This is a genomic window from Streptomyces sp. NPDC058646, from assembly GCF_042716875.1.
Lineage (GTDB): Bacteria > Actinomycetota > Actinomycetes > Streptomycetales > Streptomycetaceae > Streptomyces.
On sequence record NZ_JBHXRK010000016.1, the window covers coordinates 1 to 54,640 of the forward strand.

Consider the following 54,640-nt stretch of genomic DNA (forward strand, 5'->3'; position numbering starts at 1 on the left):
GTGGGAGAGTAGGACGCCGCCGAACAATCATTGCGGAAGCCCCGCACCAGCCCTTTTCAGGGTTCGGTGCGGGGCTTTTCTGCGTTCCGGGACGGAAGTGAAATGCGTGGCCGCCTGGTGGAGGGGCTGTGCACGTCGGGGGATGCGTGTGAAATGCCCCAGCGTGGACCAGTGGGCGTCGCTAGTATCTCGAGCCATGAACCAGCACGTGATACGCCCTGTACGAGCCGACGAGTGGGAGAAGGTCAAGGAGCTTCGCCTTGCCGCGCTGCGGGATCCGGCGGCGCCGGTCGCCTTCCTGGAGACGCAGGAGGCTGCCGAGGGCCGGCCCGACGCCTTCTGGCAGGAAAGGACCCAGGGGGCGGCGCAGGGGCGGTCGGTTCGGCAGTTCATCGCCGAAGCGCCCGACGGCACCTGGAACGGGAACATCGTGGTGCTGGTCGAGGAGGCCGGGGACACCGGGATCTTCGACGAGGCCATCGAGGTGCACCAAGGGCACCTGGTGGGGGTGTTCGTCCGGGCGGAGCAGCGGGGTACCGGGCTGACGGAGGCGCTGTTCGAGGCTGCGCTGGAGTGGGCCTGGTCGCTGGAAGGACCGGCGCTGGACCGCGTACGGCTCTTCGTGCACGAGCAGAACGCGCGGGCCGGGGCCTTCTACCGGCGGTTCGGGTTCACGGCGACGGGGCTGGTCGTGCCCGTGCCGACGGATCCCTCGGCCAAGGAACTCGAGTACGTGCTTCCCCGGCCGGCCGCGGTCTAGGTACTGGGACCACAGGGCCTAGGGGAGCTCTGCCCCCGGCCAGCGGGTGCGGGCCTGTTCGCGGCTGCGGCACAGGGCCAGCAGGGGAAGCGTGTCGTCGGTCAGCAGCTCCGGGAGCTGGGGGATCGGGGCGACGGCTGCGACGTCGTCCAGGACGAGCGAGAGTGGTGGGTCGAGCCAGCCGTGGGATGACCGTGCGGCCATGCGGCGGCCGTGCTCGACCACGTGCGAGGCGAGTGCGGTCAGCAGGGGCATCGCACCCGGGTGGGTACGGGGATCTTCCAGCGGTTCGCCCACCACGTAAAGGCTGCCCCCTTCACCCAGGAACGAAGCCAGGGTGAGCGAATCCGTCCGGTTCGGATTGCAGGCCTCACGGATGTGGATGGACGTGAGGCAGGAGAGGGCCCGGGTCGTCAGGTTCTGGGCCAGCTCCCGGCGTTCGGGGTGGGCGGTGAGGGCGCTCTCCAGCTCTCCGGCGGCGCCCGGGGCGGCCTGGGGGTGGGTGCGCAGGACGCGGACCGGGTCCTGGGCGCTGTTGCCCTGGGTCCAGCGGTGGAGCTGCTTGAAGGGGCGGTCCTCCAGGGCTGCGGCCTGGAGCCAGCTCCGAAGGAGCGTTTCCGCGGTGTCGGCGACGGCCGCGTCCATCCGTGCCTGGGGCCGTACGGGGGCCAGCAGGGCGATCGCGCGGGCGGCGGCGGTGTCCCGGTCGGCGCAGCCCTCGGCGGGGTTCCAATGCATCCGGGCCGGGGTGTCGCACAGGTGGGAGGGGTCGTAGAGGAGGACAGGGCCGAGCTTGGCCCGGGCGTCCTTGGTCTCGGCCCAGAGGGTGGGCGACGAGGTGATGATCAGGGTGGCCCCTTCGGCCTCGCGGATGCGCTGTGCTGCCGCGCGGAACCGGTCGTCCGGGCCGCCGTACGCGATGCGGGGCTGCGGGGCCGTGAGGGGGCCGGGGGTGGCGGTCGCGGTGCGGGGGGCGTAGCCGAATCCGTAGCGGTAGGCGTCGTCCACCGGGGCCGGTGCCGGGGGGTGGACCGCAGCCGCAGCCGGGGCCGGGGCGTGGTCGCGGGGCTGTGCCGGTGCCTGGGCCGGTGCGTGGGCCGGCTGGTGGGCTGCGGCGGCTGCGGGTTCCGGTTCCCGCGCGGGGGCCGGGACGGGCGCCGGGTGCGGGGGGTCCTGGTCGGCGGGGGCTCCCGCGGCCTGTCTGGCGCGGGCGCGGCGGGACTTGGTGCGGGCGATGATGCCGATGGCGAAGACCGCCAGGACGAACATCGCCAGCAGCTGTCCGATGAACAGGCCCCAGAACAGGCCCCATCCCGAGAGGGCTGCGGGGTCGGTGTCGGGCCAGGCTCCCGCGAGGTCGTGGGGTTGCGCTATCAGGGCGCGGACCGCCTCCGGGGTGCGGGTGAAGGTGACGGTGTCGGGCCAGGCGCCCTGGACGAACCAGGCGGCGAGGCCCGTGGCCGACCAGACCAGGAGGGCGAGGCCCAGCAGGAAGGCCAGGAGGCCGACCAGCAGGCCGTCCGGGATCCCGCCGCGCGCGGGGGTCTCCGTACGTCGTGCCTCGTGCATGGTCAGGCCACCGTGGTGGCGGAACCGGGGCCGTTGCCGGCGCGGCGGCGTTCGATGGACAAGGCGCGCTCCTCCGCTTCGAGTTCGGCGGCCAGCAGGTCGTCGGGGAGGCGGTCAGGGGTGGAGGACTCGGTCATGGCGCGGTCGGTGAAGACCAGGGGGCGTTCGGCTTCGGTGATCAGGTGTTTGACCACCTGGACGTTGCCGTTGACGTCCCAGACGGCGATGCCGGGGGTGAGGGTCGGGATGATCTCGACGGCCCAGCGCGGGAGGCCGAGTACGCGTCCGGTGGCGCGTGCCTCGTCGGCCTTCTGGGCGTAGATGGTGCGGGTGGAGGCCATCTTGAGGATGGCCGCGGCTTCCCGTGCGGCGGCGCCGTCGACGACGTCGGAGAGGTGGTGCACGACGGCGACGAAGGACAGGCCGAGGCGTCGGCCGAACTTCAGGAGGCGCTGGAACAGCTGGGCCACGAAGGGGCTGTTGATGATGTGCCAGGCCTCTTCCACGAGGAAGATGCGCTTCTTGCGGTCGGGGCGGATCCAGGTGTGCTCCAGCCAGACGCCGACGATCGCCATGAGGATCGGCATCGCGATGGAGTTGCGGTCGATGTGGGAGAGGTCGAAGACGATCAGGGGGGCGTCGAGGTCGATGCCGACGGTGGTCGGGCCGTCGAACATCCCGCGGAGGTCGCCGTCGACGAGGCGGTCGAGGACCAGGGCTACGTCGAGGCCCCAGGCCCGGACATCGTCTATGTCGACGTTCATGGCGAGCGCCGATTCGGCTTCGGGGTGGCGCAGCTGTTCCACGATGTCGGTGAGGACGGGCTGGCGGTCCTGGATGGCGTCGACGACGTAGGCGTGGGCGACCTTCAGGGCGAAGCCGGCGCGCTCGTCGAGGCCGTGGCCCATGGCGACTTCGATGATGGTGCGGAGCAGCGCGAGCTGCCCGGTCGTGGTGATCGACGGGTCGAGGGGGTTGAGGCGGATCCCGTCGTTGTTGGCGGCGATGGGGTCCAGGCGGATGGGGGTTATCCCCAGCTCCTGGGCGATCAGGTTCCACTCGCCGACGCCGTCCTCGCCCTGGGCGTCGAGGACGACGACCTGGCGGTCCTTGAAGCGGAGCTGGCGCAGGACGTACGTCTTCTCCAGGGCGGACTTGCCGTTGCCGGATTCGCCGAGGACCAGCCAGTGGGGGGCCGGGAGCTGCTGTCCGTACAGCTGGAAGGGGTCGTAGATGTAGCCCTTGCCGCTGTAGACCTCGCGGCCGATGATGACGCCGGAGTCGCCGAGTCCGGGGGCGGCGGTGGGCAGGTAGACGGCTTGCGCCTGCCCGGTGGAGGTGCGGACGGGCAGGCGCGTGGTTTCGACTTTGCCGAAGAGGAAGCTGGTGAAGGCGTCCGTCAGGGCGGACATGGGATCTCGCATGGGCGGCACTTCCCTCCAGCTAGCGTCGGATGCCGGTGGCGAACGGCAAGGTGTTGACGAAGGCGCGGTGGTGCTCGCGGTCGCACCATTCCAGCTTCAGGTAGGACTTGCCGGCGGAGGCGCGGATCGTCCGCTTGTCGCGGGCGAGGGCCTCCGGCGAACGCGAGGACACCGTGATGTACCCGACCAGGTTGACTCCCGCAGCGCCGCTGGCGAGATCTTCACCCCTCTGGTCGAGTCTGCCGTGTGCGGCGATGTCGCGGGGGTCGACGGTGCGGTTCATCTTGGCGGCGCGGCTGGCGTCGGCCTCGTCGTTGGTCTTCTCGGTGAGCATGCGCTCGATGGCCACCTCGGTGGGCTCCAGGTCCATGGTGACGGCGACGGTGCGGATCACGTCGGGGGTGTGGACGAGGAGCGGGGCGAGGAAGTTGACGCCGACCGGGGTCATCGGCCACTCCTTCACCCAGGCCGTGGCGTGGCACCAGGGGGCGCGGGTGGAGGATTCGCGGGTCTTGGCCTGGAGGTAGGTGGGTTCCACCGCGTCGAGTTCGGCGGGCCAGGCGTTGCGCTTGGTCATGGCCTGGATGTGGTCGATGGGGTGGTCCGGGTCGTACATGGAGTGCACGAGCGAGGAGAGGCGGCCCTGGCCCAGCGGCTGGCGGACGCGGATGTCGGCTTCGGCGAGGCGGGCGCAGATGTCGGTGAGCTCGCGGGCCATGACGATGGCGAGGCCCGCGTCGCGGTCGAGCTTGCGGCCCTTGTGGGGGGTGGAGGCGCGGGCGATGGTGACGGCCTCGGCGGCCAGGTCGCGGGTGTAGTGCATGCAGGCGACGAGGTAGGCGCGGTGCTGCTCGGAGGAGGTGGACACCATCGACTGGAGCTGGTCGTAGGAGTCGCGCAGCCAGCCGGGGGCCTGGGTGTCGCCGCGCTGGGCGACGTCCTTGGCGTGTGCGTCCGGGTCGGCGGGCAGGGTGCGGGCGAGCATCTGGAGGCGGGTGACGAAGCCGTCGCCGTTGGCCACGTGCTTGAGGAGGGTGCCGAAGCGGTCGACGAGGGCTTCCTGGTCCTCGCTGTCGCGCAGGCCGACGCCGGGGCCCTCGATCTCGATGGCCGCGGTGACGGTGCGGCGGTCGGCGTGCAGGAGCACGGCGATCTCGTCCGGGCCGAAGGGGGCGGCGAGCCAGTTGATGCGGCCGATGCCGGGGGGCGGGCCGACTTCGACCTCGCGGCCGTCGGCGCCGCGGACGCCTGCTTCCATGGCGCCCGAGCGGTACGTCGTACCGCGCCGCAGGGTGCGCTTGTAGCTGCGGTTGATCTCGAACCAGCGGTAGAAGGTGCGGCCCTTGTAGGGGACGTACACGGCGGCGAGCGCGAGCATGGGGAGGCCGGCGAGGCTGACGATGCGCAGGGTGAGGTCGGGGACGAGCAGTCCGCTCATCATGCCGAGGAACGCTCCCGCGATGATCAGGGCGATCTCGCCGGTCTCGCGGTTCTTGCCGACGATCGCGTTCGGCCGGGCGCGGCCGATGAGATACGTGCGGCGGGGCGCGACCGGGTGCAGCTGGTGGGACTGGGTCGTCAACGCCCGTCACCTCCTGTGTTCCTCGTGCTCGAACTCGTGCGGGGCGGGGGTGCGGCGGAGGGGACGGATCCGCCGCCGGACCCGCCGCCGGAGGCCGGGCGGCTGCTGTGGGCGGCCACGCCTCCGGAGATCGGATTGGCGGGGCGGGGCGTGTTGCCGCCGCCGTCGCCGCCGCCGCGGTGGGCGCCGCGGCTGCTGTGCGTCTTGATGCCCTGCGAGACGAGGGAGGCCGGGGAGCTGATGACGGCTGCTGCCTGGGCGCCGTCGGTGGCCTTGCTGCGGTGGGAGCGGGCGGAGGCGATCTCGTCGCCGAAGCCGGGGACGAAGCGGTAGATCATCGCGGAGGCGAAGATCGCCAGGAGGATGATGGCGAGGCCGGTGACGACGGCGGAGAAGGCGTTGGGGCCTTCTTCGCCCGCGAGGGCGCCGGCGAGGCCGAGGACGATGACGATGACCGGCTTGACGAGGATGACGGCGATCATGATGCCGGCCCAGCGGCGGACGTGGCCCCAGAGGTTCCGGTCGACGAGGCCCGCGTAGACGACGACGCCGAGGAGGGCGCCGACGTAGAGGAGGGCGGCCCGGATGAAGAGTTCCAGGTAGAGGATGCCGGCGGCGAGGACGGTGACGAGGGAGACGACGATCAGCATGATCGGGCCGCCGCCGATGTCGTCGCCCTTCTTGAGGGCTTCGGAGAAGGAGCCGAAGAAGACGTCGGTCTGGCCGCCGGTGGCGGCGGCGATGACTTCGGTGACGCCGTCGGTGGCGGAGACGACGGTGTAGAGGATGAGCGGGGTGAAGGCGGAGGCGAGGACCGTGAGCCAGAGGAAGCCGATGGCTTCGGAGAGGGCCGTGGTCAGGGGGACGCCGCGGACGGCTCGCTTGGCGACGGCGAAGAGCCAGATGACGAGCGTGAGGATGGTGGAGGCGGCGAAGACGACGGCGTACTGCTTGAGGAAGGTGGCGTTGGTGAAGTCGACCTCGGCCGTGCTCTTGACCGCTTCGCTGAGTTTGCCGACGATCCAGGATGCGGCGTCGGCGCAGCCTTTGGCCAGGGAGGCCAGGGGGTTGAGGGCGTCGGCGGGGTTGTTGGAGTTGAGCCCGGGACTGGTGGATCCGCCGGTAGCTGCGCCGTCGCCCTTAAGGCAGTAGTCCTTGGCCGAGCCGATCAGGAGGTCGCAGTCCTTGTTGGCGGCCGGTGTCGAGGGGGATGGGGTCGGCGTCGGGCTGGGTGTGGGAGCGGCGTGGGCGGCGGATGCCAGTCCTACGATGGCCACGTGCGCGGAGGCCAGGACGCCCGCCTGGCGGCGGAGGCTAGCGGGCATAGGTGAACCCTCCGAACTCCTTGGTGGCCTTGCTGATGTCGTCCGCGGACGACACGGCGGCGTCGCCGGGTACCGGAGCGGGGCCGTCCTGCTGGGTTTCGGCGCTGATCTTCCAGTCCTCTCCGGACCAGACCAGTTCGAAGATCCAGGTCTTCCAAGTGGTGCGCACCGGGTCGGTGGACTTGTCACCGGACATGCCGATCAGCCCTGTGGACCAGACGGCGACCTTCGCGGTCGCGGGCGTGTAGCTGTCGACCCGGGTACCGACCGGGATGGTGCGGGTGACGAAGGTGCTGCCTTGCGGCGGGTTGCCGTTGGCGTCAAGGCCGAGTTTGGCGAGGAACTCCGTCGAGTATGCGGTGTCCTGAGGTCCCTTCATACGAGAGGCCACCTCCGGTGCGTAGATCCCGTCGACGAGGGTATGGCGGGTGTTCTTTTTGAACATGCCGTCGGAGCCCAGGGCCACCGCGTAGTTGGCGGCTGCCGACTGGGCGCCCTGTTCGTCGTGGGCGAAGCCCTTGGGGATGCCCGCGGCCTTGCCCGTGACCGGGGTGGTGCCCGTGGCTGCGGTGGCGGCGGCTGTCGGGGGTTTGTCCGAGGGAGGGGTTCCGGGGGTGTCCGGGCCCTGGTTCGCGAACGCGATGGCGGCGATCAGGAGGACCACCACGCCGACGACCGTGACGAGGCCGCGGGAGGCGCGGGGGGTGCGGCGCGTGGGGCCGTACGGGTCGGCGGGGGGGTCCGGGAGGCGGGTACGGGTCTGGCCCGTGCCGCCGACCTCGCCGTGGCTGCCGCCGCCGTACTGATCGTCGTTGCTCATTGCGTGTCCGCCCCCTCCGCGTCGTCCGACGGTAGCGCTGGTTCCCGCTCAGGCGCGGTGTGGTGAGTCCTCATCAGGTACCGCCGCGGCGGCCCGGCTAGACGGCCATTCCGTAGACGATCGTGAAGAGGGTTCCGAGGGAGCCGATGATGAAGACGCCGGTCAGCCCGGCCACGATCAGGCCCTTGCCCTGTTCCGCGCTGAAGGTGTCGCGGAGGGCGGTCGCGCCGATGCGCTGCTTGGCCGCGCCCCAGATGGCGATGCCGAGGCAGAGCAGGATCGCCACGGCCATGACCACCTCGATCATGATCTTCGCCTCGTTGCCGAGGCTGCCGAACGGCCCCCAGTTCGGGGCGATTCCGCCGATGATGGTGGTAATGTCGCCCTTTTCGGCTGCCAGGATCATGTAACTCACCGCCCCTGTATGGGTAGTTCCGGTAGCCCGTGCCCGCTGGCAGGGGTCACTCACTATCTTCGCTGATGAAACTGCCGCCGTCGTCGACTTGACGGCTCTCTTTACCCGATCTCCCGGCTCGTATCCCGCCTTCGGGCCCTGACCTGGGCGGGGGCGGTGTGTATGCGGAAGAACGTATGGTCACTCTGTGTATCACGAGGTGTGACGCCGGGCAATGATTGTCGTCTCGGCGTACGGGGGGTGGAGGTGTGGGCCGCCGTTCGGTGCGGGGAGTTCGTGTGATGTTGGACCGACTTGCCGATATATGTCTGATATTCCGTCAGTCGGTTTATTGGCGTGCGGGGTGGGGGCAGGGGGGTCCGGCGTGTGGCTGACGCCCGGGGGCCGGTGCGCGCCCCGATGCGTGTCGGCCGAGGTCGCCGGACGGGGCGTCCGTGCGGCGCCGTTGCCGGGGTTCCGCCCCGGACCCCGCGCCTCAGACGCCGGCGGGGCTGGATTCAGGGGCTCCGCGGGGTGGGTCAGGTCCAGTGGGAGGGGTGGGTGAGGGCGGAGGGGAGCTGGGTGGTGGGGTCGCCTTGGGCGGCGTTGAGTTGGGCCTGGGTGAGGAAGACGGCGTCGCGGAGGTCCGCGCCGCGGAGGTCGGCGTCGCGGAGGTCCGCGCCGATCAGGTCGGCCGTGCGGAGGTCGGCCCGGCTGAGGTCGGCGGCGATGAGGTAGGCGCCGCGGAGATTCGCGCCGCGCAGGTTCGCACCCGTGAGGCGGGCTCCCATCAGGTCCGCGCCGCGGTGGTTCTTCTTGCGGCCCGGCACCTTCGCCCGTACGAGTTCGCTCGTCTTCAGGAGCAGGGTGTTGATCCGCAGGCGGAGCGCGCCGACGTCCAGGTCCGCGAGGGCCTCCGCGTCGGCGCGGGTCCACTCCTCGGTCTCCGCCAGGACGCGGCGCAGCTCCGCGTGGACCGGGGCGGCGTCCCGGAGGGTCAGGGCTTCGGCCGTGTAGAAGAGCAGCTCGTGGAGCTGCCGCATCACCGGGAAGACCTCGAACATCTGCCGGGCCGTGCCGGTGTGGGTGCGCCAGTCGCGGCCGCCGAAGGTGACCTGGGAGACCTGCTGGCCGGCGCCGAAGCAGTCGAAGACCGTGCAGCCCTGGAAGCCCTTGTCGCGCAGCCGGGTGTGGATGCCGCAGCGGAAGTCCTCCCGGAGGTTCGCGCAGGGGGTTCCGGCGGGCTTGTTCACCGCGAAGTCGCTGGACTTGGCGAAGGGCAGGGCGACGCAGCAGAGGGCGAAGCAGTGGGCGCAGTCGGCTTGCAGGACAGGAAGGGACACGTCCCCATTGTCCCCGGTGGGTGGAGTGCGTGCCGCCGGAGGCCCGCGCCTCCTCCCCGGGGTCGCGCCGGATGCCGGTCAGGGGTGCGGACGGGGTGGTTCCGGGCGGATCCCGGTTCGGTCCGTGCTTGATCCGGGCTCGATTCGGGGTTGATCGAGGAGCGGGCGGGCGGTGAGCATCGCTGCATGACAGAAGTGATCGCAGTTGCTGTTATTACGCTCCTCGCCGTGATCAGTCCCGGCGCCGATTTCGCCATGGTGGTCCGCAACAGCTACCTCTACGGGCGGTCCACGGGCCTGTTCGCCGCCGCCGGGGTCGCGGCCGGGGTCCTGGTCCACGTCTCCTACACGATGCTCGGGGTCGGTCTGCTGATCGCGTCGTCCACCACGCTGTTCACGGTGATCAAGCTGGCGGGTGCGGCGTACCTGGTGTGGATCGGGATCCGGACCTTCCGGGCGCGGGCGGAGGTGACCGTGGACCTGGAGTCCGGGAGGCAGCTGACCCGGCTCGGGGCGATGCGGTCGGGGTTCCTGACCAATGTGCTGAACCCGAAGACGACGCTGTTCGTGGTGTCGACCTTCACGCAGGTCGTGAACCCGGGGACCCCGGTGTGGCAGCAGGCCGGGTACGGGCTGTTCATGTCGGCCGCCCACCTGGGCTGGTTCGGGGCGGTGGCCCTGTTCTTCTCCGTGTCCCGGCTGCGGGAGCGGATGCTGAAGGCGCAGAAGACGCTGAACCGGGCCATCGGCTCGGTGCTGGTGGGGCTGGGGGTGGGGCTGGGGTTCGCCCGCTGAGGCCTCCGGCGGGTCTGGTGGAGCTGGTTACCTGTCGGTAGCGTGCGCGGCATGGGTGCTCCCGAGGGGTTCTACGAGCGGATCGACACCGGGCGGTTCCGGGCCACCGCGTACACGCGCGGGCCCTGGGACGAGGGCGCGCAGCACGCGGGTCCGCCCGCCGCGCTGCTGGGCCGGGCCGTGGAGGAGCGGCCCGGTGGGCGCGCTGACATGCGGATCGCGCGGATCACCTACGAGATCCTGCGGCCGGTGCCGATCGGGGCGCTGGAGATCACCACGAGCGTGCTGCGCGCCGGGCGCGGCACCGAGCTGGTCGAGGCCTCGCTCACGCCGGCCGGTGCGGACGCTCCCGTGATGCTGGCGCGGGCCCTGCGGATCCGGGTGGCCGGGGAGGCGGTGCCGGCCGTGGCGCCGGGGCCGCAGCTGCCGCCGCCGGGGGAGGCCGGGGCGACGCCGTTCTTCCCGGTGCCGTGGGAGACCGGCTACCACACGGCCATGGAGGCCCGTTTCACCGAAGGCGCCTTCACGGAGCTGGGCCCGGGCACCTGCTGGATGCGGATGCGGGTGCCGCTCGTGGCCGGGGAGGAGGTCCGCCCGCTGGACCGGGTGCTGACCGCCGCGGACTCCGGCAACGGCATCAGCTCGGTGCTGGACTTCGGCCGGTTCGTCTTCGTCAACGGCGACCTCACCGTCCACCTGCACCGCCATCCGGTCGGTGAGTGGGCCTGCGTGGAGTCCCGTACGAGCGTGGACGCGGCGGGCATCGGGCTGGTCGACGCCCGGCTCCACGACGAGAAGGGCCCCATCGGGCGGAGCGCGCAGAGTCTCTTCGTCGCTCCCAGATAGCGTCAACCCGCCCTCTGGGGAAGGGGAGATGGGTGTGGCAGGCTCGGCGGGGTGGAGCCGCTGACCGGTAGAGATCCCGCGCGCATCGGTGCGCACGTCCTGCTGGCCCGGCTCGGGGCCATGGGCATGGGGCAGGTGTACCTCGGCCGTTCGCCCGGCGGGCGGCTGGTCGCGGTGAAGGTCGTGCGCGAGGAGGTCACCGCGCACCCCGACGCGCCGGCGCGCTTGCGGCGGGAGGTCCGGACGGTGGCGGCCGTGCGCTCCGCCTGGACCGCGAACCTGGTCGACGCCTCGCTGGAGGGTGCGCCGTACTGGCCGGCCACCGAGTACGTTGCGGGCCCCACCCTCGGCCACGCGGTGCGCGGGCACGGGCCGCTGCCGGCGCGGACCTGCCGGCTGCTGGGGACGGCCCTGGCCGGCGTGCACGCGTACGGGGTGACCCACCGGGACCTCAAGCCGCAGAACGTCGTCCTGGGTGCGCAGGGTCCGCAGCTGATCGACTTCGGCATCGCGCGGGGGGTCGGTTCGACCGAGCTCACCCAGGACGGGCAGGTCCCGGGCACGCCCGGCTACACGGCGCCCGAAGTGCTGATGGGCGGTGAGACGGGCGCGGCGGCCGATGTGTTTGCGCTCAGCGCGACCCTACGCGGCCACGGGGCGGCCGCCCTTCGGCGGTGGCGCGGCGGCGACGGTCGGGTACCGGGCGGTCCACGAACCGGTGGACGTGGCCGGGGTGGAGCCGGAGCTCGCGGCGCTGATCGAGGACTGCGCGGCGAGGCAGCGGAGGCGGGGGACACCTTCCTGCGGACGCGGGAGTACGACGCGCGCCGGCCGTCCGCGGGGCGTCGGGGCACGGGGAGCGCAGGGAGCGCAGAGGGCGCGGGGGCCGGGCCGCCGTGGGTACGGCCGTGCTCCTCGGGCTCGCCCTCGCGGCGTGGCAACTGCTGTCGGCGGGCGGCGAGGACGGTGGCGGTGGCGGGGAGGTGGCGAAGCCGCCGGCCGAGTACATCGGGGGCGGCCGTGCCTGCCGCTACCGCTGGACTCCGTCCGCGGACGCCGGGCTCGCCGCGCAGGGCGCCGGGCAGTGCGAACTGCCGCCCGTGGAGCAGGCTCCGGGTGCGGGGGTGCAGACCACCGTGTCGGCGTCCGGCACGAACGGGGTGCAGAGCGGGTCCGTGACCATCCGGATGCGGAGCATGCCCGGCGGGTCCGGCGGCGGGGAGGAGAAGCCCGATCCCTACTACGCCGCCGTGGCCGTGCAGGGGCCCGGCGAGGTTCCGCCCGGGGCCTTCCTCGCCGGAAACAAGGGCGTCGGCTGCACCAGCAAGCCCGCGGACGTCCACGCCCACGCGGGGACGGGGGAGTACGTGACGCTCACCCACCCCGACGGCTTCGCTCCGTGCGGGGGCGGCAGAACCTGGCCCGCCGTGCCCCTCGCCGAGGATCCGGGGGACTGGACGGTGGTCTTCTACCACGTTGAAGATGATCCTACGAAGTACGCGAGCATTGCCTGCGCGGGCTTCCGCATGACCGTAGCAAGTGGGCTAGTAGGACAGGCGACACGGGCGAATCGCGGCGGAAAGCGACGGGGATGGGGGAGGGTTGACGGGTGCGCAGAATCTGGAAGGTCGGCGGGATCGGGTTCGGGGTGTTCCTGAGCTTCCTGCTGCTCCTCGTCGTGGGGACGTACTCGGCCGCGGCGGGACTCGTGGGCGGAGCGGCGGCGGGCGGCCCCGCCGTGGGCCTCGTGAAGGGGGCCGTACCCGCGAAGTACCAGGCTCTGGTGGAGAAGTGGGGCAACCTGTGCCCGGCCATCAACCCGGCGCTGCTCGCGGCGCAGCTGTACTCGGAGAGCGGCTGGAACCCGAGTGCGGTCAGCCCGGCGGACGCGCGCGGCATCGCGCAGTTCATCCCGGGCACGTGGGCGGGCCACGGCATCGACGGGGACGGTGACGGGGACCGGGACATCTGGGACCCCAACGACGCCATCCCGTCGGCGGCCTCGTACGACTGCGAACTGTCCAAGGACGTGGCGAGCGTGCCCGGGGACGCGACGGCGAACATGCTAGCGGCCTACAACGCGGGTGCCTACGCGGTCATCAAGTACGGCGGGGTGCCCCCGTACAAGGAGACCCAGGGCTACGTGAAGACCATCACGACGCTGGCCAAGAGCTTCGCGCGGCCGGCCGGCCGGGTCGCGCCCTCCCAGCAGGCCGCCGGGGCGATCTACTTCGCGCAGAAGCAGCTCGGGACGCCGTACCTGTGGGGCGGCAACGGGACGCCGGAGCAGAACGGGCGGTTCGACTGCTCGGGGCTGACCAAGGCGGCGTACGAGACGGTGGGCATCGAACTGCCGCGGGTGGCCAACGACCAGTACAACGCCGGTCCGCACCCTTCGCGCGACGAACTGCTCCCCGGTGACCTGGTGTTCTTCTCCGACGATCTGACGAATTCACGGGAGATCCGGCACGTCGGCCTGTACGTGGGTGGTGGCTACATGATCAACGCCCCGTTCACCGGCGCCGTGATCCGTTTCGACAAGATCGACACCCCGGACTACTTCGGTGCGACGCGGGTGACGAAGGACGGCGCGGCGGCTCTACCGGAGCGGGCCGCGGCGGGCCCGTCCGCCAGTAACTCTCCGTAAATCAAAGGCCCTGAGCTGCGACGATGAGTCACTCTTCGATAACGTTGAAGTGATCATTCGGTGGAGAGTGGAACGTAGCTGTCAGAACCGGCGTTCCATGGACGCAGGGCTTGATCAAGTGGGGGCGAAGGGGCGCACGCAGTGGTGCGCCCGCAGGGGAACCACGGCAAGAGCAAGGGGCCGCAACCATGGCTGGACTCACGACTGGTGGGCCGAACGTGGATGTCAGCCTGCTGTACGAGATCAACGGGATCGCCCGGCACGCCCCCGACTGGTTCGACCGGGCCGTCACCCTGGCCGGCGCCCACGGGATCCTGCTCACGCTGGTGCTCCTGGTCCTCTGGTGCTGGCGCGGTGCGCGCCGGCAGGACGACGCCACGGCCGTCGAGACCTTCACCGCCCTCGTGTGGGCCCCGCTCGCCGCCGGACTGGCCCTGCTCGTGAACATGCCGCTGCGTGAATTCGTCGCGCGGCCGAGGCCGTTCCGGCAGCACCCCTCCGTCCAGGTCCTCGATCCCTACCTGGAGACCGGGCCGGGCCTGGCGGCGACGGACTTCTCCTTCGTCAGCGGCCACGCCACCCTCGCGATGGCCCTGGGCGTCGGCCTGTTCGTGGCGAACCGCAGGGCCGGGTTCATCGGCATCGGGCTCGCCCTCCTGGAGGGCTTCTGCCGCGTGTACGTGGGCGTGCAGTACCCGACGGACGTGATCGGCGGCTTCGCACTGGGGACCGCCGTCGTCCTGCTGCTCGCCCCGCTCGCGATGGCGCTGCTGACCCCGCCGGTACGGGCGCTGGCCCGCTCCCCGCGCACCGCCCTCCTCGTCCGTACCGGGAAGGGGGGCCTGCCCCGGCCCGTCGACCTGCCGCAGGCCCCGTCCCCGCAGGCCGACCAGCGCACCCACGAGAGCGGCCTGGCGGCCTGAGGTTCAGGCGGTCCCGTACGCGTCCCACACGGCGAGCAGTACGGCGACCAGCAGGCAGAACCCGGCGGCCCCGAAGCACAGCCGCACCGCGGGCGGGCGCGGCCGTGGCGTCACCGGTCGCCGCCCCCGCTGCCCGGGTCGCCGCCGTTCGTGTTCCGGCCGGCCGCCTCCTCGGTGGTCCGGGCGTTCGCGCGGCGGTAGCGGGAGCGCAGCCACAGTCCGGTGGCCAGGGCCGCCGCGGTGGTCAGCCCGATGGCCAGGGCGACGTCGCCGGGACCGTCCGCCGAGCCCGCGGGACGCGCCCAGGCCGGAGCGGCCGGGGTCAGCGCGAGGAGCAGGGCCCAGAGGAGGGCCGCGGAGCGGGCTGCGGGTCCTGGCATGAGTCAAGGGCATCCGCTCGGGTGCAGGTCGGCCAGCCGGGCCGTCCGAACGGGCGACGCGCCGTACGGACCGGGCCGGGGCTACTCCTGCGCGGTGTGCCGGGTGGCGTCCTTGCGGGCCAGGTCGCGGGAGCGGCGGGCCGGCCCGGACCAGCCGCAGGTGCAGACCGCGAGGCAGAAGGCCCCGCGTTCGGCGGTGGAGGTGCTGTGCGGGCCGCCGGACGGCTGCGGCGGTCTCCCGGCCCCGGGCTGGAGCGGCAGGCCCGGGAGCGGCGCGCAGGCAAGCGGAAGGAGCGGGGTCGCTTCGGTGTGCGGTTCCACCCACCCAAGGTACCCGGGGCGTGCGCGGGCCGGGGAGGGCAGTGGCCCGTGACGGGAAACCTCAGGCCTCGTTAAGCGGAGCGGGTGGGGGCCTCGGGCAAGCAGCGGTCATGCGTTGGGGGTTGGCAGGCGATGGTGGTGCACCAGCACAGGCGGCGGCGCGGGCGCGCGGGCGAGGCGGTGCTCGTCCTCGGCGTCGGCCTCGCGGTCGCGGCGACCGGCGGGTGCGGGGGCGACGGCGGCGGCCGCGCCGAGGACCGGCCCCCGGCGGACGCGGCGGCGGTGGTGCGGGGTGCCGCCGACGCGCTGGCGAAGACCGGCAGCGCCCAGGCCCGTACGGCGATGGAGATGGCCACGGGCGGCACCCGGGTCACGATCCACGGCGAGGGCGGCGTCGACTTCACGAAGCGGATGGGGCAGCTCCTGGTGATGCTCCCGGCCGATGTGACGGGCAAGCCGGGGCACCGGCCGATCACCGAGCTGCTCGCACCCGGCGCCCTCTACATGAAGAACCGGGGCGCGGGCGTCCCCGACGACAAGTGGGTGCGGGTCGACACGACGGCCCTCCCCGACGGGAACCTGGTCACGGGCGGGGCCACCGACCCGCTGGCCGCGGCCGAGCTGCTGCGGGGCGCGCAGGAGGTGACGTACGTCGGGGAGACCGAGGTGGCGGGCACCAAGGTGCGGCACTACCGGGGGACCACGGACATCGGGCGGGCCGCTCGCAGCGCCTCGCCGGAGGTGAAGGGGGCGCTGGAGGCGGCGGCGAAAGGGTTCAGCACGGACACCGTGCCCTTCGACGTCTACCTGGACGAGGAGGGACGGATGCGGAAGGTCCGGCACCGCTTCAGCTATGTCAACAAGGGCGTGATCGATGTCTCCTCGACCACGCTGCTGTACGGATTCGGGACGCCGGTGAACGTCGTCCTGCCCGCGAGCGGGGACATCTATGCCGGGAAGATCGCGGAATAGCCGGGCGGGCGGCTTCCGGGCGGCGCGTTCGGGCCATGCCGGGTTTCCGGAAATGGTCCATCCGTGTCATGCGCGCCGCACCGGGTCCTCCCTACGCTGAGAAGCCGAGCGCCTTCGGGCGATGGCGGCAGATTGAGGTGACACGCGTGACTCCCGCAGGCGGCATGACGGTGCAGGACCACGTGGCCCTCGCCGAGATCGAGCTGTGCGGCGAACTGATCATCGCGGCCTCCGCGGCCGACGAGGAGCGGCTCAGCCTGGACCGGATCGACGAGGTCCTGCTGGGCCCGTAGACGGGTCCGCGGGGTGGGAGGCGCGGGGGGTCAGGTGCGCAGGAGGCGGGCGATGGCCTTGGTGGCTTCCTCGACCTTGGCGTCGATCTCGGCGCCGCCCTTGACGGCCGCGTCGGCGACGCAGTGGCGCAGGTGCTCCTCCAGGAGCTGGAGCGCGAAGGACTGCAGCGCCTTCGTGCTGGCCGAGACCTGGGTGAGTATGTCGATGCAGTACACGTCCTCGTCGACGAGCCGCTGGAGGCCGCGGATCTGGCCCTCGATGCGGCGCAGCCGCTTCAGGTGCTCGTCCTTCTGGTGGTGGTACCCGTGTACTGCCGGGGCCGTGCCGGTCTCGGCTCCGGAGCCCTCCGCCTCGATGGCCGTCATGCGTCCTCCCGTGGTCTGGTCCGGAACGAGGGGACTGGATACCCCTCGTGGGTATAGGGTACTGGGCCCTGGTGGCACGGACAGGGGTCCGTCGTCCTCACTCTGCCTGATGGAGGACACTGGGGAACTGCCGGTTAGCCGTGGCAGGGGGATGCGCCTAGCATCAGCCTGACCGAATCCAATGCACCCCGAGGACCTCACGTGCGATTTCGTCTGACCCCCAGGGAGACGAGCTTCTACGACATGTTCGCCGCATCCGCGGACAACATCGTCACGGGCTCCAAGCTCCTCATGGAACTGCTCGGAGCGGAATCCTCCGCCCGGGCCGAGATCGCGGAGCGGATGCGGGCAGCGGAGCACGCGGGGGACGACGCCACCCACGCGATCTTCCACCAGCTGAACTCCTCCTTCATCACGCCGTTCGACCGCGAGGACATCTACAACCTGGCCTCGTCGCTCGACGACATCATGGACTTCATGGAGGAGGCCGTCGACCTGGTCGTCCTCTACAACGTGGAGGAGCTGCCCAAGGGCGTCGAGCAGCAGATCGAGGTGCTGGCGCGCGCCGCCGAGCTGACGGCGGAGGCCATGCCGCACCTGCGGACGATGGACAACCTGACCGAGTACTGGATCGAGGTCAACCGCCTCGAGAACCAGGCGGACCAGATCCACCGCAAGTTGCTCGCCCAGCTCTTCAACGGCAAGTACGACGCCATGGAGGTGCTGAAGCTCAAGCAGATCGTCGACGTGCTCGAAGAGGCGGCCGACGCGTTCGAGCACGTCGCGAACACGGTGGAGACCATCGCGGTCAAGGAGTCCTGAACCTCGTGGACACCTTCGCTCTGATCGTGACCATCGGTGTCGCGCTCGGTTTCACGTACACCAACGGTTTCCACGACTCGGCGAACGCGATCGCGACCTCGGTCTCGACCCGCGCGCTGACCCCGCGCGCCGCGCTCGCCATGGCCGCGGTGATGAACCTCGCCGGTGCCTTCCTGGGCAGCGGGGTCGCCAAGACCGTCAGCAAGGGCCTGATCGAGACGCCCCACGGCAACCGGGGCATGTGGATCCTCTTCTCTGCGCTCGTGGGCGCGATCGTCTGGAACCTGATCACCTGGTACTTCGGTCTGCCCTCGTCCTCCTCGCACGCGCTGTTCGGCGGCATGGTGGGAGCGGCGCTGGCCGGCGGCATCGGCGTCCTGTGGGACGGCGTGCTGGACAAGATCGTCATCCCGATGTTCATCTCGCCCGTGGTCGGCCTGGTGGCCGGTTATCTGGTGATGGTGGTCATCCTGTGGATGTTCCGCCGGGCCAACCCGCACAAGGCCAAGCGCGGTTTCCGTATCGCGCAGACGGTGTCCGCGGCGGGCATGGCCCTCGGCCATGGTCTGCAGGACGCGCAGAAGACGATGGGCATCGTCGTGCTGGCGCTGGTCATCTCCGACGTGCAGACGGCCGACGACGCCATCCCGCTGTGGGTGAAGGTCGCCTGCGCCGTGATGCTGTCGCTGGGTACGTACGCGGGCGGCTGGCGCATCATGCGCACCCTCGGCCGCAAGATCATCGAGCTGGACCCGCCGCAGGGCTTCGCGGCCGAGACCACCGGTGCGTCGATCATGTTCGGCTCGGCGTTCCTCTTCCACGCGCCGATCTCCACCACCCATGTGATCACCTCGGCGATCATGGGCGTGGGGGCGACCAAGCGGGTGAACGCCGTCCGCTGGGGCGTCGCCAAGAACATCATCCTGGGCTGGTTCATCACGATGCCCGCCGCGGCCCTGGTGGCCGCCGTCAGCTTCTGGATCGTGAACCTGGCCTTCGTCTAGGCCAGGAAGGAAAGCGGGCCGGCTCCCCCCACCCAGGGGGAGCCGGCCCTTTTCCTTTCGTCCTGCGGTGGCACCGCCATGCAGCACCGCAGGACGTGCGTCACATCCCGGGCTCAGCCGAAGCGGCCGGAGATGTAGTCCTCGGTCGCCTGCACGGACGGGTTCGAGAAGATCCGGTCCGTGTCGTCGATCTCGATGAGCTTGCCGGGCTGGCCGACCGCCGAGAGGTTGAAGAAGGCGGTGCGGTCGGAGACGCGGGCGGCCTGCTGCATGTTGTGCGTCACGATGACGATCGTGAAGCGCTCCTTCAGCTCGCCGATCAGGTCCTCGATCGCGAGGGTGGAGATCGGGTCGAGGGCCGAGCAGGGCTCGTCCATCAGCAGGACCTGGGGCTCGACCGCGATGGCGCGGGCGATGCACAGACGCTGCTGCTGGCCGCCGGAGAGGCCGGAGCCGGGCTTGTTCAGGCGGTCCTTGACCTCGTTCCAGAGGTTGGCGCCCTGGAGGGACTTCTCGACGACGTCGCTCAGCTCGGACTTCTTGAAGCTGCCGTTCAGCCGCAGGCCCGCCGCCACGTTGTCGAAGATCGACATGGTGGGGAAGGGGTTCGGGCGCTGGAAGACCATGCCGACGGTGCGGCGGACCGCGACCGGGTCCACACCGGGGCCGTACAGGTTCTCGTCGTCCAGGAGCACCTTGCCCTCGACGCGGCCGCCGGGTGTGACCTCGTGCATGCGGTTGAGGGTGCGCAGGAAGGTGGACTTGCCGCAGCCCGAGGGGCCGATGAAGGCGGTCACGGAACGGGGCTCTACGGTCATCGAGATGTCGTCGATGGCCTTGTGGCTGCCGTAGAAGGCGGACAGTCCGCTGACGTCGATTCGCTTCGCCATGGGGGTCACTTCGCTTTCTTCGGTCGCGTCAGCGACCGGTCTTCGGTGCCTTCCAGCGGGCGATGCCGCGGGCCACCAGATTCAGGATCATGACGAAGGCGATCAGGACGAGCGCTGCGGCCCATGCCCGGTCGTAGGAGGCTTCACTGCCGACCTTGTACTGCTCCCAGATGTAGAGGGGGAGCGAGGACTGGGCGCCTTCGAAGGGGTTGTTGTTGATCAGCTGGGCGCCGAAGACCAGCAGCATGATCGGAGCGGTCTCGCCGGCGATGCGTGCCACAGCCAGCATGACACCGGTCGAGATGCCGCCGATGGCGGTGGGGAGCACGACCTTGAGGATCATGCGCCACTTCGGCACGCCGAGGGCCAGGGCGGCCTCGCGCAGCTCGTTCGGGACGAGCTTGAGCATCTCCTCGGTGGAGCGGACCACGACGGGCATCATCAGGATCGACAGGGCCATGGCGCCGGCGAAGCCGGAGGGGCCGAAGCCGAGCATCAGGTTCCACGTCGTCAGGATGAACAGGCCCGCGACGATGGAGGGGATGCCCGTCATGACGTCGACGAAGAAGGTCACGGCCTTGGCGAGCGAGCCCTTGCCGTACTCGACCAGGTAGACGGCGGTCAGCAGACCGATCGGCGCGGCGATCAGGGTGGCGAGGCCCACCTGCTCCAGGGTGCCGATCAGCGCGTGGTAGACGCCGCCGCCCTCCTCGAAGCTGGTCACGCCGTTCATGGAGTGGCTGAGGAAGTTCCCGTCGAGGACCTTGATGCCGCGGCTGATCGTGGTCCACATCAGGGAGAGCAGCGGGACGACCGCGAGGATGAAGCAGACCCATACGACGGAGGTCGCGACGCGGTCCTTGGCCTGGCGGCGGTTCTCGACGAGCGCGCTGGCGGTGTAGGTGACGGCGACGAACAGCAGCGCCGCGAGGAGCCCCCACTGGATCTTGCTGTGGAGGTCGAAGGCGAGGCCGATGCCGCTGCCGAGGCCGGCCGAGAGGACGGCGATGCCGGCCGGGGCCCAGCGGGGCAGGCCGCCCCGGGTGAGGCCGGCGGGTGCGGCGGACCTGCGGGTCGTGGGCCGCGGGTCCTGGAGTGTGTGGCTCATCAGGCGTTCGCCCCCGAGAAGTCCTTGCGGCGAGCGATGATCAGTCGAGCGGCACCGTTGACCAGCAGGGTGAGCAGGAAGAGGACCAGACCGGAGGCGATCAGCGCGTCCCGGCCGAACTCGTTGGCCTCGTCGAACTTGGCGGCGATGTTCTGCGCGAAGGTTCCGCCACCCGGGTCGAGGATGTGCAGCGAGATCAGGAAGCTCGGGGAGAGGACGGTCGCGACGGCCATGGTCTCGCCGAGCGCGCGGCCGAGGCCGAGCATCGAGGCGGAGATGACTCCGGAGCGGCCGAAGGGCAGCACCGACATCCGGATGACTTCCCAGCGGGTCGCGCCGAGGGCCAGGGCGGCCTCCTCGTTCATGCGCGGGACCTGGAGGAAGACCTCGCGGCTGACGCTGGTCACGATCGGCAGGATCATGATCGCGAGCAGGATGCCGACGGTGAAGATCGAGCGGGCGACGCCGACCTGGGACTTGTCGAAGACGTAGGTCCAGCCCAGGTACTGGTCGAGCCAGAGGTTCAGCCCCGCCAGCTGCGGTACGAGGAAGAGGGCGCCCCAGATGCCGTAGATGATCGACGGTACGGCGGCCAGCAGGTCGACCACGTAGGCGAGCGGCGAGGCCATCTTGCGCGGCGCGTAGTGCGAGATGAACAGGGCGATGCCGACGGCGATCGGGACCGCGATGACCATCGCGATGATCGAGCTGACGACGGTGCCGAAGAGGAGGACGGCGATGCCGAAGACGGGCGGGTCGGCCGACGCGTTCCAGTCGAAGGTGGTGAGGAAGTTCCCCTCGTTCTCCGACAGGGCGATCGAGGCGCGGTAGGTGAGGAAGACGGCGATCGACGCCATGATCACCAGGAGCAGGATGCCGGAGCCCTTGGAGAGCCCGGCGAAGATCTTGTCACCGGCTCGGCCGGTGGACCTCGCGCTCTTGGCGACAGGCGGAGCCTGGTCCAACTGGGTGGGTGTGGTGGAAGCCATGGTCTTTCCGGTCTGGGTGGGGGCGAGGCCCCCGGGCGGCGGTGCACCGGATTCCCCGGGTGGAGGGGGAAGGGTCCCGGGCCGGTCCGCCCCCGGACGGGGGAGCGGACCGGGCCTCGGGCTCGGGACTAGGCCAGCGAGGCGATGATCTCGCGGACCTTGGCGTTGATCTCGGCCGGGATCGGCGCGTAGCCGTTGTCCAGGAGGACCTTCTGGCCCGCGTCGGACGCGGTGTAGTTCAGGAAGGACTTCACGGTCGGCAGGGTCTCGGCCTTGTTGCCCTTGTCGCAGACGACCTCGTAGGTCACCAGGACGATCGGGTAGGCGCCCTCGGCCTTGGTGGCGTAGTCGAGCTTCAGTGCCAGGTCGTTGCCGGTGCCGGAGATCTTGGCGGCGGCGATCGCCTTGGAGGCGTTCTCGCCGGTGGCCTTGACGGGGGCGGCGGCACCCGTGTTCAGGTCGACCGTCTTGATGTTCTGCGCGCTGGCGTAGGAGAGCTCGAAGTAGCCGATGGAGCCGTCGACCTGCTTGACCTGGGTGGCGACACCCGCGGAGCCGGAGGCGCCGAGGCCGCCCGGGGCGGGCCACTTCTTCGCGGCCTCGTGCGGCCAGGCGTCACCGGCGGCGGCCTTGAGGTACTTGCCCAGGTTCTCGGTGGTGCCCGAGTCCTCGGAGCGGTGGAAGTGCTGGATCGCGGTGCCGGGAAGCGTGACGCCGGGGTTCAGCTTCTTGATCGCCTCGTCGTCCCACTTCTTGATCTTGTCGTTGAAGATGTTGGCGATCGTGGGGGCGTCCAGGGTCAGCTTGTCCACGCCGGCGACGTTGAAGCCGAGGGCGATCGGGCCGCCGACCATGGGCAGGTCGATGCCCTGGCCACCGGTGCAGATCTTCTTCGACTCCTCGACCTGCTCCGGCTTCAGCGCCGAGTCGGAGCCGGCGAAACCGACGGTGCCCTGGTTGAAGGCGACGATGCCCTCACCGGAGGAGGAGGACTTGTAGTTCACCTCGACGCCGGGGCAGGCGGCCATGTAGTTCTTCACCCACAGGTCGACCGCGTTCTTCTGCGCGGACGAGCCCGAGGCCAGGAGCTTGCCCTTGGCGTCGTCGCACTTGACGTCACCCGTGCCGGCCGCCGGCTTGCTGGCCGCGGAGCCGTTGTCCTTGGTGTTGTCGTCCGAGCCGCACGCCGTGAGGACCAGGGCGCCGGACACGACGAGCGCCCCGAGGGCGGAGGCACGAAGCATGTTCTTGCGCTGAAGCTTCACTTTCGGGTGTTCCTTCCAGAAGCCGCCGGCCGCTTTCTGTGTCGGGGCGGCGTGCGAAGAGGACTACGTGGGTCGCGCGGCCGGGCCGCCCGGTCCGCGGGCGGTTCACACCGTGCACGTCTGAAATTAGGCAGAACAGGTGAAGCCGCCGACCGGGCCGAGTGAACGGACGGTGAACCGTGGCGGACGACCCGGTGCGCCTCCGCCGGATGGCGTTCCGCAGCAATGATCCGTTATCCGGCCGTTATCCCGGCGTGGCGGCAGGCTGCGGAAGCCAGAGTTCCTGGAAGGCGCCGCGGGCCGCTTCGACCTCGTGGCGCTGGTCCGCGTGCAGCACGCCGAGCGCATACGCCGTGGCAGGGGCGATGCGCGGGGTGCGGGCGGCCGTCGCCGAGGCCGCGGCGGCCTCGGCCGCGTCGCGGTGGCGGTCCAGGGCCTCGCCTGCGGCCGCCAGCCGGGTCACGTCCTCGCCCAGGGCCTCCCGGGCGTACCGGTGGACCCGCAGGAGGCGGCGCACCTCGTGCCAGAGGCCGTCGTCGTCGCAGTTGTACGGGTGGGCGCCGTCCACCGGGGGCAGTACCGCGACCGCCGCGGACAGTCGGCTTTCGGCCACTTCCGCGAGCGGTACGAGGACCTCCGCGACCCGGCCCTGCGCCGCGACCGCGTCCAGCGGCACCTCGGAGGCCAGGACCGCCACCGCGTCCGCCACCGCGTGGAACCGGGCCGAGCCGAGGGCCTGCAGCGTGGCGGAGTGGGCGCGGGTGCGGGCCAGGGTCAGCTGACGCTCCAGCAGCGCGCCGGCCCGTGCCGAGCCGACCGTGAGGGCGCCCGCGGAGGAGCGCGGCCCGGGGACGTCCGGGGATCCCGACAGCCGGTGCAGCGCCTCCATCAGCCGGGCCAGCCGGGCCGCGTACGCGTGCTCGTCCGCCAGGGTCGAGGACAGCCACACCAGCTCGGTGCGCAGCCCGTCGGCCCAGGCGGACTCGGTCACCCCCCGGAAGGTGGCCAGGGATCCGCTGATCCGGCGCGCGGCCCCCCGCAGGCTGCGCGCCGCAGCGGCTTCGGCGACGCCGTCCGGCCCGCCCTGCACGCCCTCGCCGTGGAGGCGCAGGGCGCGCAGGAAAGCGGTGGCCTGTCCGCGCAGGTAGGCGCCGAGCACGTCGCCCGCGCCGGCGGTCGGGTCATGGTTTGGCTGAGCCACGCCGGCGCCTCCGGGCGTCTATGAGCGTCTCCTGTACGTGCCGCAGCGGCTGGCCCTCCGCATCCGTGCTGTGCCGGGTCCATTCGCCGTCCGGGCCCAGGTGCCAGGAGGACGTGGCGTCGGACATGCCCGTCTCCAGCATCCGGTCCAGTGCCGCGCGGTGGGCCGGGTCGGCGACCCTGACCAGTGCCTCGATGCGGCGGTCGAGGTTGCGGTGCATCATGTCGGCGCTGCCGATCCACACCTCGGGCTCGCCGCCGTTGCCGAAGGCGAAGACGCGGGAGTGCTCCAGGAACCGGCCGAGGACCGAGCGGACCCGGATGTTCTCCGAGAGGCCGGGTACCCCGGGCCGTACCGCGCAGATGCCGCGGACCCAGATGTCGACGGGCACACCGGCCTGGGCGGCCCGGTAGAGCGAGTCGATCAGGGCCTCGTCGACGATCGAGTTCATCTTCAGGCGCACGTACGCGGGGCGGCCGGCCCGGTGGTGGGCGGCCTCCTTGTCGATCCGCGCGATCAGCCCGTCGCGCAGCGAGCGGGGCGCCACCATCAGCCGGCGGTAGGTCTCGCGGCGGGAGTAGCCGGAGAGCCGGTTGAAGAGGTCGGAGAGGTCCGCGCCGACCTGCGGGTCGGCGGTGAGCAGGCCGAGGTCCTCGTAGAGCCGGGCGGTCTTGGGGTGGTAGTTGCCGGTGCCGACGTGTGAGTAGCGGCGCAGCTGGTCGCCCTCCTGGCGGACGACGAGGGACAGCTTGCAGTGTGTCTTGAGGCCGACGAGGCCGTACACGACGTGGCAGCCGGACTCCTCCAGCTTGCGCGCCCACTTGATGTTGGCCTGCTCGTCGAAGCGGGCCTTGATCTCGACGAGCACGAGGACCTGCTTGCCGGACTCGGCCGCGTCGATGAGGGCGTCCACGATCGGGGAGTCGCCGGAGGTGCGGTAGAGGGTCTGCTTGATGGCGAGGACGTCCGGGTCGGCGGCCGCCTGCTCCAGGAAGGCCTGCACCGAGGTGGAGAAGGAGTCGTACGGGTGGTGCAGCAGGACGTCCCGTTCGCGCAGGGCGGCGAAGATGTCGGGTGCGGACGCGGACTCGACCTCGGCGAGGTCGCGGTGGGTGCCCGCGATGAACTTCGGGTACTTCAGCTCCGGCCGGTCCAGCGAGGCGATCCCGAAGAGCGCGGTCAGGTCCAGCAGGCCGGGCAGCGGGTACACCTCGGAGGCGTTGACCTTCAGCTCCTGCACGAGGAGGTCCAGTACGCCGGGGTCGATGGACTCCTCGACCTCCAGGCGCACCGGCGGCCCGAAGCGGCGCCGCATGAGTTCCTTCTCCAGGGCCTGGAGCAGGTTCTCCGCGTCGTCCTCCTCGACCTCCAGGTCCTCGTTGCGGGTCACGCGGAACATGTGGTGCGCGAGCACCTCCATGCCGGGGAACAGCTCCTCGAGGTGCGCGGCGATGACGTCCTCCAGCGGGACGTAGCGCTGCGGGGAGGCCTCCAGGAAGCGGGAGAGGAGCGGCGGGACCTTGACCCGGGCGAAGTGGCGGTGGCCGCTGACCGGGTTGCGTACGACGACGGCCAGGTTCAGGGAGAGGCCGGAGATGTACGGGAAGGGGTGCGCGGGGTCCACGGCCAGCGGGGTGAGGACCGGGAAGATCTGGTTCCGGAACAGTGTGAAGAGCCGGGCCTGCTCCTTCTCGGTGAGGTCGGGCCAGCGGATCAGGTGGATGCCCTCCTCGGCGAGCGCCGGGGAGATGTCCTGCTGGAAGCAGGCGGCGTGGCGGGCCATGAGCTCGCGCGAGCGCGTCCAGATCAGGTCCAGCACCTCACGGGGCTGGAGGCCTGAGGCCGATCGGGTGGCGACGCCCGTCGCGATGCGGCGCTTGAGGCCGGCGACGCGGACCATGAAGAACTCGTCGAGGTTGCTGGCGAAGATCGCCAGGAAGTTCGCGCGTTCCAGGAGCGGGGTCGTCGGGTCCTCGGCCAGCTCCAGCACCCGCTCGTTGAAGGCCAGCCAGCTGCGCTCACGGTCGAGGAAGCGCCCCGGGGGCAGCTCGTCGCCGTCCCTGGCGTCGTAGGCGTCCAGGTCGGCGTCGAGATCGGGTTCGAGGTCGACGTGGGGGCGGTGCGCGGAGATGGAGCCTAGGCGGGCGTGCGCTCCGGTGACCGCGAGACCGGCCGGGCCGCCGGTGGCGGGGGTGTGAGACGTGTGCTGGGCGGGGACCTCGGTGGGGCCTGCGCTGGGCTGGTGGCTCATGACTCCATTGTTCCGCGCGCGCGGCAGGACGGGCGCGTCGGAACGGTCGGCCGTCAGGCGGAGTCGGGGCTGCATGGGGGGAGCGTCGCAAGCGCGTCTTAATGCCTGGTGAATGGCGTATGGCTTCCCGGGTCAGGCTGGCGCAAGGGTGTGCGGGGGCGTACGAGGGTGCGCGGGGGTGCGCGGGGTGTTGCTGGACCGGGCCGTGCGCGGTGCCGGGGCGGGGCTGGTGCGGTGCCGTCAGCGGGGCGGCGAGGCTGGTGCAGGGCGCGCGGCGTCGGCGCCGGGGCCGCCGGTGCAGGGCTGCGCGGCGCCGGTCCGGAGGCGGTGCGCCCGGTGCGGTACCGGTGCGCAGGCGGTGCGGTGCCGGTGCCGAGGCGCGCGGTCGGTGCGGTGCGTCGTCGGCGGTACGGGCGCGTCCCGCACCGGCGGTGCGTCGCCGGGGCGGTCCGGGGTGTCCCGGACCGCGCCCCGCGGCGCACGGCTGCGTCAGCTCTCGGTGCGGTACATGAGGTCGACCTCGTGCGTGGTGAAGCCGAGGCGCTCGTAGACGGCGAGGGCCGCCGGGTTGTCGGCGTCCACGTAGAGCATGGCGGTGGGCAGGCCCTGGGCCGCCAGGTGGCGCAGGCCGATCGCGGTGAGGGCCTTGCCGAGGCCGCCGCCCTGGGCGCCGGGGCGGACGCCGACCACGTAGACCTCGCCGAGCTGCTGCTCCGCGTGGACCTTGGTCCAGTGGAAGCCGACGATCTCGCCCTCCCGCTCGGCGAGGAAGAAGCCCTTGGCGTCGAACCACGGCTGCGCGATCCGGTCGTTCAGGTCCCGCTGCGTCAGCGCCCCCTGCTCCGGGTGGTGCGCGAAGGCGGCTGCGTTCGCCGCGAGCCAGGCCGTGTCGTCGGAGCCGGGCACGAAGGTCCGTACGGTCACCCCGGGCGGCAGCACCGGATCGGGCAGCGGGTCGCCGGCGGAGAGCGGGCGGCGCAGCTGGCGCAGCTCGCGGAAGAGGGTCAGGCCGAGGACCTGCGCGAGGTGGCGGGCGGCCGACTTGCCGCCGTGCGCCCACACCCGGATCCGCTTGCCGGAGGCGGCCAGCAGGGCCGTGCCCAGCGCCCGCCCGTGGCCGCGGCCGCGCAGCGCGGGATGGACGACGAGCTCGGCGGCGGGGGCCTCCACCGGGTCGGTGTCCTCCAGTTGCCCGTATCCGACGAGCCGGCCGGCGACGGTGAGCAGGAAGTGCCGGATCCCCTCGCGCGGGCCGCCGCGCAGCTGGAGGCGCCCCTGCTCGGACACGGCGGTGGTGCCGTCGGTACGCGCCGCGTCCTCGATCAGCGCGAGCACGGCATCGGCCTGCTCCTCCGTCAGTTCCTCGAGGGTCTCAATCTGCCGTCCCGGCTCCAGGGCCGCTGCTGCGTCAGTCATGGCACGAGCCTACGACCGCGGCGGGCGCGTGGCGGAGCGCGGGCCCGGCGTCGGTCCGTCTTCTGTGCGTAACCACCTCGATACCCGATACCCCCTGTCGTGCTACGCGCGTTGACCATAGGCTTCGGCGGACCTCCCAAGCTGTATCGCTGTCCACAAAGGGGATTAAATGTCAGCGACGCCACAACGGCACCGCCGCGCCCGCCGGTTGACCCTCACCGCCATCGCCGTCACGGCCGGAGCGGGGGCGATGGTCGCCGCCGCGCTTCCGGCCGGGGCCGTCGGCGCTGGTGCCGGCAAGAGCCGCACCGTCGATGTGCAGATGCTGTCGATCAACGACTTCCACGGCACGCTGGAGCCCCCGCAGGGCTCCTCGGGCAACGTGAGCGAACGTCAGGCAGACGGCACCACCAAGGCCATACCGGCGGGCGGGGCCGAGTACCTCGCGACCAGCCTGCGCGAGGCCCGCAAGGGCCACGAGTACTCCGTCACCGCCGCGGCCGGTGACATGATCGGCGGCAGCCCGATGCTGTCCGGGCTCTTCCACGACGAGCCGACCATCGAGGCGTTGAACAAGCTGGACCTGGACGTCTCCAGCGTCGGCAACCACGAGTTCGACGAGGGCCGCGCCGAGCTGCGCCGCATGGCGTACGGCGGCTGCCACCCGGTCGAGGGCTGCTTCGAGCCCGGCAAGGAGTTCACGGGCTCCGAGTTCCAGTACCTCGCCGCGAACGTCACCGACGAGAAGACGAAGCGTCCGCTGATGTCGCCCACCTTCGTCTGGAAGAAGGGGGACGTGAAGATCGGCTTCATCGGCGTCACCCTGGAGGGCACCCCGGACGTCGTGACCGCCGAGGGCGTCAAGGGCCTGAAGTTCGGTGACGAGGTCGAGACGATCAACAAGTACGCCGCCGAGCTGAACAAGCAGGGCGTGAAGTCGATCGTCGCGCTGATCCACGAGGGCGGTCTGCCCGCGAGCGGCGCGTACAACTACGACTGCGACGTCCCGGGCGCGGGCGCCGGCATCTCCGGTGCCATCGTGGACATCGCCAAGAACGTGGACGCCAAGGTCGACGCGCTGGTGACGGGCCACACGCACCAGGCGTACGCGTGCAACATCCCGGACCCGGCGGGCAACCCGCGCACGGTCACCTCGGCCGCCTCCATCGGCCGCCTGTACACGGACACCACGCTGACCTACGACCGGCAGACCAAGGACATCGTCCGTACGCCGGTCGCCTCGCCGAAGCCGGTCAACAAGGTCGTCACGCGCGACCAGCCCAAGGCCGCGGACATGACCGAGCTGATCCAGCGCTGGAACGCGCTGGCGGCTCCGATCGCCAGCCGTCCGCAGGGCTTCATCGCGGCCGACATCCCGGGCCGCGGCTCCGACGCACCGGAGAAGCCGCTCGGTGACCTGATCGCCGACGCGCAGCTGGAGGCGCTGGCCCCGGCCGACAAGGGCGGCGCGGAGCTGGCCCTGATGAACCCGGGCGGCATCCGCTCGGACCTCGCCTTCAAGGCCTCGGGTGACGAGGGCGACGGTGTGGTGACGTACGGCGAGTCCTTCACGGTCCAGCCGTTCAACAACATGATGAACGTGGTGGACCTGACCGGCGCGCAGCTGGTCACCGCGCTCCAGCAGCAGGTCAGCGGTCCCGTCAACGGGGTGAACCCGAAGATCCTCCAGGTCTCGAAGGGCTTCACCTACACCCTGGACATGACGAAGACGGGCGCCGACCGCATCGTCGTGGACTCGGTGAAGCTGAACGGCGCGGCCATCGACCCGGCCAGGACCTACCGGGTCGCGATGAACGAGTTCCTCGCGGGCGGCGGCGACGGCTTCACCGTCCTGAAGGAGCACAGGAACAAGCTGGTGGGCGCGTCCGACCTGGACTGCTTCAACGCCTACCTGACGAACAACTCGTCGGAGGGCAGCCCGATCGCCCCGCCGGCGGCGAACCGGATCACCGTCGTCAAGTAGGACGTCGCGGTACCCCTGGAGGGGCGGCGGGCCATCGGCCCGCCGCCCCTCCGGCGTTCCCGCCCGGCCCGGCCGCCGGGGGGTCCTACAGGGTCGCCAGGAAGGCGGCGACGGCGTCGTCGAAGCCCTCGGGGTCCTCGAAGGGGACGAAGTGGCCGGTGTCGAGTCCGGCGTACGAGGTCCCGGGTCGCCGCGCGGTCATGGCGTCGGCCTGCTCCTGCGGGAGCGCCTGGCTGCGCCGTCCGTGGATCAGCAGGGCCGGGCAGCGGCTCGCGGTCCAGACGTCCCACTGGGGGGCGCGGAACTCGGCGAGGGTGGCCAGCGTGTCCTGCGGATGGAACGGCAGCCGCCAGCCGCTGCCGTCGGGCAGCTGCCGCAGCGAGGGCGCGACCGATTCGCCGAAGGGGCCGCAGGCGGCGACGAGTTGTTCGCGGGTCGGTGCGGTGTACGGGAGGTGGTGCAGGAAGTCGAAGGGACTGGGGCCCTCGGCGCCCTCCACCGGGGCGTCGACGTTGACCAGTGCCGCGACGAGGTCGGGCCGGGCGGCGGCCAGGTGGTAGGCGTTGATCCCGCCGAGGGAGAAGCCGAGGACGGCGACCGGCCCGCCGGGGTCCAGGTGCTCCAGCAGGGCGACGGCATCGCAGACGTATCCCCGGCGGCTGTACTCGGCGGCGCGGTCGGAGTCGCCGTGGCCGCGCTGGTCGGGGGCGATGACCCGCCAGGCGTCGCCGAGGGAGGCGGCCAGGCCGGCGTAGTGGGCGCCTTCGGAGAGGCCGCCGTGCAGGGCGAGGAGCAGGCGGCCGGGGCCGCCGAAGTCCAGGTAGGACAGGGTGCGGTCGTCGATCTTCAGCTCGTGTCGCATGCGTCTTCGTCTCCCCGTGTCGTGGTCGCTCCGCCGGCCGGGCCCGGGTCCGGGTCCTGCCGGTGTCCTCCTGAAGCCTGCCAGGATTTGGGCAAGCGCGCAATACAACCGTCTAGGGCGCTTGCCCAAAACCCGCGCGGCTACGATCCCGGCATGGGAAATCGCGAGGACCTGCTGGCCGGAGCGCGCCGCTGCCTGGAGGAGAAGGGGTACCTGCGGACGACCGTGCGCGACATCGCCACGGCTGCGCAGGTGAGCATGGCCGCGATCGGCTACCACTTCGGGTCGCGGGAGGCGCTGCTCAACCAGGCGCTGTTCGCCGCCATGGAGGAGTGGGCCGCGGGGTCCGGGCGGCTGGCGGGGCAGGGCGACAGCGCCGAGGAGCGGTACGCCGACATGTGGGACCGCAAGATCCAGGACTTCGGGGACATGCGCTGGCTCTGGACCGCCGGCGTCGAGGCCTTCGTGCACGCCCAGTCCTCGCCCGAACTGCTCGCCGCCCTCGCCGAGGGGCAGCGCGTCAACCGCCGGATGGTGGCCGCCGCGCTGCGCGGGGTCCCGGAGGGCGAGGTCGCGGAGGAGGACGTACGGGCCCTCGGCTCGATGCACATCGCGCTGCTGAGCGGGGTGATGGTGCAGACCCTGACCGACCCGGCGCAGGCGCCCAGCGGCAGCGAGATCCTCCAAGGGCTGCGCACGATGGTCGAGTTGCTCGAAAGCTGACTGCTACCGACGGGTAGTAAACCCGGGTTCCGCACGCCATAATCCGGTGCCACCACTGGGTCGGCAAAGGGGCGGGCATGGGCGTGGCACCGGGCACGGGTGCGGGTACGGGCGCGAGCACGAGCGAGGTCACGGGGACGGGGGCCGGGCGGATCGCGGCCCCGGCCGCGGGCCCCGGGGCGGGCGGGCCCGTCGGCGTCGCCCGGCGGGGGTTCCTCGCCGGGGCCGTCGCCGCCGGAGCGGCCCTGGCGTTCGGCGCCGGCGCACCGGCCGTGGCGGCCGGCACCGCCCTCGGCACCCAGGACTGGATGGCGGGGCTCGGTGACGCCACCGCCCTGCAGCGGATGACCATCCCGGGCACCCACGACGCGGGCGCCCGCCACGGCGGGCTCTACGTGGCCTGCCAGAACACCTCGATCGCCGAACAGCTGGACTCCGGGATCCGCTTCCTCGACGTCCGCTGCCGGGTGACGGGCGGATCGTTCGCGATCCACCACGGCTCCTTCTACCAGAACCTGATGTTCGGCGACGTGCTCGCCGCCTGCCGGAACTTCCTCGCCGCGCACCCCTCCGAGACCGTCCTGATGCGGCTCAAGCAGGAGTACTCCACCGACAGCGACGCCACCTTCCGCGCCGTCTTCGACGACTACCTCGACCACCGCGGCTGGCGGCCGCTGTTCCGGATCGCCGACACCCTGCCCGCGCTCGGGCAGGCCCGCGGCAAGGTGGTCCTGCTCGCCGACAACGGCGGCCTGCCGGGCCTGCGCTACGGGGACGGCAACGTCTTCGACATCCAGGACGACTGGAACGCCGAGCCCTTCGCCAAACGGGGTCGGATCGAGAACCACTTCCGCAAGGCCGTCCAGCAGCCGGGCAAGCTCTTCGTCAACTACACCAGCACCGCGGCCTACATGCCGCCGCGCTGGAACTCCGACCGGCTCAATCCGCAGGTCCACGCCTTCGTGGACGGCGGGGAGCTGGCCGGCCGGACGGGGCTCGGCATCGTCCCGATGGACTTCCCGAACACCCGCTCCGGCCTGGTCGCCTCACTGATCCGGCACAACTGACGGGCCGGCCGGCGGCGGGGTCGGCGCCCCCGGGATGCGGAGCACCGCCTCCGTGCCCGGGCCGCCGTCGGCCGCGGCCCGCAGTTCGGCGCTGCCGCCCGTACGGGCCGCCGTACGGGCCACGATGGACAGGCCCAGCCCGCTGCCGGGCAGGGCGCGGGCCGAGGGGGAGCGCCAGAACCGCTCGAAGACGTGCGGGAGGTCCGCGGCCGGGATCCCGGGACCGTGGTCCCGTACGGTCAGCTCGCCCGCCCGCAGCGTCACCTCCACCAGGCCGTGCGGCGGGCTGAACTTCACCGCGTTGTCCAGCACGTTGACCACCGCCCGCTCCAGGGCGGCCGGCTCGCCGCGGACGTACCAGGGCGCCAGGTCCGAGCGGAATACCAGCTCCGGACCGCGCAGCCGGGCCCGGGACAGCGCGGCCGCGGCGATCTCGTGCAGGGCCACGACCCCGAGCGGACCGGGGGAGACCGCGTCCGGCCGGGACAGCTCCTGCAGGTCCCCGATCAGCGCGGCGAGCTCGGTCATCTGTGCCTTCACCGACGCCAGCAGCTCCCTGCGGTCCTCGGCCGGGATGGCCCGGCCGGTCTCCTCGCTGCGCGCCAGCAGCTCGATGTTCGTACGGAGCGAGGTCAGCGGTGTGCGCAGCTCGTGCCCGGCGTCCGCGATCAGCTGGGCCTGCCGCTCCTGGGAGGAGGCCAGCGAGGCGGTCATGGAGTTGAAGGACCGTGACAGGCGGGCGATCTCGTCGTCGCCCTCGTCGGGGATCCGCACGGTGAGGTCCTCGGTCCGGGCGATGTGCTCCACGGCGCCGGTGAGTTCGTCCACCGGCCGCAGCCCGGTCCGGGCCACCCACAGGCCGGCCGCGCCCGCCCCCACGACGCCGATGCCGCAGACCAGGAGCAGCACCCAGGCCAGGGTGGACAGCGGCTTGTCGATGTCGGCGAGCGGTTTGGCCACGGAGAGGGCGGCGGCCCGCCCCTCCAGCAGGGCGGGCTGGGTGTAGACCCGGACCGCGACCCCCTCGGTGGTGGTCGCGTCGTAGAGGGCGGCCCCGCGCCGCCGCTGCGCGACCTCCAGGTCCGTGGCGCTGATCCGCAGGGTGCTGCGGCCGTCGACCCAGCAGTGGCCGCCGTCCGGCAGCACGATCTGCACCTGGGCGCTCAGGTTGTTGGCGGGGCGCTCCGGGAGGGCGCTGCCGGACACGGAGACGCAGCCGATCGACCGGACCACCTGGTTGGCCTGCGCCTCCGCGTTGGTGGCGCGCAGGGAGCTGTCCAGCTGGTCGCGGAGCTGGGTGCGCACCATCACCCAGGCCACGGCGGCCACGGCGGCCACGGCCAGTGCGACCGCCACCGTGACCAGCAGGGCGAGCCGGGAGCGCAGCGGCAGGGCGCGGAACCTGGCCGCCGGGCTCACTCGGGCCCGCTCTCTCCGGCCCGCAGGACGTAGCCCACCCCGCGCACGGTGTGGACGAGCCGCGGTTCGCCGCCCGCCTCGGTCTTGCGCCGCAGGTACATCACGTACACGTCCAGGGAGTTGGAGCTGGGCTCGAAGTCGAAGCCCCACACGGTCTTGAGGATCTGCTCACGGGTCAGGACCTGGCGCGGGTGTGCGAGGAACATCTCCAGCAGGGTGAACTCGGTCCGGGTCAGCTCCACGGCGCGCCCCGCCCGGCTCACCTCGCGGGTCGCGAGGTCCATGCGCAGGTCGCCGAAGGACAGCACGTCCTCGGGGGCGTCGGCGCCGGTCTGCGGGGACGCGTACGAGCTGCGGCGCAGCAGGGCGCGGACGCGGGCGAAGAGCTCGTCCAGCTCGAACGGCTTGACGAGGTAGTCGTCGGCGCCCGCGTCGAGGCCGGTGACGCGGTCGCCGACCGTGTCGCGGGCGGTGAGCATCAGGATCGGCGTGACGCTCCCGGCGGCGCGCAGTCTGCGGGCCGCCGTCAGACCGTCCATGCGGGGCATCTGGATGTCCAGGACGATCAGGCCGGGGGTGTACGAAGCCGCTTTGTCCAGGGCGTCCAGCCCGTCGACGGCGGTCTGCACGGCGTACCCCTCGAAGGCCAGACTGCGGCGCAGGGCCTCGCGGACGGCCGGCTCGTCGTCGACGACGAGGACGCGCTGCTGGTCGCCTTCGGCGGGATTCATGGGTGCTCCCCCAGGGTGGTCGTGGTCGTCCGGGCCGTGTCCGGCGAGGCGCGGGTGGCCTCCCGCGGCGCTCCTCCCCAGCGTCGCACGCGGCCGGGGCCGGTCCGGTCCGGTCGGCCGTGATCCGCGGGACGGGCCGGGGAGCCCGGGCGGCCCAGGGGTGCCTGGCCGGTCGGGCCGGGTGCGCGGCCTAGAAGGCGGTGCTCAGTCCGTGGTCGCCGGAGCCGCGGCCGCCGTCCGTCGCGGAGCCTCCGCCGGAGCCGCCGGGGCCGCCCTTGCGGAGGGAGTCCAGGTCGGCCTTGATGGTGTTCACCGGGATGGCGAAGCCCAGGCCGACGCTGCCGGCGGCGTCGGCGTTGCTGGAGGGGGAGTAGATCGCCGAGGGCATGCCCACGATCTCGCCGTTCATGTTGACGAGGGCGCCGCCGGAGTTGCCCGGGTTGAGGGAGGCGTCCGTCTGGATGGCCTTGTACGAGGTGGTGTCGGAGCCGGTGTTCCCGTTGAACTGCTGACCGCCGTACGAGAACGGCCAGGCGCCGCCCTGCTGCCTGCTCCGGGGCGGGCGCTGCTCCGACTTCGGTACGTTCACCTCGCGTTCCAGCGCGGAGACGATGCCGCTGGTGACCGTGCCGGTGAGGCGGTCGGGCGAGCCGATGGCGACGACCTGCTCGCCGACCTTGAGGCTGCCGGAGTCGCCGAGCTGGGCGGGCTTGAGGCCGGAGGCGTCCTGGAGTTCGATCAGGGCCAGGTCCTTGTCGGGGTCGGTGCCGACGATCTTGGCGGAGTACTTCTTGCCGTCGCTCGTCGTCACCTGGATCTGCGTGGCGCCGTTCACGACGTGGTTGTTGGTGGCGATCTCGCCGTCGGCGGTCAGGACGATGCCGGAGCCCGTGCCCTGGCCGGAGGCCGTGCCCGTGTCGATGCGGACGACGGAGGGGCTGACCTGCTCGGCCACGCCGGAGACGGTGCCGTTGCGGGACTGCGAGACGGTGGTGCCGTCGACGCCGCCGCCGGAGGCGTTCTGGGTGCCCGTCAGCTGCTGGACGGCGGTCGCGGTACCGCCGCCGACCACGGCCGCCGCGAGGGCCACCGCGGCCAGCAGTGCGACGGGCCGCTTGGCGCGCGGGGCCGGGGCGGCCGCGTGGGCCGGGCCGGTGACGTGCCCGCCGTGCCCCTGGCCGCCCTGCCCGCCCTGGCCGGCGGTGGCGGTGGGGACCGTCTCGCCCCGGATCACCGGCGGCTGGTGCGCCTCGTGCCATCCCGGCGCGGCGGGCGGGTACGCGGGCGGCGGCGGACAGGCCCCGGTACCGGCGTCCTGTGCGAGCCGGTCGCGCCCCCGCTGCCGGTCCTCGCCGAAGGGCGCGTGCCGGGTCGGGCTCTCCTGCGGGTACTCGCCTTCGCGGCGGAAGCTGTCGGTCATGGCTACGACTGTGGCCGCCGTTGATGAGAGCTTCCTGAGTCCGGGCTGAGAAGCCCGCCAGAACCGCGTATGCCCCATATAAGCGCCTGGCCGCCCTCGTCGCCGCCTCCCGCTCGTCCTGCGGGAGGCCCCGTCGGCGTTCGCGTGGAGCTGCTTCGTCATCGGCTTCCTGCTGGCGTGCTGGTCGTTCGCCGCCGCCTTCACCGGGGTGCTCGTCTTCATGCCGGCCGCCGCACTGCTGCTCGTCGCGTCCTTCGCCGAACCCGGCAACCGGCCGTGCAGCTGCTGAGGGGGGGTGCCCGCGGCGAGCGGTCCGGGGCCGGGCTGCCGGACCCTCGGCGGCCGGAAAGCCCCGACCGCAGCCGGGCGTCAGCGGCAGCCGCAGGACCGGCGGATCACCAGGGCCGAGGGGAACTGCTTCAAGCGCTCGCGCCGGGAGCCGGCCACCCGGAGGCCGTCGTCCAGGACGAGGTCCACCGCCGCACGGGCCATCGCCGGGCGGTCCGAGGCGATCGTGGTGAGGGGCGGGTCCGTGAGGGCCGCCTCCTTGACGTCGTCGAAGCCGGCCACCGCCAGCTCCCCGGGCACGTCGATGCGCAGCTCGCGCGCCGCCCGCAGCAGGCCGATCGCCTGGTCGTCCGTGGCACAGAAGATGGCCGGCGGCCGGTCCGGGCCGGACAGGACCTCCAGGGCCACGCGGTAGGCGTCGTAGCGGTTGTACGGGGCCTGGAAGAGCCGGCCCTCGACCGAACGGCCCGATTCCAGCATGGCCCGGCGCCAGCCCTCGACGTGGTCGGCGACGGGGTCGCCGACCTCCGGGGTGGTCTCGACACCGCCGAGGCAGGCCACGTACGGGTGCCCGTGCTCCAGCAGGTGCCGGGTGGCGAGCTGCGCGCCGCCGATGTCGTCGGTGACCACGGCCACGTCGTCGATCGCCTCGGGCCGCTCGTGCAGCAGTACGACACGGGCGTCCCAGGCCTCGATCTCCGAGGCGGCGCGCTCGCTCATGCCCTGGCTGACCAGGATCAGGCCGGAGACCCGCATGCCGAGGAAGGCCCGCAGGTAGTGGACCTCGCGCTCGTCCCGGTAGTCGGAGTTCCCGACCAGCACCATCTTCCCGCGCTCGGCGGCGGCCTGTTCGACCGCGTGCGCCATCTCCGCGAAGAAGGGCTGGCGGGCGTCGGGGACGATCATGCCTATGAGGTCGGTGCGCCGCGACGCCATCGCCTGGGCGACCCGGTCCGGGCGGTAGCCCAGCTCCTTGATCGCGGCGAGGACACGCTCGCGCGTGGCCGGGGCGACCGGCCGGGGTCCGTTGTTGATGACGTAGCTCACGACGGCGGTAGAGGTACCCGCAAGTCGCGCCACGTCATCCCGCGTCACCTTGGCCACGCGCGGCAGTCTACGCGGGGTGACCTACCTCTGGGCAGGGCGTCCTGCGGAGTGGATGCTCACAGGGTCTTCCGCCGGGCGGGTGACAACCGTGCCGGTCTGGGCGGCCGCCTGCTGCGCCGCCTGGGCGGCGGCCTCGGCAGCCGCCCGCTCGACCTTCTCCGGCGTGACGAAGCGGTATCCGACGTTGCGGACCGTACCGATCAGGGACTCGTGCTCGGGGCCGAGCTTGGCCCGCAGGCGCCGTACGTGGACGTCCACCGTCCGGGTGCCGCCGAAGTAGTCGTAGCCCCAGACCTCCTGGAGCAGCTGGGCGCGGGTGAAGACCCGGCCGGGGTGCTGCGCGAGGTACTTGAGCAGCTCGAACTCCTTGAAGGTGAGGTCCAGCACCCGGCCCTTGAGCTTGGCGGAGTACGTGGCCTCGTCCACCGAGAGGTCACCGTTGCGGATCTCCATCGGGGAGTCGTCGGAGCCCAGCTGCTGACGGCCGGTGGCCAGCCGCAGCCGCGCCTCGACCTCGGCGGGACCGGCGGTGTCGAGGAGGACGTCGTCGATGCCCCAGTCGGCGGTGACGGCCGCGAGGCCGCCCTCGGTGACGACGAGGATCAGCGGGCAGCCCGGCCCGGTGGAGCGCAGCAGCTGGCACAGCGAGCGCACCTGCGGCAGGTCACGGCGGCCGTCCACGAGGATGACGTCGGCGCCCGGGGTGTCCACGAGGGCCGGTCCCTCGGCGGGGGCCACCCGGACGTTGTGCAGCAGCAGACCGAGGGCGGGCAGCACCTCGGTGGACGGCTGCAGGGCGTTGGTCAGCAGCAGCAGGGAGCTCATGCCTGACCACCCCGCCCTGTCCCGGTCGGCCGGTCTAGCACGGTTCGCTGGTCCATCACGTCGGTTCCTCCTCGGTCCCGTCGAGGACGTGCTGCTTCGTACGTGGTGCGTCTCGTGCGGCGTCCTGGCGGGCCCCGCGCCCTTGGGCCCGGACGGACGCCGCTGTTCTACGTGGTGCTCGGTCGTGCTCGATCGTGCTCGTTGTTCTCGGTGCGTTCAACGCGCTGAAAGCACAAAAGGACCCGGGGGCTACGTTGCCCGGATCCTCTCGCCAGCAGAATAGCCCACCGGTCCGTTCGCGGCCGAGGCTCCGCCCGTTCCTCTTCTGTGGTTCCTGCCACGCCCGGGCTCGCGTATGCCCCGGTTTCACCGTATGGGTGGACCCCCCGGGGCCGGGCCGGGCGCACACGGGGCGCGCGGTGGCACGCCGGGGCCGGGGCGGGGAGGGGTCATCATGGAGGCCGACGGTAGAGAGCCGACGATAGGAGCTGCAGTGGCAACCGGAACCATCCGCTACTGGGCGGCGGCCAAGGCCGCGGCCAAGACGGCGGAGGAGCCGTACTCGGCGCAGACACTGGCCGAGGCGCTCGACGCCGTGCGGGAACGCCACCCCGGGGAGCTGACCCGGGTCCTGCTGCGCTGCTCCTTCCTCGTGAACGACGAGCCCGTGGGCAAGCGCCCGCACGATTCCGTCCAGCTGACCGAGGGGGGCACCGTCGAGGTGCTCCCGCCGTTCGCGGGCGGGTGAGCGGAAACCGATGAGCACGCCTGAGGAACAGCAGAACCAGCAGCAGCCGCACCAGCAGCAGCCGCACCAGCAGAACCAGCAGCAGTCGCACCAGCAGCAGCCGCACCAGCAGGACCCGCACCAGCAGGACCCGTACGGGACCCAGACCTGGCAGGCCGAGACCTGGGAGACCGGCTACCAGCCGGTGCACCCGCCGCTGGGCTCGGTGCCGGGTCAGCCGGTCGCGCCCGAGGGCTGGTTCCGGGACGAGCCGCCCGCTCCGGCTGTCGCACCGGCGGAGGAGACCGCGTACCTGCCGCCGTATCCGGGCTCCGGGCAGCAGCAGCCGGTCGCCCCGGACGGCTGGTTCCGCGAGGAGGCCCCCGCGCCCGCCCCGGCTCCCGCCCAGGACTGGTCCCGGGCGGGCTACCCGACGCCGTACGGGGAGCAGGCCGCTCCGGCCGCCGTCCCGGCGGAGGAGACCGCGTACCTGCCGCCGTACCCGGGCTCCGGGCAGCAGCAGCCCGCCGTCCCGGACGGCTGGTTCCGCGACGAGGCCCCCGCGCCCGCCCCGGCCCCGGTCCAGGACTGGTCCCGGGGAGGCGTGCCCTGGCCGGACGCCCCGGCCGCCGAGCAGACCGCCTACCTGCCGCCCCAGACGCCCGCCCCGGCTCCGGCCGCCGCTTCGGCGGAGGAGACCGCGTACCTGCCGCCGTACCGGGGGCAGGCGGCCCCGGCTCCGGCTTCGGCGGAGGAGACCGCGTACCTGCCGCCGTACCGGGAGCAGGCGGCTCCGGCCCCGGCTCCGGCTTCGGCGGAGGAGACCGCGTACCTGCCGCCGTACCGGGGGCAGGCGGCTCCGGCCCCGGCTCCGGCTGCGGCGGAGGAGACCGCGTACCTGCCGCCGTACCGGGAGCAGGCGGCTCCGGCCCCGGCTCCGGCTGCGGCGGAGGAGACCGCGTACCTGCCGCCGTACCGCGAGCACGCGGCTCCGGCCCCCGCTCCGGCTTCGGCGCCGCAGCCGGCCGGTGCGGAGCCCGGTGAGGAGCCCGCCTGGTCGCCGCCCACCCTCGCGGGGAACACGATCCGCGCCGTCGACCCCGCCCAGGCGCGGGCCGAGGGCCTGTCGCCGATCATCGACCCGGGCCCGCAGCCGGCCCTGCTGACCGCCGCCCTCGGCGTGCTGCTGGCCGTGGCGGCCGCGGTGGGGCAGTACGCCCTGCTGGTGCCGCTGATCGCCCTGCAGGGGCTCACCGCCGCCGGCTGGTTCCGCCTCAACGGGATGTGGCCCGCCCGCCAGGGCATCGCCCTCGCCTTCCTGGGGGCGCTCGTCGCCGACGCAGCCGTGCTCGCGGTGGACCGCACCCACGGCCCCGGCGCGATCATCGGCACCCTCGGCGCCTGGGTGCTGCTCACGCTGGTCCTCCAGCTGCGCAGCCACGCCGATCCCGACGAGCGGATGTACGGCCTGATGGCTTCGGTGGCCTCGGCCGCCCTCGCCATCGTCTGCGCGGGCTACCTCGCCGCCGGTTCCCAGGCCGTCACCGTCGGCGGCGTGGCCGTCGCGGCCGCCGTGTTCGCCCGGGCGCTGCCGCTGCCCCCCGCGCCCTCGGTGGGCGCCGCGCTGGCCTCGGCCGCGGGTGCGGGCATCGCGGTCGGCGGGCTGACCGTCGGCGCGGGCGGCGGGGCGCTGCTGGGGCTCGTCGCCGGGGTGTGCGCGCTGGTCGGGCTGCGCGTGGCGGCGTACGACTACCCGTCGAAGTTCGTGCACATGACGGCCGGTGTGGCGCTGCCGCTGGCGGCGGCCGCGCCCGCCGTGTACCTGATCGGCCGGGTGGTGGGCTGACGGCCGTCCGACGGCCGACCATGGTCCACTAGAACGCACGTACCGATTAGTAGGGGGTGGACACGTGCGTTTTCTACGTGTCGTTGTGATCATCGGAGTGGTGCTGGCAGCCCTGCTCGCCGGTGTGGACCGCTGGGCGGTCGGCTATGCCGAGAACCGGCTGGCCGACCGGATCCAGGCCCGGCAGGGGCTGGCAGGCAGCACCGAGGTGGAGATACACGGCTTCCCCTTCCTGACCCAGGCCCTCAGCCGCGAGCTGGACCGGGTCGACATCGACCTCAAGGGCGTCGAGGCCACCGCGGACGGCCGCAAGACGCGGCTCTCGGAGCTGGGCGCCACGTTCCACGGGGTGAAGCTGAACGGGGACTACACGGGCGGCACCGCCGAGCGGGCCGAGGGCACCGCGCTCATCACGTACGCGGACCTGACCGCCGCCTCGCAGACCGGCGCGACCCTCACCTACGGCGGTGCGCCGGGCAAGGTGAAGGTCACCGCGACCGTCGAGCTCCTCGGCAAGTCCCTCACGCACAGCGTGGTGTCGACCGTCAGCCTCGTGGACGCGGAAGGCGGCCAGGGCGGCAAGCTGGTCCGGGTGCGCGCCGACGAGGTGCCCGGCGGGGGAGTTCCGGCCGTCGAGAAGCTGGTCCGCAAGAAGACCGACTTCGACCGCCGGCTGGACGACGGCCTGCCGGCCGGGCTCCAGCTGACCGCGCTGACCTCGGACGAGGCCGGTGTGCACCTCACGCTGGGCGGCTCGGACGTGGTGTTGGCCGGATCGTGAGACACGGCGGTCCGATCCGCAGATGGGCGGGCCGGACGGGGTGTCCCGGAGGCGGCGCGGCGGCCGCCCCGGGCCCCCGAATCCCAGTATTCGGACGATCCTGTCTCGGAATATGACACACCGGTGACAGGGCGGCTGATTCGTCCCTACGATCCATGCCTATGAAGCATCAGCAGGCGGACCTCACGAAGCGGCGGGCAGTAGACCTGTGTCGCGTCGCCGCCATGCTCTGTCGATCCATGTGACCTGTGGGCCCATCCGCTCCACCAGCCGGACGACAGCACTTCCCGCGTGACCGCACCTGCCTCCTGATCCCCTGCCGCCTCCCCGTGCAGGACCTCTGAGCGCACCCGGACGCACGCACGCACCAACCGAGCAGCACCCGCAGCCGGCAGGTTCCACAGCCTGCAGGTCCGCAGCCGTACCAGCACAGCCCCGCCGCACACTGCCCCGGAGGAGAACACCATGAGCCGCAGCGACGTCCTCGTAGACGCCGACTGGGTCGAGGCCCACCTGAACGACGCGAACGTCGTCATCGTCGAGGTGGACGAGGACACGTCCGCGTACGACAAGAACCACATCACCAACGCCGTCCGGATCGACTGGAAGAGCGACCTCCAGGACCCGGTCCGCCGCGACTTCGTGGACCAGGAGGGCTTCGAGAAGCTCCTCTCCGCCAAGGGCATCTCCAACGACGACACCGTCGTCCTCTACGGCGGCAACAACAACTGGTTCGCGTCCTACGCCTACTGGTACTTCAAGCTCTACGGCCACCAGGACGTGAAGCTCCTCGACGGCGGCCGCAAGAAGTGGGAGCTCGACTCCCGCGACCTGGTCGACGGCAAGGACGTCCCGAACCGCCCGGCCACCCAGTACAAGGCCAAGGCCCAGGACACCTCCATCCGCGCCTTCCGCGACGACGTCGTGGCCGCGATCGGCTCCCTGAACCTGGTCGACGTCCGCTCGCCCGACGAGTTCTCCGGCAAGCTCCTCGCCCCGGCGCACCTCCCGCAGGAGCAGTCGCAGCGCCCCGGCCACGTGCCGAGCGCCCGCAACATCCCGTGGTCGAAGAACGCCAACGACGACGGCACCTTCAAGTCCGACGAGGAGCTGACCGCCCTCTACGAGGCCGAGCAGGTCGACCTGGCGAAGGACACCATCGCCTACTGCCGCATCGGTGAGCGCTCCGCGCTCACGTGGTTCGTCCTGCACGAGCTCCTGGGCCAGGAGAACGTCAAGAACTACGACGGTTCCTGGACCGAGTACGGCTCGCTCGTCGGCGTGCCGATCGAGCTCGGCCCCAACAAGTAACCCTGCCGGGCGCGCAGGGCCCGTAGGCGACAGTACGACCTCTCTAGGACAGGACAGAGAACATGTGTGGAGCACAGATCGGCGGGCCCGACCTCGCGACGCTGAAGCCCGGTGAGACCGCCATCCAGGGCCAGATCACCCAGGGCGGCGAGCCGGTGTCCGGCTACGTCCGCCTGCTGGACTCGACCGGCGAGTTCACCGCCGAGGTCCCGACCTCGGCCACCGGCCAGTTCCGCTTCTACGCCGCCACCGGCTCCTGGACGCTGCGGGCGCTCGTCCCGGGTGCCACGGCGGACCGCAGCGTCGTGGTCGCCGAGGCCGGCGGCGTGACGGACGTGGCGATCGCGGTCTGACCGACCGTGCCCGTGCACTGATGGACCGGCCGAAGGGCCGCACCCCCGGGGGTTGGACGCCACTGGAACGGGGTGCGGCCCTTCGTGCCGTCCGCGCGCCTTGTGCCGGCGGCCGTCCGGCCTACGCTGGAGGCATGTACGCCCGGCGCCGACGCGTCTACTTCCTGCTCATGGGCGGATGCCTGTTCCTCTTCGTCTCCGCCTGGTCGTTCGTGCGGCTGTTCTCGGTGGAGGCCGCCGTGGCCCTGTGCGTGGTCGCCATGGTCATCCCGCCGGTCGCCGCGATGATCGCGAACCGGCGCGGCCCGGAGGACCGCTGGTGGGACGACCCGTCGGGCGACCCGAAGTCCGACGAGTGGTGGGACGAACTGGACGGAAAGCGGCGTCACGAGGACTGAGGCGCCGTGAGACGAAAACGTGATCGAATTCCGCGCAACTGCTCCCCCGTAGAGCTGGTCATGTACACGCGGGCAATGGGACCCGCATCTGACGTCCTGTGGGGGGACCCCCTTTGCAACCCGAACCGACCCTTCCTGACCAGCGGAAAAAGGGGGAGAGCGGACCGGATGCGGACACTCCGGACCTGCTGCCCGCGACCGCCGGGTCCGCGCACGAGCTGCTTCCCGAGCCCGAGCCGGAGCCCGCGGCCCGCCGCCGCGGCCGGGCCGGTACGCCGCTGCTGATCGCCGCCGCGGTCGTACTCGGCGTCCTGGCCGGCACGGTCACCGGCTACGCGGTCCAGTACCACCGCGCACCCACCCCGCTGCCGCCGCTGGCCCAGCAGACGCTGGTGGCACCGGAGCCGCTCGCGCCGGACGACACCACCACGCACAAGACGATCAACGCCAACCGCTGGCACAGGTCGGACGGCGACCTCAGCGAGCTGCTCCTGGAGGCCCCGGCGGGCGCGAAGCGCATCAGCGCCCCCGGCTACCTGGGGCTCGCGGAGTACGCGGGGCTCTACGAGCGGCCGGACAGGGCCTTCACCGCTCTCCAGGGCGACGGCTTCCGGCGCGTGGTCTCCACGGCCTGGGAGCAGGGCGACCGGTACACGGAGATCCAGATGACGCAGTTCAAGGGGCGGGGAGGTGCGGTCGGGGACATGGGCGACTCGCTCCACTCGATCTCCGACGACGCGGGCAACCCCGGCTCCGAGGTCGCGGGTCTGCCGCCCGCCGACGCGCACGTCTGGGTGTTCTCGGAGCTCACGCGGGAGGCCGGGTACGAACCGATGCGGGAGGCCCGGGCCCTCGTACGCCGCGGGGACATCGTCGCGGAAATCTTCTGGGTGGAGTCCAGGGGCGCCGCCATCTCCGAGAACGACGTCATCGACCTGGCCAAGCGGCAGCTGGAGCGACTGTGACCGAGACGGACAGCGGGACCGCCCCGGCCCCTGGCGCGGTCACCGGACCGATGACCCCGGTACCCGCCCCACCCGCGGGCCGCCGTCGCAAGGCCGCACGCGTCGTGGGCTCCGTCGCCGCCGTCGCCGTGCTCGCGGCGGGCGGCGCCGGGGGGTTCCTCGCGCTCAAGGGCGCCGACCGCACCGCTCCCACCGCCTACTGGGCTCCGGCGGGCCGGCAGGCCGGGCGGGCCGAGGAGCCGCCCGCGGTGCCGTCGCACGCCCTCGCGGAAAAGCTCCTTCCGCTTCCGGCGGGCTACTCGCTCGGCCCCGACATCGGAGCCGAGGGCAACGACTACTTCCTCGCCGGCGACAAGATGGCCGAGACCCTGGCCGGAGGTGGGGACAAGTCCGGCCGCGACACGGGGCGGGCCCAGCTGAAGCTCAAGGGCACCGCCGGGCGCAGCTACGCGCGGGACAACGGCGGGCCCGTCTTCGAGGTGCACGTCCTGCAGGGCGCTCCGGAGGCGGTGGGGTCGTTCACCGCGTTCTCCAAGGCGATCCTCGCAGCGGGCAGCGACGGACGCCCGGCGCCGCAGGTGGACGGACACCCGGACGCCGCGTGCGTGCTGACGGCCGTGGGGGACGAGAAGGACGGGAAGACGGCCAGGATCGACGTGCTGCGGTGCGTGGCGGTCGAAGGGGACGTGATGGTCGACTTCCGTGCCTTCGGCCCCCGTCCCCTGCCGAACTCCGACGCCATCGGCTTCTTCAAGAACCAGCTGAGCCACCTGAAGTCTCCGGGGGAGTCCGCATGACCGAGCCCACCACCGCGGACGAGGCCGGCGCCGTCACCGCACCCACCACCGCTGCCGAGGCCGAGGCCGTGGCCGGGCCCGAGGGCGCCGCGGTGCCGCAGACACAGGCCGCGCCCCGAGACCGGCGCGCACTGTTTGCCGTACTGCGCTGGACGGCCGCCGTGCTCGTCTTCGCCGCGGTCGGTACGGGCGTCGCGTACGGGATCAGCGGGCCCGAGCGCACCGACGTCCCCGGCCTGTCGACCAGGAGCGACGGCCGCTGGACCTACCCCGTCCTGTCCAAGCCGACCCTGCCGCCGGGTGCCCCGCTGCCCTTCTCCGGGGAGAACCGGGACGGCATCCACTACGCAGGCCTGACCCAGCTGCTCCTGCCCGCGCCCGCCGGCTCGACGCCCGACGCGGCGGTGAAGCTGGAGAAGGACTCCGCAGTGACTGCGGACACCTTCCTGCAGGAGTACGCGGCCGAGCCGCGCGACTCGCTCCGGAAGAACTTCGCCGCCGACGGGCCGCGCGAGATCGTGGCCCGCGGCTGGAGCATGCCGGACGGCACCCGGACCCGGGTCTACCTGCTGCGCTTCCACTCCGCCGGCTTCACGTCGTCCGTCCACACCTGCCCCGGGGTCCTCGACGGCGTCAGCAGCCTGCCGCTCGACGCCGACTGGACCGAGGCCGGCGCCGCCCTGCCGGCGTCGGAGCACAAGATCTCGGTCCACGAGGAGGGCGCCCCCCTCGGGGACGAGCAGACCGCCGTGGGATGCATCCGGTCCGGTGACGTCCAAGCCGTGATCATCCAGCACCGCACGGGTGCAGTGGCCTCCGTCCCCCTGCACCAGACGGTGATCCTCCAGCACCAGCTGCTCGGCTGACCCCCGGGGAAGCCGGCGGTACGGCCGACCTCACAGAGTGGGCCGGTCTCCGGGCCAGTAGGCTGGGGGACCGGCCCGTACACCGCACCGAATCCTCCGAGGAGCACCCCGTGCTTGAGGCAGTCTTCACCTCCCTGCTGGTCCTGGTCTGCGTCGGCGTCATGGCCTTCACCGGCCTGGCCGTCAAGAAGCTCTACCAGGGCCAGCGCTGAGCTCCGCCCCAGCAGACCGCCCCGGAACCCCTCCCACAGATCGCCTGAGCAGCCATTCATGATCCAGATCCCGTCCGACCTGAACCCGGGCCTCGTCCCCCTCGCCTTCCTCCTCGGCAACTGGGAGGGCGCGGGCGTCTTCGACTTCCCGGGTGAGGAAAAGTGCAACTTCGGCCAGGAGGTCGTCTTCACCCACGACGGGCGGGACTTCCTGGAGTACACCTCGCACACCTGGGTCCTCGACGCCGAGGGCAAGAAGGTGCGGCCGCTGGAGTCCGAGTCGGGTTACTGGCGCATCGACAAGGACCGCAAGGTCGAGATCGTCATGGTCCGCGACCAGGGCGTCGTCGAGGTCTGGTACGGCGAACTCGCCGACCAGAAGCCCCAGATCGACCTGGTCACCGACGCGGTCGCCCGCACCGCGGCCTCCGGCCCGTACAGCGGCGGCAAGCGGCTCTACGGCTACGTGAAGAGCGACCTGATGTGGGTCGGCGAGAAGGCCACCCCGGACGTCGAGCTGCGCCCGTACATGTCGGCCCAGCTGAAGAAGGTCGTCACGCCCGAGGAGGTCGCCGAGATGGCGCGCAACCTCCCGGACATGCCGGACGACGGCATCGCCTTCTTCCGCTGACGGCAGCGGCACGGCGCGTTCCCGGGAAGGGGACCGCGGGACCTCCGCCCGGACCGTGTCCGGGCGGACCCCTGCGGTCCCCTTCCCGCGCTTACACTGGCCGGGTGGCGAGCACCGACAGGACCGAAGGCACCGAAGGCGCGGACTGGAAGACCGATCTGCGGCAGCGCGGATACCGGCTGACTCCGCAGCGCCAGCTCGTCCTGGAGGCGGTCGACGCGCTGGAGCACGCCACTCCGGACGAGATCCTCGTGCAGGTGCGCAGAACGGCGTCCGGAGTGAACATCTCCACCGTCTACCGGACGCTGGAGCTCCTGGAGGAGCTCGGTCTCGTCTCGCACGCCCACCTGGGGCACGGCGCCCCCACCTACCACCTCGCCGACCGGCACCACCACATCCACCTGGTCTGCCGCGAGTGCTCCGACGTCATCGAGGCGGACGTGGACATCGCCGCCGAGTTCACCGCGAAGCTCCGTACCGCCTTCGGTTTCGAGACCGACATGAAGCACTTCGCGATCTTCGGACTCTGCACGAAGTGCGCCGCCAAACACGGTGCCGGGCCGGCATGACCGGGTCGTAGGCTTGGTCCCATGACCAGCCCCTTGCTCCACCTCCCCGGCGCCGTGCAGGCCGAAGGCCGCGACGAGGGCGTCGCCGCCCACTACGGAGAGCTGTACGGCGAACAGCGCGCCCTCGCGGACGGCCGCGGTTTCGTCGACCTCTCGCACCGCGGAGTCGTCACCGTCTCCGGGCCGGAGCGGCTGAGCTGGCTGCACCTGCTGCTCACCCAGCACCTCACGGAGCTGCCGCCCGGGCAGGCCACCGAGGCGCTGATCCTCTCCGCCAACGGCCACATCGAGCACGCGCTCTACCTGGTCGACGACGGCGAGACCACGTGGGCGCACGTGGAGCCCGGCACCCAGGAGGAGCTGATCGCCTACCTGGAGTCCATGAAGTTCTTCTACCGCGTCGACGTCGCGGACCGCACCGCGGAGTTCGCGGTCGTCCACCTGCCGGCCGGTTCGATCGCCGAGGCCGCCGGGAAGCACCCCGTACGGGAGACCGCCCACGGCCGCGACGTGTTCCTGCCGCGCGCCGAACTGGAGGCCTTCGCCGCCGCGCACGGCCCGGCCGCCGGCCTCCTCGCCTACGAGGCCCTGCGCGTGGAGGCGCACCGCCCGAGGCTCGGTCTGGAGACCGACCACCGCACCATCCCGCACGAGCTGGGCTGGATCGGCACCGCCGTCCACCTCCAGAAGGGCTGCTACCGCGGCCAGGAGACCGTCGCCCGCGTCCACAACCTGGGGAAGCCCCCGCGCCGCCTGGTCTTCCTGCACCTGGACGGCTCCGAGGTGCTGCTCCCGGCGCACGGCGCCCCGGTCCGGCTCGCGGCCGACGGCGAGGAGGGCCGCCAGCTGGGCTTCGTGACCACCGCCGTCCGCCACCACGAGCTGGGCCCGATCGCGCTCGCGCTGGTCAAGCGGAACGTTCCGGTGGACGCGCCGCTGCTGGTCGGCAAGACGGCCGCCGCGCAGGAGGTCGTCGTAGTGCCGTAGCGGCCTGGGGTCCGCCGGGTGCAGCCCGGCGGACTAGACGTCGATGACGAGGGTGAACGGGCCGTGGTTGGTCAGGGAGACCCTCATGTCCGCGCCGAAGCGGCCCGTCTCCACCGTCGCCCCCAGCGCCCGCAGCTGCGCGACGACCTCGTCGACCAGCGGCTCGGCGACCGGGCCGGGCGCCGCCGCGTTCCACGTGGGCCGGCGGCCCTTGCGGGCGTCTCCGTAGAGCGTGAACTGGGAGATCACCAGCAGCGGCGCGTTCACGTCGCTGCAGGACTTCTCCGCCTCCAGGATCCGCACGGACCACAGCTTGCGCGCCAGCAGCGCCGCCTTCTCCGGCGTGTCGTCGTGGGTCACCCCCACCAGGACGCACAGCCCCTCCCCGACGAACTCGCCGACCGTCTCGCCCGCCACGACGACGCTCGCGCCGTCCACCCTCTGCACCACTGCTCGCATACCACCCTTGTACCAGCCGTGCACCCGTCCGGGGCCGATCGGGTGCAGTGGGACTGCACTGCGGCCACGGAGAGTGGCACGATGCACGCAGGCGGTGCGGGTGCGCCGCACCGGTCGAGGGGACGGACTCGTTCGTATGAATACTTCTGGTACCTCCGTACCTGCTTCACCCGCGTCCGCTGTCGCCGCCGCGGTACGACCGCCCGCGCAGCGCACCGCCGAGACGCCGGAGCCAGGCCAGGCGGCCGGCGCGCTCGGCCTGCCCGAACTGCGGGCGCTGCGCCGCGACGCGCAGCGCGACGAAGCCGATCTCAGCTACGTGCGCCGCCTGCTCCAGGGCCGCATCGACATCCTGCGCGCCGAGCTGGCCCGGCGCAGCGACCCCGAGGCACCGGTGGTGGACCGGCTGTCGGAGATCCTCGCGGACGCCCCTTCCAGCCGCAGCGCCTCCGCCCGGCACGTCACCCTCGGCACCCCGCACAGCGAGGAGTACCGGCTGCTGGCGGCGGAGATGCTGGCCGACGTGGAGCTGTCGGACCTCGGCGCCCGCACGGACGGCGAACTCCACGAGGGGATGGGCCGGCTGGTGCGGTACGAGCAGCAGGTCTCGCGGCGCCGCCAGCAGCTCCAGCGCACGGCGGACGGATGCAGCGCGGAGATCACCCGCCGTTACCGGGAGGGCGAGGCGCAGGTGGACGACCTGCTGGCCTGAGCCCGCGCAGCGGCGGGGAAATTCGGGCGACTGCGGGAGGCGGGCCGGTTAGCGTGGCCCGCTATGAGCACTGACGTCCGGCCGATCGCCGCATCCGAACTCGCCGAGTGGATGACGACCCTGAACACGGGGTTCCTGAACCCGGCCCGGGCGACGGAGTCCGATGTCGCCCAGCGGGCCGAGTACGGGGACATCACCCGTATCCAGGGCGGTTTCGACGCCGGTACCGGCCGCTGCGTGGCGGCCTTCCGCTCCTTCGAGCAGCAACTGACCGTGCCGGGCGGAGCTTCCGTCCGGGCCGCCGCGGTCTCGAACGTCGCCGTCCTGCCCACGCACCGCCGCCAGGGTCTGCTGACCCGGATGATGGCCGCCGAGCTGACCGCGGCCCGGGAGCGCGGGGACGTGCTGTCGACGCTGATCGCCGCCGAGTACCCGATCTACGGGCGGTACGGGTACGGGCCCGCCGCCTCGGTCGCGGAGTGGGAGATCGACGTACCGCGCACCGGACTGGACCGGCGCTGCCCGGCGCCCGCGGACGGCGGTCGCATCGAGATCGTGGACGCGGCCGAGGTGCGCCGGGTGGGGCCGGGGCTGCACGAGCGGCTGCGGGCGGTCGTTCCCGGGGTGGTGAACCGGGACGCGCGCTGGTGGAACCTGGCGACCGGGCTGGAGGAGTGGTCGCACCGCCCGTACAAGGACAGGTTCCACGCCGTGTACCGGACGGCGTCGGGGGAGGTCGCCGGGCTGGTGGTCTACGGGGCCGACGACCACTGGACGCCCGCGAAGGTTCCGCTGAACACCGTGCAGGTGAAGGACCTGATCGCCGTCACGCCGGAGGCGGAGCGCGCACTGTGGCACTTCCTGTGCTCCATCGACTGGGTGATGAAGGTGCGGACCGGCGGGCGCGCCCCCGACGACCTCGTCACCCGGCTGCTGCCCGACCCGCGCTCCGCCACGCCCCTGACCGCGGCGGACTTCCTGTGGGTACGGCTGCTGGACGTCGCGGCCGCGCTCGGCGCGCGGACGTACGCCGTACCGGGGGTGCTCGTCCTGGAGGTGACCGACGCCGCGGGGATCACGGACGGCCGGTACCGGCTGGACGCGGGCACCGGTGCGTGCGAGCGGACCCGGGAGGCCGCGGACCTGCGGCTGGACGTGGCGGCGCTGGGCTCCCTGTACCTCGGGGACGAGTCCGTGGCGCGGCTGGCCGCGCTGGGCCGGGTGGCCGAGGAGCGGCCGGGGGCGGTCGCGCTGGCGGACGCGGTGTTCCGTACCGCGCGCCGGCCGTGGTGCCCGGACGTCTTCTGACCCGGGTCCGTCCTCCCTGTCCGGGCCCTCGTCACACCGGCGGGAGGCCGTACGTCAGGGTGGTGCAGGCGTGGCAGGGCACAGGCACCGCGCTTCTGCGCCCGGACGAGGGGAGCCGGGGGATGACCGGCGACAGCGGGTACGAGGCAGCACGGTTCGAGGAGAAGCGAGGGCATCTGCGGGCGGTCGCCTACCGGATGCTCGGTTCGCTGTCCGAGGCGGAGGACGCCGTCCAGGAGGCCTGGATCCGGCTCGACCGCTCGGACCCCGGCGACGTCGGCAACCTGGGCGGCTGGCTTACCACGGTCGTCTCCCGCGTCTGCCTGGACCAGCTGCGCTCGCGCAAGGCGCGCGGCGAGGAGTCCCTCGACGGGCCGGCGGGCTTCCCGGAGCCGCTGCTGAGTCCGCCGGACGGGCTGGACCCGGAGCAGGAGGTGCTGCTCGCGGATTCGGTCGGGCTCGCGCTGCTCGTCGTACTGGAGCAACTCGCGCCCGCCGAGCGGCTGTCGTTCGTCCTGCACGACATGTTCGGGGTGCCCTTCGACGAGATCGCGCCCATCGTGGAGCGGCCCCCCGCCGCGGCCCGGCAGCCGGCGAGCCGGGCGCGGCGGCGGGTGCAGGGCGGGGCGCCGGCCCCGGACGCCGACACCGGGCGGCAGAAGGAGACCGCGCTGGTCAACGGGGTGCCCGGCCTCGTCGCGATCTCCCCGGAGGGGAGGGCGCTCGCGGTCATGGGCATGACGGTCAGCGGCGGCCGTATCGTCGCGACCGACATCCTGGCCGACCCGGGGCGGCTGGAGGGCGTCGGCGTCACCGCGCTGGACCAGCAGGACGAGCACTTCGATGACCGGACCGAGGACCGAGGACCGGGACCGGGGACCAGGACTGAGGACGAGGACTGAGGTATTTGACGACACTTGTGGAATCCCTGCGCGCGGCCGGCTGCGTCTTCGCCGAGGAGGAGGCGGACCTGCTGGTCTCGGCCGCCCGGGACGACGGCCACCTGGCGGACCTGCTGGCGCGCAGGGTGGCGGGGGAGCCGCTGGAACACGTCGTGGGCTGGGCGGAGTTCTGCGGGCTGCGGATGGAGGTCGGCACGGGCGCCTTCGTACCGCGCCGGCGCACCGAGTTCCTGGTGGAGCAGGCGGTGGCGCTGACCCGGCCGGGCGCGGTGGTGCTCGACCTGTGCTGCGGGGTGGGCGCGCTGGGCGCGGCGGTGGCCTCGCGGGTGCCGGGCGGGGTGGAGCTGCACGCGGCGGACATCGACCCGGCCGCGCTGGCGTACGCGAGGCGCAACGTGGCCCCGTACGGCGGTGCGGTGTGGGAGGGCGACCTGTACGCGCCGCTCCCGGCGACGCTGCGGGGCCGGGTCGAGATGCTGGTGGTCAACGCCCCGTACGTGCCGACGGAGGAGATCGGGTTCATGCCGCCGGAGGCCCGGGAGCACGAGCCGCTGGTCTCGCTGGACGGCGGCGCGGACGGCCTGGACGTCCACCGCAGGGTCGCGGCGGGCGCCCTGCCGTGGCTGGCCCCCGGCGGGCACCTGCTGATCGAGACGAGCGCCCGCCAGTCCCCGATGACGGCCTCCGCGCTGGCCTCGGCGGGTCTCGCGGTGCGGGCGCTCACCTCGGAGGAGCGGTACGCGACCGTGGTGATCGGCAGCGTCCGGCCCGGGCCCGCCTAGGCCCTGTCGTCACAGTGGCGCCTGGCCCAGCGGGTGAGGTGGCCGACGGTCGGGGCCACCGTGCCGAACAGGTCGGCGACGGTGGTCAGGGCGGCCGTCTGGAGCGCGGCGGCCGGCACGGTGCTGCCGTCGGGTGCGGTCAGCGGGCGGGTGGCGGTCGCCTCGGCGACGACCGTGGGCCGGTATCCGAGGGTGAAGGCGCCCTGGGCGGTGAAGGTGACGCACATGTGGGTCATGAACCCGGCCAGCACCAGGTCGGGTCCGGCGCCCAGGTCGCGCAGCGTCTGCTCCAGCCCGGTGCCGTGGAAGGCGTCGGGGAACTGCTTGACGACGACCGGCTCCCCCTCGGCGGGAGCCACTTCGGGGCTGATGGCGCCGATCTCGGCGCGGATGTCGTACGGGGTGCCCTCGCCCCCGTCGTTGACGACGTGGACGACCGGCGTGCCGGCCGCCCGGGCGGCGGCGAGCAGGCGGGCCCCCGCGGCGAGGGCGGGTTCGGCGCCGTCGAGGGCCATGACGCCGGTGCGGTAGGTGTTCTGGAAGTCGATCATGATCAGGGTGGTCTCGCCGAGGCGGGGCAGGGCGGTGCCGAGGCCGATGACGTCGCGCAGGGTCGCAGAGGCATGCATGGAGGAAAAGGGCCTTTCGGGCGTGGGGCGGGCAGGGTGGAGCCGCGCCCGGGCGTCGCTGATGCGGGCCCGCGCGGCCGGGGTGGTCCGGTCAGGAAAGGGTGCGGAAGCGGCGCCGGTAGGACGCCGGGGTGGTGTTGATCTGCTTGCGGAAGGCCCGGTGCAGGGTCTCCACCGAACCCAGGCCGGTGGCCGCCGCTACCTGCTCCAGCGGCTGGTCGGTGGTCTCGAGCAGCCGGCGGGCCGCCTCCACCCGCGCGGCCTCCACGTACGAGGCCGGGCTGGTGCCCGTCTCCTGGCGGAAGACCCGGGCGAAGTGACGCTCGCTCAGGCACATGCGGCCGGCGAGCACGGGCGCCGACAGGTCCTCGTCGAGGTGCTCGGTGATGAAGGCCCGCAGGGCGTCGATGTCCCTGCGGGCCGCCGCCGGCCGGCTGAGCGGCACGCTGAACTGGCTCTGGCCGCCCTGCCGCCTCAGGTACATCACGAGCTGCCGGGCCACGGCCAGGGCCGGCTCCTCGCCGTGGTCCTCGGCCACCAGGGCGAGCGCCAGGTCCATGCAGGTGCTGATGCCGGCCCCCGTCCACACCCGGCCCGAGCGGACGAAGACGGGATCGGCGTCGACCCGTACCCGCGGGTGCTCGGCCGCGAGCTGCGCCGCGGTCGACCAGTGCGTGGTCGCACGCCGCCCGTCCAGCAGCCCGGCGGCGGCGAGCAGGTGCGCGCCGACGCACACCGAAGCGATCCGGCGGGCGTGCGGGGCGGTGGCCCTCACCCACTCCACCACGGTGTCGTCGACCAGGGCGCGGGGACCGTCCGGTCCCGCTTCCACCGCGCCGGGCACCAGCAGCGTGTCCACCGAGGCCCCCACCTCGGCGAAGGTCAGGTCGGGCACGAGGCGTACCCCGGCCGAGGTGGCGACCGGCTCGGTGCCGGGCCCGGCCAGCCGTACCCGGTAGCCCGCGGCGCCCCCGGTCACCCGGTTGGCCAGGGCGAACACCTCGGCCGGGCCGGTGACGTCGAGCAGGTCGACGTCCGGGAAGACCGCGATGACGACGCGGTGGGAAGTGGGCATGCGTCCATGGTCATGCCGGCCCGGAGCGGCCGCAATGACGCCTCTCTGCCACATCCGGCCATCACCGCCCGGGGCGGGGGAGTGGGAGATGGAGCAAGCGTCTGCTTGCAATAGTTAGCAAGGTGCGGCAGGATCGGGGCATGGCATCGCTCAACGTCGGAAATCTCGGCGAGTACCTCCGCGAGCAGCGGCGGCAGG

The 54,640-nt window shown here is 72.3% G+C and carries 57 protein-coding genes and 1 pseudogene (1 of these 58 cut by a window edge); 32 read left to right on the top strand and 26 right to left on the bottom strand.

The window, feature by feature from the left end; all coding sequences use genetic code 11:
• Positions 1-196: 196 nt before the first annotated feature.
• Positions 197-760, top strand: coding sequence for a GNAT family N-acetyltransferase (locus ACFWUZ_RS20100; RefSeq protein WP_384374285.1), 564 nt, complete (start codon positions 197-199; stop codon positions 758-760).
• Between the two features lie 18 nt (positions 761-778).
• On the opposite strand, the gene ACFWUZ_RS20105 is transcribed toward ACFWUZ_RS20100, so the two are convergent.
• From ACFWUZ_RS20105 to ACFWUZ_RS20135, 7 genes are all read right to left on the bottom strand, one after another.
• Complete coding sequence (locus ACFWUZ_RS20105; protein ID WP_384374288.1) at positions 779-2,329, bottom strand: type VI secretion protein; 1,551 nt, start codon at positions 2,327-2,329, stop codon at positions 779-781.
• Positions 2,330-2,331: 2 nt separating this feature from the next.
• Entirely contained in the window at positions 2,332-3,753 is a 1,422-nt protein-coding gene (locus tag ACFWUZ_RS20110; RefSeq protein WP_384374291.1) for an ATP-binding protein, read from the bottom strand.
• Positions 3,754-3,772: 19 nt separating this feature from the next.
• Positions 3,773-5,335: an SCO6880 family protein gene (locus ACFWUZ_RS20115; RefSeq protein ID WP_384374294.1), complete on the bottom strand. Its 1,563-nt coding sequence runs from the start codon at positions 5,333-5,335 to the stop codon at positions 3,773-3,775.
• A complete protein-coding gene (locus tag ACFWUZ_RS20120; RefSeq protein WP_384374297.1) occupies positions 5,332-6,660 on the bottom strand; it encodes a hypothetical protein in 1,329 nt (442 codons plus the stop codon). The genes ACFWUZ_RS20115 and ACFWUZ_RS20120 overlap by 4 nt, the downstream gene beginning before the upstream one ends.
• Positions 6,650-7,480 carry a hypothetical protein gene (locus ACFWUZ_RS20125; RefSeq protein WP_384374300.1) on the bottom strand — a complete coding sequence of 277 codons (831 nt, stop codon included), beginning with the start codon at positions 7,478-7,480 and terminating at the stop codon, positions 6,650-6,652. Before ACFWUZ_RS20125 ends, ACFWUZ_RS20120 begins: the two co-directional genes overlap by 11 nt.
• A 97-nt stretch (positions 7,481-7,577) precedes the next feature.
• Positions 7,578-7,886: a hypothetical protein gene (locus ACFWUZ_RS20130; RefSeq protein WP_031145169.1), complete on the bottom strand. Its 309-nt coding sequence runs from the start codon at positions 7,884-7,886 to the stop codon at positions 7,578-7,580.
• 527 nt (positions 7,887-8,413) lie between these two features.
• Positions 8,414-9,217, bottom strand: coding sequence for a pentapeptide repeat-containing protein (locus ACFWUZ_RS20135; protein WP_384374303.1), 804 nt, complete (start codon positions 9,215-9,217; stop codon positions 8,414-8,416).
• A gap of 186 nt (positions 9,218-9,403) precedes the next feature.
• Between ACFWUZ_RS20135 and ACFWUZ_RS20140 the strand changes: the two genes are divergently transcribed.
• From ACFWUZ_RS20140 to ACFWUZ_RS20165, 6 genes and pseudogenes are all read left to right on the top strand, one after another.
• A complete protein-coding gene (locus ACFWUZ_RS20140; RefSeq protein ID WP_384374307.1) occupies positions 9,404-10,012 on the top strand; it encodes a LysE family translocator in 609 nt (202 codons plus the stop codon).
• 51 nt (positions 10,013-10,063) lie between these two features.
• On the top strand, positions 10,064-10,858 hold the full coding sequence (locus ACFWUZ_RS20145) for a thioesterase family protein (protein WP_384374310.1): 795 nt from the start codon (positions 10,064-10,066) through the stop codon (positions 10,856-10,858).
• Positions 10,859-10,984: 126 nt separating this feature from the next.
• Positions 10,985-11,440: pseudogene (locus ACFWUZ_RS20150) on the top strand (serine/threonine-protein kinase); the annotation flags it as partial.
• 314 nt (positions 11,441-11,754) lie between these two features.
• Complete coding sequence (locus tag ACFWUZ_RS20155) at positions 11,755-12,516, top strand: hypothetical protein (protein ID WP_384374831.1); 762 nt, start codon at positions 11,755-11,757, stop codon at positions 12,514-12,516.
• The gene (locus ACFWUZ_RS20160; protein ID WP_384374313.1) at positions 12,468-13,505 is read left to right on the top strand and encodes an NlpC/P60 family protein; all 1,038 of its coding nucleotides are present in this window, start codon (positions 12,468-12,470) and stop codon (positions 13,503-13,505) included. Before ACFWUZ_RS20155 ends, ACFWUZ_RS20160 begins: the two co-directional genes overlap by 49 nt.
• A 188-nt stretch (positions 13,506-13,693) precedes the next feature.
• Positions 13,694-14,428 carry a phosphatase PAP2 family protein gene (locus ACFWUZ_RS20165; protein ID WP_384374316.1) on the top strand — a complete coding sequence of 245 codons (735 nt, stop codon included), beginning with the start codon at positions 13,694-13,696 and terminating at the stop codon, positions 14,426-14,428.
• 110 nt (positions 14,429-14,538) lie between these two features.
• Here the strand turns inward: ACFWUZ_RS20165 and ACFWUZ_RS20170 are convergent, their stop codons facing one another.
• Positions 14,539-14,808, bottom strand: a complete 270-nt coding sequence (locus tag ACFWUZ_RS20170; RefSeq protein ID WP_384374319.1) for a hypothetical protein — start codon at positions 14,806-14,808, stop codon at positions 14,539-14,541.
• 81 nt (positions 14,809-14,889) lie between these two features.
• Positions 14,890-15,129 (bottom strand): hypothetical protein, encoded by a 240-nt coding sequence (locus tag ACFWUZ_RS20175; protein WP_384374322.1) that lies wholly within the window; start codon positions 15,127-15,129, stop codon positions 14,890-14,892.
• 132 nt (positions 15,130-15,261) lie between these two features.
• Here ACFWUZ_RS20175 and ACFWUZ_RS20180 point away from each other — a divergent pair, with 132 nt between their 5' ends.
• Positions 15,262-16,101: a hypothetical protein gene (locus ACFWUZ_RS20180; protein ID WP_384374325.1), complete on the top strand. Its 840-nt coding sequence runs from the start codon at positions 15,262-15,264 to the stop codon at positions 16,099-16,101.
• Between the two features lie 146 nt (positions 16,102-16,247).
• A complete protein-coding gene (locus ACFWUZ_RS20185) occupies positions 16,248-16,394 on the top strand; it encodes a hypothetical protein (RefSeq protein WP_167347275.1) in 147 nt (48 codons plus the stop codon).
• A gap of 30 nt (positions 16,395-16,424) precedes the next feature.
• Here the strand turns inward: ACFWUZ_RS20185 and ACFWUZ_RS20190 are convergent, their stop codons facing one another.
• The gene (locus ACFWUZ_RS20190; RefSeq protein ID WP_384374328.1) at positions 16,425-16,760 is read right to left on the bottom strand and encodes a metal-sensitive transcriptional regulator; all 336 of its coding nucleotides are present in this window, start codon (positions 16,758-16,760) and stop codon (positions 16,425-16,427) included.
• Positions 16,761-16,961: 201 nt separating this feature from the next.
• Here ACFWUZ_RS20190 and ACFWUZ_RS20195 point away from each other — a divergent pair, with 201 nt between their 5' ends.
• The gene (locus ACFWUZ_RS20195) at positions 16,962-17,582 is read left to right on the top strand and encodes a DUF47 domain-containing protein (protein WP_384374331.1); all 621 of its coding nucleotides are present in this window, start codon (positions 16,962-16,964) and stop codon (positions 17,580-17,582) included.
• A 5-nt stretch (positions 17,583-17,587) separates the two neighbouring features.
• Positions 17,588-18,586, top strand: coding sequence for an anion permease (locus ACFWUZ_RS20200; protein WP_384374334.1), 999 nt, complete (start codon positions 17,588-17,590; stop codon positions 18,584-18,586).
• 113 nt (positions 18,587-18,699) lie between these two features.
• Here the strand turns inward: ACFWUZ_RS20200 and pstB are convergent, their stop codons facing one another.
• The 7 genes from pstB to mshD form a co-directional block, all read right to left on the bottom strand.
• Entirely contained in the window at positions 18,700-19,476 is a 777-nt protein-coding gene (pstB, locus tag ACFWUZ_RS20205) for a phosphate ABC transporter ATP-binding protein PstB (protein ID WP_384374337.1), read from the bottom strand.
• Between the two features lie 28 nt (positions 19,477-19,504).
• The gene (gene pstA / locus ACFWUZ_RS20210) at positions 19,505-20,584 is read right to left on the bottom strand and encodes a phosphate ABC transporter permease PstA (RefSeq protein WP_384374340.1); all 1,080 of its coding nucleotides are present in this window, start codon (positions 20,582-20,584) and stop codon (positions 19,505-19,507) included.
• Positions 20,584-21,573, bottom strand: coding sequence for a phosphate ABC transporter permease subunit PstC (gene pstC, locus ACFWUZ_RS20215; RefSeq protein WP_384374343.1), 990 nt, complete (start codon positions 21,571-21,573; stop codon positions 20,584-20,586). Before pstC ends, pstA begins: the two co-directional genes overlap by 1 nt.
• Before the next feature lie 128 nt (positions 21,574-21,701).
• A complete protein-coding gene (gene pstS / locus ACFWUZ_RS20220) occupies positions 21,702-22,838 on the bottom strand; it encodes a phosphate ABC transporter substrate-binding protein PstS (protein ID WP_384374346.1) in 1,137 nt (378 codons plus the stop codon).
• A 244-nt stretch (positions 22,839-23,082) separates the two neighbouring features.
• Positions 23,083-24,039 carry a CHAD domain-containing protein gene (locus ACFWUZ_RS20225; protein WP_384374349.1) on the bottom strand — a complete coding sequence of 319 codons (957 nt, stop codon included), beginning with the start codon at positions 24,037-24,039 and terminating at the stop codon, positions 23,083-23,085.
• Entirely contained in the window at positions 24,020-26,290 is a 2,271-nt protein-coding gene (locus tag ACFWUZ_RS20230) for an RNA degradosome polyphosphate kinase (RefSeq protein WP_384374351.1), read from the bottom strand. The genes ACFWUZ_RS20225 and ACFWUZ_RS20230 overlap by 20 nt, the downstream gene beginning before the upstream one ends.
• Before the next feature lie 489 nt (positions 26,291-26,779).
• A complete protein-coding gene (gene mshD / locus ACFWUZ_RS20235; RefSeq protein WP_384374353.1) occupies positions 26,780-27,706 on the bottom strand; it encodes a mycothiol synthase in 927 nt (308 codons plus the stop codon).
• A gap of 169 nt (positions 27,707-27,875) precedes the next feature.
• Here mshD and ACFWUZ_RS20240 point away from each other — a divergent pair, with 169 nt between their 5' ends.
• Positions 27,876-29,690 (top strand): bifunctional metallophosphatase/5'-nucleotidase, encoded by a 1,815-nt coding sequence (locus ACFWUZ_RS20240; RefSeq protein ID WP_384374356.1) that lies wholly within the window; start codon positions 27,876-27,878, stop codon positions 29,688-29,690.
• Positions 29,691-29,775: 85 nt separating this feature from the next.
• On the opposite strand, the gene ACFWUZ_RS20245 is transcribed toward ACFWUZ_RS20240, so the two are convergent.
• Positions 29,776-30,552 (bottom strand): alpha/beta fold hydrolase, encoded by a 777-nt coding sequence (locus tag ACFWUZ_RS20245; protein WP_384374359.1) that lies wholly within the window; start codon positions 30,550-30,552, stop codon positions 29,776-29,778.
• 153 nt (positions 30,553-30,705) lie between these two features.
• On the opposite strand from ACFWUZ_RS20245, the gene ACFWUZ_RS20250 reads away from it, so the two are divergent.
• Both ACFWUZ_RS20250 and ACFWUZ_RS20255 read left to right on the top strand, forming a co-directional pair.
• Positions 30,706-31,275 carry a TetR/AcrR family transcriptional regulator gene (locus ACFWUZ_RS20250; protein ID WP_384374362.1) on the top strand — a complete coding sequence of 190 codons (570 nt, stop codon included), beginning with the start codon at positions 30,706-30,708 and terminating at the stop codon, positions 31,273-31,275.
• Positions 31,276-31,352: 77 nt separating this feature from the next.
• Positions 31,353-32,342: a phosphatidylinositol-specific phospholipase C gene (locus tag ACFWUZ_RS20255; protein WP_384374365.1), complete on the top strand. Its 990-nt coding sequence runs from the start codon at positions 31,353-31,355 to the stop codon at positions 32,340-32,342.
• Here the strand turns inward: ACFWUZ_RS20255 and ACFWUZ_RS20260 are convergent.
• The 5 genes from ACFWUZ_RS20260 to ACFWUZ_RS20280 form a co-directional block, all read right to left on the bottom strand.
• The gene (locus tag ACFWUZ_RS20260; RefSeq protein WP_384374368.1) at positions 32,322-33,761 is read right to left on the bottom strand and encodes a sensor histidine kinase; all 1,440 of its coding nucleotides are present in this window, start codon (positions 33,759-33,761) and stop codon (positions 32,322-32,324) included. The two genes, ACFWUZ_RS20255 and ACFWUZ_RS20260, sit on opposite strands and share 21 nt — an antisense overlap.
• The gene (locus ACFWUZ_RS20265; RefSeq protein ID WP_384374371.1) at positions 33,758-34,492 is read right to left on the bottom strand and encodes a response regulator transcription factor; all 735 of its coding nucleotides are present in this window, start codon (positions 34,490-34,492) and stop codon (positions 33,758-33,760) included. The genes ACFWUZ_RS20260 and ACFWUZ_RS20265 overlap by 4 nt, the downstream gene beginning before the upstream one ends.
• A gap of 190 nt (positions 34,493-34,682) precedes the next feature.
• A complete protein-coding gene (locus ACFWUZ_RS20270) occupies positions 34,683-35,912 on the bottom strand; it encodes a S1C family serine protease (RefSeq protein ID WP_384374374.1) in 1,230 nt (409 codons plus the stop codon).
• Between the two features lie 369 nt (positions 35,913-36,281).
• Positions 36,282-37,304, bottom strand: a complete 1,023-nt coding sequence (locus ACFWUZ_RS20275) for a LacI family DNA-binding transcriptional regulator (RefSeq protein ID WP_384374377.1) — start codon at positions 37,302-37,304, stop codon at positions 36,282-36,284.
• 24 nt (positions 37,305-37,328) lie between these two features.
• The gene (locus ACFWUZ_RS20280; protein ID WP_384374380.1) at positions 37,329-38,132 is read right to left on the bottom strand and encodes a response regulator transcription factor; all 804 of its coding nucleotides are present in this window, start codon (positions 38,130-38,132) and stop codon (positions 37,329-37,331) included.
• Between the two features lie 493 nt (positions 38,133-38,625).
• Here ACFWUZ_RS20280 and ACFWUZ_RS20285 point away from each other — a divergent pair, with 493 nt between their 5' ends.
• The 13 genes from ACFWUZ_RS20285 (at position 38,626) to ACFWUZ_RS20345 (ending at position 48,575) form a co-directional block, all read left to right on the top strand.
• On the top strand, positions 38,626-38,880 hold the full coding sequence (locus ACFWUZ_RS20285) for a MoaD/ThiS family protein (RefSeq protein WP_384374383.1): 255 nt from the start codon (positions 38,626-38,628) through the stop codon (positions 38,878-38,880).
• Positions 38,881-38,890: 10 nt separating this feature from the next.
• Positions 38,891-40,705: a hypothetical protein gene (locus ACFWUZ_RS20290; RefSeq protein WP_384374386.1), complete on the top strand. Its 1,815-nt coding sequence runs from the start codon at positions 38,891-38,893 to the stop codon at positions 40,703-40,705.
• 64 nt (positions 40,706-40,769) lie between these two features.
• Positions 40,770-41,486, top strand: coding sequence for a DUF2993 domain-containing protein (locus ACFWUZ_RS20295; RefSeq protein WP_384374389.1), 717 nt, complete (start codon positions 40,770-40,772; stop codon positions 41,484-41,486).
• A 161-nt stretch (positions 41,487-41,647) separates the two neighbouring features.
• Complete coding sequence (locus tag ACFWUZ_RS20300; protein ID WP_350206375.1) at positions 41,648-41,731, top strand: putative leader peptide; 84 nt, start codon at positions 41,648-41,650, stop codon at positions 41,729-41,731.
• Positions 41,732-41,951: 220 nt separating this feature from the next.
• Entirely contained in the window at positions 41,952-42,797 is an 846-nt protein-coding gene (locus tag ACFWUZ_RS20305) for a sulfurtransferase (protein WP_046778629.1), read from the top strand.
• Positions 42,798-42,859: 62 nt separating this feature from the next.
• Entirely contained in the window at positions 42,860-43,150 is a 291-nt protein-coding gene (locus tag ACFWUZ_RS20310; protein WP_384374393.1) for a DUF1416 domain-containing protein, read from the top strand.
• A 20-nt stretch (positions 43,151-43,170) separates the two neighbouring features.
• Positions 43,171-43,548, top strand: a complete 378-nt coding sequence (locus ACFWUZ_RS20315; RefSeq protein WP_384374396.1) for a DUF3099 domain-containing protein — start codon at positions 43,171-43,173, stop codon at positions 43,546-43,548.
• 113 nt (positions 43,549-43,661) lie between these two features.
• Complete coding sequence (locus ACFWUZ_RS20320; protein ID WP_384374399.1) at positions 43,662-44,513, top strand: hypothetical protein; 852 nt, start codon at positions 43,662-43,664, stop codon at positions 44,511-44,513.
• Positions 44,510-45,310 (top strand): hypothetical protein, encoded by an 801-nt coding sequence (locus tag ACFWUZ_RS20325; protein WP_384374402.1) that lies wholly within the window; start codon positions 44,510-44,512, stop codon positions 45,308-45,310. The genes ACFWUZ_RS20320 and ACFWUZ_RS20325 overlap by 4 nt, the downstream gene beginning before the upstream one ends.
• Positions 45,307-46,176: a hypothetical protein gene (locus ACFWUZ_RS20330; RefSeq protein WP_384374405.1), complete on the top strand. Its 870-nt coding sequence runs from the start codon at positions 45,307-45,309 to the stop codon at positions 46,174-46,176. Before ACFWUZ_RS20325 ends, ACFWUZ_RS20330 begins: the two co-directional genes overlap by 4 nt.
• 270 nt (positions 46,177-46,446) lie before the next feature.
• Entirely contained in the window at positions 46,447-47,019 is a 573-nt protein-coding gene (locus ACFWUZ_RS20335) for an FABP family protein (RefSeq protein WP_384374408.1), read from the top strand.
• A 104-nt stretch (positions 47,020-47,123) separates the two neighbouring features.
• Positions 47,124-47,588, top strand: coding sequence for a Fur family transcriptional regulator (locus ACFWUZ_RS20340; RefSeq protein WP_384374411.1), 465 nt, complete (start codon positions 47,124-47,126; stop codon positions 47,586-47,588).
• A 21-nt stretch (positions 47,589-47,609) separates the two neighbouring features.
• Entirely contained in the window at positions 47,610-48,575 is a 966-nt protein-coding gene (locus ACFWUZ_RS20345) for a YgfZ/GcvT domain-containing protein (protein ID WP_384374413.1), read from the top strand.
• Positions 48,576-48,608: 33 nt separating this feature from the next.
• Here ACFWUZ_RS20345 and dtd read toward each other — a convergent pair whose 3' ends face one another.
• Positions 48,609-49,034 carry a D-aminoacyl-tRNA deacylase gene (dtd, locus tag ACFWUZ_RS20350; protein WP_384374416.1) on the bottom strand — a complete coding sequence of 142 codons (426 nt, stop codon included), beginning with the start codon at positions 49,032-49,034 and terminating at the stop codon, positions 48,609-48,611.
• 136 nt (positions 49,035-49,170) lie between these two features.
• Here dtd and ACFWUZ_RS20355 point away from each other — a divergent pair, with 136 nt between their 5' ends.
• The 4 genes from ACFWUZ_RS20355 to ACFWUZ_RS20370 all read left to right on the top strand — a co-directional run bounded on the left by ACFWUZ_RS20355 (position 49,171) and on the right by ACFWUZ_RS20370 (position 52,738).
• Positions 49,171-49,746, top strand: coding sequence for an AmfC protein (locus ACFWUZ_RS20355; RefSeq protein ID WP_384374420.1), 576 nt, complete (start codon positions 49,171-49,173; stop codon positions 49,744-49,746).
• Between the two features lie 63 nt (positions 49,747-49,809).
• Positions 49,810-51,054: a GNAT family N-acetyltransferase gene (locus ACFWUZ_RS20360; protein WP_384374422.1), complete on the top strand. Its 1,245-nt coding sequence runs from the start codon at positions 49,810-49,812 to the stop codon at positions 51,052-51,054.
• 122 nt (positions 51,055-51,176) lie between these two features.
• Entirely contained in the window at positions 51,177-51,956 is a 780-nt protein-coding gene (locus tag ACFWUZ_RS20365; RefSeq protein WP_384374425.1) for a sigma-70 family RNA polymerase sigma factor, read from the top strand.
• Positions 51,957-51,961: 5 nt separating this feature from the next.
• Positions 51,962-52,738: a putative protein N(5)-glutamine methyltransferase gene (locus ACFWUZ_RS20370; RefSeq protein ID WP_384374428.1), complete on the top strand. Its 777-nt coding sequence runs from the start codon at positions 51,962-51,964 to the stop codon at positions 52,736-52,738.
• On the opposite strand, the gene ACFWUZ_RS20375 is transcribed toward ACFWUZ_RS20370, so the two are convergent.
• Positions 52,735-53,367 carry an isochorismatase family protein gene (locus tag ACFWUZ_RS20375; RefSeq protein WP_384374431.1) on the bottom strand — a complete coding sequence of 211 codons (633 nt, stop codon included), beginning with the start codon at positions 53,365-53,367 and terminating at the stop codon, positions 52,735-52,737. The genes ACFWUZ_RS20370 and ACFWUZ_RS20375 overlap by 4 nt on opposite strands.
• A 91-nt stretch (positions 53,368-53,458) precedes the next feature.
• Positions 53,459-54,442 (bottom strand): GlxA family transcriptional regulator, encoded by a 984-nt coding sequence (locus ACFWUZ_RS20380; RefSeq protein ID WP_384374434.1) that lies wholly within the window; start codon positions 54,440-54,442, stop codon positions 53,459-53,461.
• Between the two features lie 140 nt (positions 54,443-54,582).
• Here ACFWUZ_RS20380 and ACFWUZ_RS20385 point away from each other — a divergent pair, with 140 nt between their 5' ends.
• Positions 54,583-54,640 carry the 5' end (the start) of a helix-turn-helix domain-containing protein gene (locus tag ACFWUZ_RS20385; RefSeq protein ID WP_384374437.1) on the top strand. 332 nt of this gene lie beyond the right edge of the window, so 58 of the gene's 390 nt are visible here — the first part of the coding sequence; the start codon lies at positions 54,583-54,585; the stop codon falls past the right edge of the window.

Coding starts and splice junctions, on each gene's coding strand:
- ACFWUZ_RS20280 (WP_384374380.1), bottom strand. CDS start 38,132: ATGAGCTCCCTGCTGCTGCTGACCAACGCCCTGCAGCCGTCCACCGAG.
- ACFWUZ_RS20145 (WP_384374310.1), top strand. CDS start 10,064: ATGGGTGCTCCCGAGGGGTTCTACGAGCGGATCGACACCGGGCGGTTC.
- dtd (WP_384374416.1), bottom strand. CDS start 49,034: ATGCGAGCAGTGGTGCAGAGGGTGGACGGCGCGAGCGTCGTCGTGGCG.
- ACFWUZ_RS20335 (WP_384374408.1), top strand. CDS start 46,447: ATGATCCAGATCCCGTCCGACCTGAACCCGGGCCTCGTCCCCCTCGCC.
- pstA (WP_384374340.1), bottom strand. CDS start 20,584: ATGAGCCACACACTCCAGGACCCGCGGCCCACGACCCGCAGGTCCGCC.
- ACFWUZ_RS20170 (WP_384374319.1), bottom strand. CDS start 14,808: ATGCCAGGACCCGCAGCCCGCTCCGCGGCCCTCCTCTGGGCCCTGCTC.
- ACFWUZ_RS20305 (WP_046778629.1), top strand. CDS start 41,952: ATGAGCCGCAGCGACGTCCTCGTAGACGCCGACTGGGTCGAGGCCCAC.
- ACFWUZ_RS20230 (WP_384374351.1), bottom strand. CDS start 26,290: ATGAGCCACCAGCCCAGCGCAGGCCCCACCGAGGTCCCCGCCCAGCAC.
- ACFWUZ_RS20345 (WP_384374413.1), top strand. CDS start 47,610: ATGACCAGCCCCTTGCTCCACCTCCCCGGCGCCGTGCAGGCCGAAGGC.
- ACFWUZ_RS20270 (WP_384374374.1), bottom strand. CDS start 35,912: ATGACCGACAGCTTCCGCCGCGAAGGCGAGTACCCGCAGGAGAGCCCG.
- ACFWUZ_RS20375 (WP_384374431.1), bottom strand. CDS start 53,367: ATGCATGCCTCTGCGACCCTGCGCGACGTCATCGGCCTCGGCACCGCC.
- ACFWUZ_RS20315 (WP_384374396.1), top strand. CDS start 43,171: ATGGACCGGCCGAAGGGCCGCACCCCCGGGGGTTGGACGCCACTGGAA.
- pstC (WP_384374343.1), bottom strand. CDS start 21,573: ATGGCTTCCACCACACCCACCCAGTTGGACCAGGCTCCGCCTGTCGCC.
- ACFWUZ_RS20265 (WP_384374371.1), bottom strand. CDS start 34,492: ATGAATCCCGCCGAAGGCGACCAGCAGCGCGTCCTCGTCGTCGACGAC.
- ACFWUZ_RS20125 (WP_384374300.1), bottom strand. CDS start 7,480: ATGAGCAACGACGATCAGTACGGCGGCGGCAGCCACGGCGAGGTCGGC.
- ACFWUZ_RS20130 (WP_031145169.1), bottom strand. CDS start 7,886: ATGATCCTGGCAGCCGAAAAGGGCGACATTACCACCATCATCGGCGGA.
- ACFWUZ_RS20110 (WP_384374291.1), bottom strand. CDS start 3,753: ATGCGAGATCCCATGTCCGCCCTGACGGACGCCTTCACCAGCTTCCTC.
- ACFWUZ_RS20120 (WP_384374297.1), bottom strand. CDS start 6,660: ATGCCCGCTAGCCTCCGCCGCCAGGCGGGCGTCCTGGCCTCCGCGCAC.
- ACFWUZ_RS20380 (WP_384374434.1), bottom strand. CDS start 54,442: ATGCCCACTTCCCACCGCGTCGTCATCGCGGTCTTCCCGGACGTCGAC.
- ACFWUZ_RS20355 (WP_384374420.1), top strand. CDS start 49,171: ATGAATACTTCTGGTACCTCCGTACCTGCTTCACCCGCGTCCGCTGTC.
- ACFWUZ_RS20250 (WP_384374362.1), top strand. CDS start 30,706: ATGGGAAATCGCGAGGACCTGCTGGCCGGAGCGCGCCGCTGCCTGGAG.
- pstB (WP_384374337.1), bottom strand. CDS start 19,476: ATGGCGAAGCGAATCGACGTCAGCGGACTGTCCGCCTTCTACGGCAGC.
- ACFWUZ_RS20100 (WP_384374285.1), top strand. CDS start 197: ATGAACCAGCACGTGATACGCCCTGTACGAGCCGACGAGTGGGAGAAG.
- ACFWUZ_RS20290 (WP_384374386.1), top strand. CDS start 38,891: ATGAGCACGCCTGAGGAACAGCAGAACCAGCAGCAGCCGCACCAGCAG.
- ACFWUZ_RS20190 (WP_384374328.1), bottom strand. CDS start 16,760: ATGACGGCCATCGAGGCGGAGGGCTCCGGAGCCGAGACCGGCACGGCC.
- ACFWUZ_RS20310 (WP_384374393.1), top strand. CDS start 42,860: ATGTGTGGAGCACAGATCGGCGGGCCCGACCTCGCGACGCTGAAGCCC.
- ACFWUZ_RS20330 (WP_384374405.1), top strand. CDS start 45,307: ATGACCGAGCCCACCACCGCGGACGAGGCCGGCGCCGTCACCGCACCC.
- ACFWUZ_RS20255 (WP_384374365.1), top strand. CDS start 31,353: ATGGGCGTGGCACCGGGCACGGGTGCGGGTACGGGCGCGAGCACGAGC.
- ACFWUZ_RS20245 (WP_384374359.1), bottom strand. CDS start 30,552: ATGCGACACGAGCTGAAGATCGACGACCGCACCCTGTCCTACCTGGAC.
- mshD (WP_384374353.1), bottom strand. CDS start 27,706: ATGACTGACGCAGCAGCGGCCCTGGAGCCGGGACGGCAGATTGAGACC.
- ACFWUZ_RS20105 (WP_384374288.1), bottom strand. CDS start 2,329: ATGCACGAGGCACGACGTACGGAGACCCCCGCGCGCGGCGGGATCCCG.
- ACFWUZ_RS20360 (WP_384374422.1), top strand. CDS start 49,810: ATGAGCACTGACGTCCGGCCGATCGCCGCATCCGAACTCGCCGAGTGG.
- ACFWUZ_RS20140 (WP_384374307.1), top strand. CDS start 9,404: ATGACAGAAGTGATCGCAGTTGCTGTTATTACGCTCCTCGCCGTGATC.
- ACFWUZ_RS20365 (WP_384374425.1), top strand. CDS start 51,177: ATGACCGGCGACAGCGGGTACGAGGCAGCACGGTTCGAGGAGAAGCGA.
- ACFWUZ_RS20240 (WP_384374356.1), top strand. CDS start 27,876: ATGTCAGCGACGCCACAACGGCACCGCCGCGCCCGCCGGTTGACCCTC.
- ACFWUZ_RS20165 (WP_384374316.1), top strand. CDS start 13,694: ATGGCTGGACTCACGACTGGTGGGCCGAACGTGGATGTCAGCCTGCTG.
- ACFWUZ_RS20180 (WP_384374325.1), top strand. CDS start 15,262: ATGGTGGTGCACCAGCACAGGCGGCGGCGCGGGCGCGCGGGCGAGGCG.
- ACFWUZ_RS20300 (WP_350206375.1), top strand. CDS start 41,648: ATGAAGCATCAGCAGGCGGACCTCACGAAGCGGCGGGCAGTAGACCTG.